This is a genomic window from Paenibacillus sp. FSL P2-0089, assembly GCF_038595095.1.
In the GTDB taxonomy this organism is placed as follows: Bacteria; Bacillota; Bacilli; order Paenibacillales; family Paenibacillaceae; genus Paenibacillus_AQ; species Paenibacillus_AQ silagei.
In genome coordinates, this window is record NZ_CP152006.1 from 2,939,325 (window position 1) to 2,996,995 (window position 57,671).

Sequence of the window (57,671 nt, forward strand, 5' to 3'; positions counted from 1 at the left end):
GAAGAAGGCGATGATCAGCTCGGCCGCATTCCCGAAGGTTGCGTTCAGGAACCCTCCAAGCCGTTGTCCGGCATAGTGGGCTACACTCTCTGTGGCCCGGCCGAGGAACCCGGCCACGAAGATGACCGAAACGGCAGACAATATGAACTGAAGGGTATGATCCCAGTTCGCGTAATGCCCTATGGCGCTGAGGATGAAGCTGATGACCAGCAGCGCCGGTGAGATCCATTTTTTCAAGGTTAAGCACTCTCCAGTCTCTATATGTAGGTTGAATTCATAATCAATATACCCAAATTGTTCCTGACTGTAAACGGGGGTGAGAGAAAGTCATTTGCTTTTTAGGCCGCTTTGGAATTACAATAATTGATAATGAGAGTAGGGGGGATATGGCATGGCAGAACAGCTTCAACTGGAATTGGGAAATATACGGATATCGAATGACGTTGTCTCAAAAATTGCCGGCCTGGCCGCGCTTGAGACTCCCGGAATTGCAGCCATGTCTGGCGGTTTGTCAGAGGGCTGGGCAAAGCGCCTGAGCGGCAAGAACGTGCAAAAGGGTGTTACTGTCGAAGTTGGCCAATTGGAAGCCGCAGTAGATCTGCGCATCATCGTACTGTACGAAACGCCGATTCATGAAGTGTGCCGCATGCTTCAGCAGAATGTCCGCGAGGCTGTGGAGAGTATGACCGGGCTTCACATCGTAGAGGTTAACGTTAAGGTCGAAGGCGTAGCCTTCAAGAACGACGAGATTTCTTAAGCACAATTATATTAGGCATCCATGCAAAAGGCAGTCCGGAATATATTCCGGACTGCCTTTCTACTTGTTGGCTCAACCCTCTTTTGTATGTAGGTAGCCTCTTAGCGTGCGCGGGTGCCTGCACTTCTGTTGTTGCGTACCTGTCTGACCGTAGTCACAGACTTCACCACTTCCTCCTTAGCCGGACGGTTGGTCTCCCGTGAGATGCTGAGCATGATCCCCATGCAGAGCATGGTGACGAGCAGCGAGGAGCCGCCGTAGCTGATAAAGGGCAGTGTAACCCCTGTAAGCGGAATGGTATTGGTCACACCGCCGATATTGATGAAGGCCTGAATGGCGATGAGCCCCATGATTCCGATGCCGACCAGGGTGCCGAAGGGATCGGTACACCGCAGTGAAATCAGAATCCCTCTCCAGATAAAATACAGATAGAGCAGCAGGAACAAGGCTGTTCCCACGAAGCCGAGCTCCTCACCGATGACGGAAAATATAAAGTCAGTGTAAGGATAAGGAAGGTAGTGAAGCTTTTGGATACTCTTACCAAACCCGGAGCCTTGTGTTCCGCCTTCGCCTAGGGCGATAAGGGATTGCATGATATGATAGCCGTTGCCCGAGGCATCTTTCGCCGGATCAAGGAAGGCTTCAATACGGCCCTGACGGTAATCCTGCTTAATCTCAGCCTTCTCGGTGTGCGGCGACAGGGAGTCAATGGCGGTCTTGGCTCCCCAGACGAGAGCCACGCCCAGAATCAACAGGCCAATCGAGCCCATAATGTGCTTCATACTGGCGCCGCCTGCATAGATGATCAGTCCGCTGGTTGCGACAAGAATCATACAGGAGCCTAGATCCGGCTGAAGCATAATCAGTCCGGCTACGATGCCGACGATAATCATGACAGGGATATACCCTGTCCGCAAATCGCGCAGGCGCTCGCCTTTTTTGGTGATCAGGGCAGCCAGGTAGAGAATGATAGAGATCTTGGCCAGCTCGGTAGGCTGAATGCCAAGGGTTCCGATACTCATCCAGCTCTTGGCACCGTTAATCCCCTCGGTGGTGGCTACGAACAGCAGCAGGACGAGTGTAATCACGAAGATCGGGGCATACCATTTCTTGAATTTGCTGTAGTGGATATTCATTACCACGAACATGATGAAGCTGCCCAGCACAGCCCAGATCAGTTGTTTTTTGACGAAGAAAAAGGCATTATTGCTGTATTTCTCACTGGCAAGGGTTAAGCTGGAACTGGAGCTGAACACCATCAGCAGGCCGAAGCCCACGAACAGCAGGGTGAGAATAAGCAGCTGGAAATCGGGCGTTCCTCTTTTGGGCGGGCGGGCTTTGGAGGCCGTCTTTCCCTTCGCGGCACTCAAACTTCCAGCAGCGCTTTCAATTCATTGATATGCTTCCGGGCTACCTCAAGCACCGGCTGAGGCACCGGGGATTCATATTCCAGCCCGTGGGGGAATGTGGCCTTGCCCAGATAGACGGCTTCAATCGCCAGTACCGCATCTGACTTCTCCAGCTTCCCCTCCACAGCGCGGGTATTAATGCGCAGGAAGTATTCGCCGCCGTCCTTGCGGTCTTCGATCTTGCAGTCATAAGTCGCGCGGTAGTATTCCCATTGCCATCTGATGAATCCTGCCTTGGAGGCACTCTCGTCGAGATAAAGAAGGTCGCTCTTCAGTCCTTCGAGGCCCGTGTTCTCAAATATCATAGCGCACAACTCCCCTTAATGAAGTATAATGATTCATTTGTAATTAAAATTTGTTATTGTTCTTCCTCATGATAGTCTGTTTCCCGGGGTTGTGCAAGGTAGAACAGGCTGATTAATACCCACTTTTTTGCGTTTCTGCTACAATAAAAGAAAGTTGGCAGGCTGCGGAGCGGACAGAGCTCAAGGGCTTGCCCCGCAGGCTTATCCGCAGGATGCTGTCAGAGAAGGGAATGGAGAGTTATGGAGAGGTTAGAGATCGGGGAACTGCTCCCGGAAATGATCAAATGGCGCCGCCATCTGCACCGTCATCCGGAGCTGTCCTATCAGGAGAAGGAGACCTCCGCTTATGTCGGGGCAAGGCTCACGGAGCTCGGGATTGAGGTCCTGCGGAGTGCAGCAGGCTACGGATTGACAGGCATACTTAAGGGCCGGGAGACTGGCAGAACGGTAGTCCTGCGTGCAGATATGGACGCGCTGAGTATTACGGAGGAGAGCGGCCGGGAATATGCTTCCCAGCATCCCGGGGTTATGCATGCCTGCGGGCATGACGGGCATACCGCCATGCTGCTGGCTGCGGCGGCGTATTACAGCTCCCGCCGGGAGGAACTGAGGGGGGAGATCCGCTTTCTGTTCCAGCCGGCGGAAGAGGTCTGTCCCGGCGGTGCAGTGGACATGATTGCGGAAGGCGTGCTAGCGGGTGCGGATGCTGTCTACGGGCTGCATCTGTGGACGCCGTTCCCGCTCGGGACGGTAGGCAGTGCGCCGGGGCCGCTGATGGCTTCGGCCGATGAGTTCTTCATTGATCTGGTCGGCCGGGGCGGACACGGCGGCATGCCCCACCGCACAGCAGACAGCATTGTGGCTGGTGCGGCACTGGTTACCGGGCTGCAGACGATTGTCAGCCGCAACGTTGATCCGCTGCGCCCTGCTGTGGTCAGCGTGGGAACGCTGCAAGGCGGTTCCGCCCAGAATATCATTGCCGAGCGCTGCCGGATTACCGGGACGGTGCGGGCATTTGATGAAGAGACACGTCATCTGATCCGCCGACGCATTGAAGAGTTGGCGGCGTCCATAGCCGCAGCCTATGGGACGGAGGCGAAGGTGGACTATCTGATGGGGTACCCGCCGCTGGTGAATGACATTGCTGAGTATGAACGCTTCGCCCGTGTTGCCCCTGAGGCGCTGGGTACAGATGCCCAAGTGATGCTGATGGAGAAGATTATGCCGGCGGAGGACTTTTCCTATTATGTTCAGGAGATTCCCGGCTGCTTCATCTTCGTCGGTGCGGGCAACGCGGCCAAGGATGCCGTCTATCCGCACCATCACAGCAAATTTGATTTCGATGAGGATGCTATGCTCTATGGCGTGAAGCTGCTGGTCGCTATGGCCGACTCCTGTCTGAATGAGTCCTTATCCGTATAAATGTTACCGCTCCAGGAAAAACTACTCTCAAATGCCATGGTTACGTGGACAGGAGGGTTCATTCTTGAAGACAGTCAAAGAAGTGATGACCGAGCAGCCTGTGCCGGTTACTCTGCTGGACAATATCTATGAGGCTGCGAAGCTGCTCCATGAAATCTCACAGCAGCAGCAGCTGCATTAATAGAATGACGAGTGGCTCATATCCGTTTGGCGGAGGTGGGCTTTTTCGTTGTAGGGACAAATGTGAACCACTATAGCACACAAGGAGGGAATAGGATGAGCGGAGCAGGGGCGGGGCCATGCATCACACGGAATGACCGGACAATTCTGCTGGAATGCGGACATCCGGGATTTGAGGAGGCGCGGACGGTTCTAAGCGGATTTGCCGAGCTTGTCAAAAGTCCTCCAGCCTACCACACTTACCGGATCACGCCGTTGTCCCTATGGAACGCCGCAGCCGGGGGACAGACAGCGGCAGAGGTCATTGAAGGACTGCGCAGGCTGTCCAGGTGGGGCATTCCTTCCGAGGTCGAGGGGGAGATGGAGCTGCTGATGTCCCGTTACGGAAGCTTGCATCTGCACGCGGATGAGAGTGATCCGCAGCTTGTTACGTTAACCGCTGACCGGGCGAGCCGGCTGGATGAACTGGATGACTCTCAGAAGCTGAAGGAGCTGGGCCTGCGCCGGACCGGGGAGCTGCATAGCCATTGTCCGAAGATGAACCGGGGTCTGCTGAAGCAGGAGTTGGCCAGACTGGGTTATCCGGTTCTTGACTATGCCGGGTACCGGGACGGGCAGATGCTGAAGTTAGCCTGGCAGGAGTCTCTGGGGAACAACGTCCAAGAAGGCAGCAGCGGGTTCCGGCTCCGGGATTATCAACGGGAGGCTGTCCGAAAGTTCCAGGGAACCGGCGGACATGGCGGTAGCGGTGTGGTCGTGCTGCCCTGCGGGGCAGGCAAAACAGTTGTCGGCCTTGCGGTGCTGGAGCAGCTGCAGTGCGAGACACTGATCCTTACTTCAAGCACGACTTCAGTAGAACAGTGGCGCGGGGAACTGCTGCTGCGGACCACGCTGAGCGCAGATGAGGTCGGGGAATACACGGGAGAGCACCGGGAGGTGCGGCCGGTAACCGTTACAACCTATCAGATGCTGACCCACAGGCGCTCCAAGGGAGGAGCGTTTGTCCACATGAATCTGTTCCATGAACGAAACTGGGGGCTGATTATCTATGACGAGGTCCATCTGCTTCCGGCACCTGTCTTCCGGGCGACCGCAGATATTCAGGCTACGCGGCGGCTGGGGCTGACAGCAACGCTGGTCCGGGAGGACGGGCGGGAGGGGGATGTGTTCTCCCTGATCGGCCCGAGATGCTACGACCTGCCATGGAAGGTGCTGGAGCGGCAGGGATGGATTGCAGCTGTCGATTGCATCGAGGTCATCGTTCCGATGAACCAGAAGCTGCGGCAGCAATATATGTATGCCGGTGCGAAGGAACAGTTCCGGCTGGCGGCCGGTAATCAGGCTAAGGCGCAGGCCGCAGCGCAGATTGCTGCGGCGCATCCCGCAGCGTCGATTCTAGTGATCGGCCAGTACCTCGACCAGCTGGAGCAGATGGCGCTGGAGCTGGCGGCCCCTCTGATCACGGGCAAGACTCCGCAGAAGGAGCGGAATGCGCTCTACGCTGCGTTCAATGATGGCAAGCTGCCGGTGCTAATTGTCTCCAAAGTTGCGAACTTTGCTGTGAATCTGCCGGATGCCTCGGTAGCAATTGAGGTATCCGGCGCCTTCGGCTCCCGGCAGGAGGAGGCTCAGCGGCTGGGCCGAATCCTTCGCCCGAAGCCGGGGGATAACCGGGCGTATTTCTACACGCTGGTCACGGGAGACAGCCGGGAGCAGGACTTCGCCCTGCGCCGCCGGATGTTCCTGACAGAGCAAGGCTACGAATACGGGGTCCGGATGCTGGACCCGGCGGAAGGAGCTGTTCTCTGATGGAACTGGAACCGGCAGATGATATCGGCAAGCTGTCTGCGGATGCTTGTGAAGTGCTGCTGCGGATAGCGGCAGAGCATGCGGCTTCGCCATGTACAGCGGATTCTGCAGAGCGGCTGCGGCCTGAATTCCTGTGTAGAGCCGAGCAGTTGCTGGCCCTGGAGGAACTGCTTCACACCGGGATGCTGGAGCTGCGTCAGAAGGTGTGGGGGGAGCGGCTGTATCAGATTCCGCAGCAGCAGTATCCCTTGATCCTGCGGAGCTTCTGGACGGGCTGCCCGCAGGTGCGGGTGGAGGGGGCAGTCCGGGTGGAGCATGCAGCGTGTTCAGAACTGGCAGGGGAGCTATTTCAGGGACTGCTGTTCATAGCCCAGGAAGGCCTGCCTCTGACATCTAAAGGAGTGATACATAAGAAGCAGCTTGGCCGGTTAGCCGGAAGGTTGTCCATATCGGAGGAGTCTCTGGCCCTCCTTGAGTCCTCGGCCGGTCACCAGAGCTATCCGCTGCCGGTTACATTAATCATTGATCTGCTAAGCGTATTGGGGCTGATTACCCGCGATAACAGCGGGTATGGAGTAGACAGACCGATGCTGCAACGCTGGCTGGCTCTTACCGCACAAGAGATGACGGATACGCTCTACACCTTGGTAATCAGCCGCTACGGTGCTCCGCTGCCTGAAGAGCAGCATTTCAGACATTTGTTCTCGGCAGCAGAGTTTAAGACGGACGAGTGGTTTGCGGTAGAGCCTGTTCTAAGCTGGATGAGACAGAATGGTCTAGCCGGGGAGCAGCCTGTGCCAGGGGCAGCTGGGACAGGCTCAGACTCAGGGCTTAAGCAGGCGTCACTTGCCTGGATTCGCCTTCTGGCCGCCTTCGGCTGGTGTGAGCTGGGGTCTTCAGCAGAAGGAGCGGAGTGCTTCCGCTGGAAGGCAAGGAAGCCGCAGCTGACCAGACATAGCCTAGGAATAACCCCGCAGCATCAAGAGGGTGCAGAAGAAGCGGACAGTAACCCGGAAACAGCCAGCAGCAGTCCAAGCATAGCCTCACACAGCCAAGCAATCCTGGACAGCGCCGCCGAAGCTCAAGATACCGTCCTCAGCCCGCAGAGACCCGTAGCAGCTGAAGCCGCATGTAGCCCGCTGCCGCAGGCATCGGCTTCCGCGTCCCCCGGCTTCATTGTTCAGCCGGATTTCGAGGTGCTGGTACCACCGGAGGTCGCTTATACGGTCCGCTGGACCTTGGCCGGGTGTGCGGAGCTGCTGCATCACGAGGATCTCTGGAGCTTCCGGCTGACCCGTGAGCGGCTGGAAGCCGCGGCGGACCAAGGGTTCGCCCCGGGTGAAGTGATCTCCTGGCTGAACGCCCATGCCGCCGGAGGATTGCCGGAGCAGGTCATACTGGCGCTAAGGCAGTGGGCCAGAGCGATCGGGCGGACCGAACTGGCGGAGGTTCTTCTGCTGTCCTGCGCCGGAGAGCAGGAGGGCGAGATAATCGCCGCCCATCCCCGGCTGCAGGACATCGTTACCCGCATCGGCCCGCTCCACTTCATCGTCCGGCCGGAGGCTGCCGGGCAGCTGCGCAAGGAGCTAGCAGCCGCCGGTCTGGCGCCGTCCGTAAGGGCCGGAGACCTGAACGGGGTTGCGGGCCAGCAGCGGCTGTTCGAGCTGTCTGGGCCGGACGAGCCAGCGCTGCGCTACGAGCTCCCTGCCGCAGCCGGGGAACGGGGCCTGCTGGGAACGGGACCGTCCCCGAAGCTCCTGCCGCTGGACAGGGGCGGCCCCCCGATGCTGGAGCTGCCGGGTGAGGAGGCCATGCCGCAGATGTGGTTCAATCAGTGGAGGCAGTATCATGTCACTACAGCGCAAAAGGTAATGGAGCAGGCCCTAAGCTGGGGAATCAAGGTCCGGCTCTCCTACGGGGGCAAGGCGGCGGATTTCATTCCTGAACGGATCAGCGGACGCCCATGGAAGGTACGGGGCATTCTGCTGCTCCCGGGAACGGAGACGGCAGAGGAGACGGAGCTTGCAGCGGAGGACTGGCAGGAAATTCAGCTGCTGCATCCGCTTAAGCACAGAAATTCTTCTTCTGCTGAGGCGGGCGGATATGTTATGATAAGGTAGTCTATCGCTGCGGTAGAACATTAAATGCAGAAAAGAGTTGAAGTTCATGAGCGTAGCGGAATTAAATACGGTCGATATGGCTGAAGTGCTGACATACGCCTATGAATTAGGCGATATGATTAATCAATCCGCAGAAGTGTCGGATTACCTATACTGGAAGGGACAGGTAGATAACCATCCCCAAATCCAGGCCATGATCAAGCGGCTGCAAGGCAAGAAGGAGCTGTTTGACGAGACACAGCGGTTTGGTCATTTTCACCCGAACTATCACTCGGCCAAGGATGAGGTTGAGGCTGTAGAGCGGGAGCTGGAGCAGTTCGAAGCGGTGGTCCGCTTCAAGAATGCGGAGAAGACGCTGGATGATATTCTTCATTCCATGTCTGAGGCGATCGCATTCTCGGTCTCGGACAGTATTAAGGTTCCCAGCAATGATCCGTCCCCCAAAGGCGGATGCGGCAGCGGCGGCAAATGCTCCTGCGGATAAGCTGACCCGTGAGGAGATAGAGAAAGAGAGGCGGATGAGCTTATGTTTGCGGAACGGACAGGTTATATTGTATGGGTTAGCGACGTCAAGGCGGCGCGCAACCTGGAGAAGTACGGCACATTGCACTACGTTTCCCGTAAAATGCACTATGCGGTAATGTACGTCAATGCGGAGCGCGCCGAGGAAGTCATGAAGAATGTCCGCAGACTTTCTTATGTGCGCAAGATTGAGCGTTCGTACCGCAATGAACTGAAGACGGAATATACCAGCAACGGACCGGACAAGTCCAAGTACTACGGTCTGTAGTTCAAGGATAAGGGTTATTTAGACAGACGCCGCTGGCGTCTGTTTTTTTAAGAGGGGGACCACCAATGAACAAAGAGGAACAGGTCTTAACCGCTTTCCGGGAATTATTCAATAAGATGAGCTGGCTGAATAAGTCCAAGATGGAGATCAGTCTTAAGGGTAATAAACCCTCTGAGGTGCACTGTATTGAATACATCGGACGACATGCAGACGTCAACGTGACCAAGCTTGCAGAGGCCTTGTACATGACCAGAGGGGCGATCAGCAAGATTACACGGAAGCTCCTGCACAAGGGGCTTATCGAGAGCTACCAGAAGCCGGACAATCAGAAGGAAATCTATTTCAGGCTAACTGGTCAAGGGAAGGCTGTGTATCAGATCCATGACGAATTGCACCGTGAGTTTCGGGAGCGGGACAGACCCGTGTTTGAGCAGGTGACCGATAGCCAGTATGCCGGTATGCTCAGCTTCATGGAGAGGTACAATAGGCATTTGGATGAAGAGATTAAGAAGCAGGAGCTGGAGCTGGAGAACAGCATGGAAGAAGATTAATTTCCCCTCTATACTTCAGCAGAATATTACAGGCAGAGTTACTTTCACCCGGCAGGGTGTTTTTTTATGCTCAATAATTTGTTTCCTCGGAATCAAAAATGTGCTAGGATGATATTGTTTCTTAGGAAACAAATCATAAACTCTAAGGAGAGAAGATACATGTCCACATCCAAACCAGCTGACAATCAAGATCAACCTTCAGAACCAAAAGTAGATAAGCACGCGCTTATATTCGGTCTAATCTCAGTATTTTTATGCGGAATAGGCTTCAGTATCATAGCTCCTGTGGTTCCATTCCTCGTCCAGCCTTACATTAGCGATCCCGGAAAACAAGCGGTGATGATTACCCTGCTGACCTCAGTGTATGCGGCATGCCTGTTCTGTGCGGCGCCTGTGCTGGGTGCGCTGAGTGATAAATACGGACGACGTCCTTTGCTTCTGCTATGCTTGCTGGGTTCTGCTGCCGGTTACTTCATATTTGGCCTTGGAGGGGCTTTATGGGTGCTGTTCGCCGGGCGGATCATTGAAGGGATCACAGGCGGGAGCATCGGTACAATCTTCGCTTATTTTGCAGACATTCTTCCGCCGGAGCAACGGACCAAGTACTTTGGCTGGGTGAGCGCGGTGGTAGGGGCCGGTACTATTATTGGTCCGTCGATGGGCGGGCTGCTGGCCAAGTTCGGGTATTCGGTGCCCATGTATGCTGGCGCAGCGGTAACATTACTGAATGTGGGTTATGGCTTCCTGTTCATGCCCGAGAGTCTGGAGAAAAGTAAGAGACTGAAGGCAATCCCCTTAGTCAGGCTGAACCCCTTCACGCAGCTTGCGAACCTGCTGTCCATGAAGAACCTCAATAGACTGTTTGTCTCCGCCTTCCTGCTGTGGATACCGAATGGCTCATTCCAGGCTATTTTTTCACAGTTCACATTGGATAATTTCAGCTGGAAGCCGGTGATCATCGGATTGATGTTCTCCATCATGGGCTTGCAGGATATCCTGTCCCAAGGATTCATTATGCCGAAGCTCCTGAAAAGATACAGTGACCGGCAAATCGCCCTCCTCGGAATGGTCTCGGAAATTGTTGGATATGTCCTGTTTGCGTTGTCAGCCTTGTTCGCCTTTTATCCTCTTTTTATCGCGGGGATGTTTATCTTCGGCTTCGGCGATTCGGTCTTCGGGCCCTCGTTCAACGGAATGCTGTCCAAATCTGCCGCAGCGGGCGAGCAGGGACGGGTTCAAGGGGGCAGCCAATCGATTCAGGCGCTGGCGAGAATGATCGGGCCTCTGGTTGGAGGACAGCTCTACGTGTCACTTGGACCGGCTGCACCGGCATTCATGGGGGTGATCCTCATTGGAGCGGCGATCCCTGTGCTGTATACGATTAACCGGGCAGGAGCATTGTCGAAATAGGTCGTTAGTGTGAAAAAAGGTGCGCAGAAGGCAATGCCCTGGCCCGAAGTTTATCCCTGCTTAATAATTCCAATCTATGCTGAAGAGAAGTTATTGAATTCAGGAAGACAGGCATACGGGGGATTAGATGAATATGACAGGGACCCTTGGCTATGCGCTCGGGAGACCGGCTCATCGGTCTGAGTGTGGAGCGCTTTCGTCTCCAGTGCTCCAGTATCCAGTCAAGGGAGGGTGTAAGCATGTTTCTGCAGATCGGTGAAATCGCTGAACAAATCCCGGACATTTCGATTCATCACAAATGCGGGTTTGTGGACCAGATTTTCAAAAGCAATCCCCAGCTCCAAGGCGTAGCCGTAACAGAAAACGGGCGCACCGCCGGATTGATTATGAGGATCAGCTTTTATCAGAAAATAGGTACGCTGTATGGGTATACGCTCTATATGGGCAGACCTGTGGAACTGGTGATGGACAAGAATCCGCTGGTGGTGGACTATAACACGCCGATTATTGAGGTAAGCAGGCAGGCGATGTCGAGGCAGGATGAGAATCTGTACGACTATGTGATCGTGACTCATGAAAAGGCCCTGTTCGGAGCGGTTAGCGTAAGGGATCTGCTGCTTAACTTCGCGGAGATTCAGGCGGTGGCCGCCAGCTTCCTGAATCCGTTAACAGGGCTCCCGGGGAATATCAGCATTACCGAGTGGATGGTGAAGACGCTGCTGCAGGATGAATTCAGTGTACTCTACATCGATCTTGACCATTTCAAGGCGTACAACGACACCTACGGTTTCAAGGAAGGCGACCGTATGATTCAGGCCACTGCGGAGCTGCTAAAGCATGAGGCGCTGCGGATGAACGGATTCCTGGGGCATATCGGCGGGGATGATTTTATTATTTTTATCAGCGATTATCACTACGAGGAATGCTGCAGAAGCATCATCGCGGCGTTCGATACGGCGGTTAAGGATTTCTATCATGCCGGACATCTGGCCCAGAAATACGTGCTGACCGAGAGCCGTTCGGGACAACTGGAGGAGATCCCGCTGGTCACGATCTCGATTGCCGTGGTTACGAACCGCAGCCGCCGGTTTGCTTCCATTGAGGAGCTGTCTGTAGAGGCGGCCCGCTTCAAAAAAAGCTGCAAAATGATCAGAGGCAGCAGCTATGTCGATGACAGCGATATCAGTATGCACCGGACGGGCAGCTGAGGTTTCGCCATGTAACTCTCCCGGGGATGGCGGTATGCTTGAACAACGGCCGTCAATGCGGTAAGATTGACAACAATAAGAGCATGCCAAGACCCTTTTTACGTGGAGTGTGATGACTATGCAGGGCAAGGGGATGGACTGGTGGGGGGGGCACGAACCCTTCCATATCATGCTGAATAACTACGGGATTGCCGACATCGTGCTGACCCGGCATGCCAAGAGCCGTTATGCGGACCGGGTAGCTGCTGAGGACAGCGGAAATGTGGAGGTGACCGCCTGGATCTGGCAGGCCCTGAAGCAGAACCGGCTGAGGCCTTACTCGAACAGTGATTATAATGCCTATCTGATCGATAATGATACGGTGATCGTGGTTGATTTCAGGCAGCTTGAGGGCGTCACGGCCCTCTCCGGAGAGCCTCTGTATGTCATGGTAATCGTATCTTTTCTGGGCAAAATATCGGTGACTCCGCAGCTCCGGGATCTCAAGCGATACTATTCCTGGCTGCGACATTCCCGGCGCATGAAGCTGTCCAAGAAACGCCGCAGGCGCAAGTAGGATACTTGAAACGAGGGAGGCATGCGGCTTAGGGCTGCGTGCCTTTTTGCTTGAAGACTGAAATTAGCGAAGGAGTCAGTAACGTATGAATTTTCATCAGCTTCATATTTTCTATACCGTGTCCGAACGGGGCAGCTTCTCGGCGGCGGCGCAGACTCTGCATATGACCCAGCCTGCGGTGACGATGCAGATTCAGGCGCTTGAGGATTATTTCGGAACCAAGCTGTTCGACCGTTCCACCAAAAAAATCATACTCACCGAGGCCGGCCTGACGCTGATGCCGTTCGCGGTGCGCAGCATGCAGCTGATGCGCGAGACGGATCAGGCGATGTCGGCCTTCACCCACATGCTGGAGGGCCGCCTGATGCTCGGAGCCAGCCTGACCATCGGTGAATATGTGCTTCCCCGCCTGCTGGGGCCCTTCGGCAAGGAATATCCGAATATCTCGATTATGATGAAGGTGATGAACACTTCACAGATTATGGATGAGATTCATAAGCATCAGCTGAATTTCGGGCTGATTGAAGCGCCGGTCTCCCACCCGGACATGGTGATTGAGCCGGTAATGGGCGATGAGCTGAAGCTGATCGTGCCCCATGAGCATCCGCTGGCCGGTCAGGCGGAAGTGACGCTGGCGCAGGCGCTCGCCTATCCATTCGTGCTGCGCGAACGCGGCTCGGGCACACGGCGGGTGATGGAGGAGCAGCTTGAGGCTAACGGGCTTGACCCTGCAGCGATGCAGATTGTGATGGAGCTGGGCAGTACCGGGGCGGTGAAGTCGGCGGTAGAGGCAGGGCTGGGGATTACAATTATCTCGACCTCCTCGGTCAAGCATGAAGTAGCGCTCGGCCTGCTGAAGATTGTCAATCTGACGGATGCCTCCTTCAAACGGCAATTCTACGCTATTCATCTGAAATCGACCTTGCTGCCGATCTCGGCGGTAACCTTCCTAAGCTTCCTGCGCCAGCATGCCGGCGGACAGTAACGGATATGCATAGCTAGCTGCGTGTAGCTGCATGTAGCTGCATGAAAGCATGTAAACTTACTTGAAAGAACGGAGGAATTCCATGACAGACCCTACAAGTCATAGCGGGCATTCAGAGGCGGAGTTAGCTACAGCGGGTCTTGCTGATACAGCCGGCAGATGCGACCTGCACACCCATACCCAGGCCTCGGACGGCATGCAGCCGCCGGCAGAGAATGTGCGGCTTGGTTACGAGGCTGGATTGGCAGCGCTAGCCATTACCGATCATGATACGGTCAGCGGAGTAGCGGAAGCACTGGAAGCAGGCAAGCGGTACGGGATTACTGTAGTTCCCGGTGTAGAGATCAGCACACGGCAGAGCGGCAAGGAGATCCATGTCCTCGGTTACTATATCGACATAGAACAGGAACTGCTGTTGTCCCGCCTGGAGGAGCAGCGGGGTATCCGGCTCGGGCGTAATGAAGCAATTTTGGAGAAGCTGCGCGGGCTGGGCATTGCGATCACCTTGGAGCAGGTAGTGTCAGGGCTTGGCCGGGAGCTGAAGCCTGATGAGAGCATAGGCCGCCCGCACATCGCGGATGAGCTGGTCCGGCTGGGTGCAGCCGGAGATATGCGGGATGCCTTCGACAAGTATCTGGGCGAAGGGGCGGCGGCCTATGTCTCGCCTCCGCGCATTACCCCGGAGACGGCCTGCCAGTGGATTCGTGAAGCAGGAGGTGCAGCGGTGTTGGCCCATCCGGGAATCTACGGGGATGACGCACTGGTGCGCAGAATCGTGGAGGAATGTGATTTGGACGGCATCGAGGTGTATCATTCCGATCATGGCCCGGCAGAGCATGAGCGCTACCTTGCACTGGCTGCGGAATTCGGCCTGCGGGTAACCGGCGGCTCGGATTTCCATGGTGCGCGGCAGGGCGTTGTTTTCCACGGGGATCTCGGCAGTGTGAGTGTGCCTGCCGCTGTGCTGGAGCAGCTTAAGGCTGCCAGAGGCTGACTGTAGGACACAGCAAAGAGCGCAGGATACAAAAACACAAAACGCCAGACACAAGACACAAAACACAAAACACAAGACACTAAAAACCTCCGACCCTTAGCGCAGGCGCTACAGGACGGAGGTTTTTTGGTAGGAGCAATCCTTACTGTTAGTAAAGCGCATGATCAGTAAGAGGAAACCACCTACTATTGTGTTCGGTTTTCCGCATACAATGTGCCGTTCACCTTCGCACCAGCCCAATGTATTCGGTTTTCCGCTTAACTCCGCAGCACATTCGGCAATTGCTTGATCCGCTCTTCATCGGGCGTGACGAAGAGTGTCCGCTGATGATCGTAGATGACGAAGCCCGGCTTGGCTCCGCTCGGCTTGCGCACGTAACGGATGAGCGTACAGTCCACCGGCACACTGCTGGATTGCTTGGCCTGGCTGTAGTAGGCAGCGAGCTGAGCAGCTTCCTCCAGGGTGGCATCGCCGAATTCCTCACTGCGGATCACCACATGCGAGCCGGGAATATCCTTGGTATGCAGCCAGGTATCGTTCGGAGCAGCGAGGCGGTTGGTGACATACTCGTTTTGCAGATTGTTTTTGCCGACATAGATGTCAACCCCTTCAGAGGAAGTGAATACCTGCAGCGTAGGTCTGGCAGCCTTCTTTTTCTTCTTGCCTTTTTTGCTGCGGTCGCGGAGATAGCCTTGGCTAACCAGCTCCTCGCGGATCTCCTCAATGTCATTCAGTGAGGCATGGGCTAATTGCTGGAGCAGCAGTTCCATATAGGCAATCTCTTCGTGTGTCTTCTTGACCTGCTCGCCGATCACCCGCAGGCTGTTCTTGTACTTGTTATATTTTTTGAAATACCGCTGTGCATTGTCCGTAGGGCTTAGCAGCGGGTCGAGCGGAACGGTAATCTCCGCCTGATTCTCATCATAGTAGTTTACTAGCTTTGCTTCCTTGTCGCCTTTGTTCACGGTGTGCAGGGAAGCGAACAGCAGCTCGCCCCAGATCCGGAACTGGTCTGCATCCTCGGCTTCGTTCAGATCCTTGTGCAGGTTGGCCAGCTTCTTGATGTTCTTGCTGCGCTCGTTGCTGAGGAAGCGGATCAGGTCGCTAACCCGCTGCTTAACCGTGTCCTTCTCCGCCTTGTCCCCATAATAATCCTCCAGGCACAAGCTTATGGAGCTGTAATGCTTCACATTCCCGCTCATGAGCTTCAGCGGAATGGCCGAGAATACCGGCTTGCCCTTGGCATTCCAACCGGTGACTGGAGCGAATTCCAGCTTGCTGACCGGCTCCATGACGGAATGGAAGGCTTCCCAGAGCTGATCGGGCTTATCCATGCCGCTGCTGAAATCCTCAGCTTCTCCGCCTATCTCCTTGTACCGGTGGAGGATCTCTCCGGCGATCAGCGGACTCAGGCCGCTGAAGGCGTGTACCAGCCAGCCGGCCGGATCGGCTGAAGGGGCCGGGCCGCCGGAGCCGTCAGCCTGCGGTGCCTCAAGTGAGGCCAGCAGTCCGGCGATCTCGCCCTCGATCATATCCTCCTCCGGCTCCTGAGGATGCTCGGCGGCGTAGCGGGCCGCTTCCTCTGCCGAGGCTATCAGGGTAAGGAAGTCCGGCTGGCTGATCTGCAGCGGATTCAGCTTATGCTGCTGCGGCGGCTGGGTATAAGCCGCTCCCGGCATAACGACCCGGTAGCTGCTGATTGACGGGGTGACATGATGAATGCCGTCGATAATCGTCCCCGTGGCCAGCTCGGTCAGAATGATGTTGCTGTGGCGTCCCATCAGCTCGATGATGATTTTTTTGGCGGAGACATCCCCCAGCTCATCCCGTGTTCTGATGGTGATATGAATAATTCGTTCAAGCCCCACCTGGGTAATGCTCTCGATGGTGCCGCCTTCACAATGCTTGCGCATCAGCATGCAGAACATCGGCGCTTCTGCCGGGTTGATGCTGCTTCTCTCGGTCAGGTGCAGCCGGGGGTAGGTCGGGTTCGCCGACAGCAGCAGCTTGCCGCCGCCGCCCGCACCGCGCAGGGTGAAGATGAGGTCATGTGTGCTGGGTTGATATATTTTGCCGACGCGTGCACCGATGAAGGGCTGAAGCTCATGCACGATCGCTTGGGTAACAATGCCGTCTAATGCCATGATAAGGTTCTCCTGTCGCCTGATAATAAAGTACTCCCTCTATGATGCCATACTTTTACCGGTTCGCGCAAAAGGAGAAACCCAGATACGGTGATATTTTGGGACGACCATGAATACACTTGGACATGAACAGGTGGAAAAGCTGTGCGCCGCCGGAAGTCAAGAAACGACCGGGAGGGGAAAGATTAGTTATGGAACAAAAAAGCTGGCACCGGCTCGGTGCAGAGGAGCTGCAGGAGATGTTCGGCGTTCAGCCGGGAACGGGGCTAAGCGCCGAGGACGCCGCCGCAAGACGCAAAGAGAGCGGGTACAATGAGCTGTCTGAGGGCAAAAGGGTATCACCTTTTACGCTGCTGCTCAATCAGTTCAAGGATTTCATGGTACTGGTGCTGATGGGGGCGACTCTGGTATCCGGCCTGCTCGGCGAATACTTAGACGCCATTACGATTATCGCGATTATTCTGCTTAACGGGGTACTCGGATTCGTGCAGGAGTTCCGCGCCGAGCGTTCGTTAAGAGCACTGAAGCAGCTCTCCGCGCCTACGGCCAAAGTGATGCGCGGCGGGAAGCAGGAGGTGCTTCCCGCCAGAATGCTGGTCCCCGGAGATATCGTCCTGCTGGAGAGCGGGGACCGGATACCGGCAGATGTCCGCTGGCTGCAGTGCAGCAGCATCTATGCCGAAGAGTCAGCGCTGACAGGGGAGTCGCTGCCGGTCTCCAAGCATGCCTCGGCGATCTATGCTGAAGACATCCCGCTGGGCGATCAGAAGAATATCGGCTTCATGGGTACGATGGTGACCCGGGGAACCGGCCGGGCTGTGGTCATCCGCACCGGTATGGCTACCGAGATGGGCAAGATTGCCGATCTGATCCAGAACACTGAATCCCAGGAGACCCCGCTGCAGCACCGTCTGGAGCAGCTCGGCAAGATTCTGATCTATGTCTCACTGGGGCTGACCATTGTTGTGGTTCTGGCAGGAATTATGCATGGTCAGCCGGCAACGGCGATGTTCCTGGCCGGGGTGAGTCTGGCGGTGGCAGCTATTCCCGAAGGACTTCCGGCCATTGTGACGATTGCGCTTGCGCTGGGTGTCCAGCGGATGATCAAGCGCAAGGCGATTGTCCGCAAGCTGCCCTCGGTAGAGACGCTGGGCTGCGCCTCCGTCATTTGCTCGGATAAGACAGGAACCCTGACGCAGAACAAAATGACAGTCACCCAGCTCTGGAACGCCGGACGGACCCTTGAGGTATCAGGGGAAGGTTATGCTCCGGTAGGCAGTGTGCTCCAGAAAGGCCGGCCCGTTGATCTGAAGAATGACCAGAGTCTCCGGCGCATGCTTCAGGTGGGTGCATTATGCAGCAACGCAGAGATTTATGAGAGCTTCCCCGACACGCGCAGCAAAAAGAAAGGCAAAGGTGCAGAGGCCGATAAAGGGGCTAACGCCCAGCCGGTCTGGGAACTGAAGGGCGATCCTACGGAAGGAGCGCTGGTCGCTTTGTCTGCCAAAATGGGACTAACTGCCCAAACGCTTGCTGTAACCTATACCCGGGAGACGGAGTTTCCGTTCGATTCTGAACGCAAGCTGATGTCGGTGGTTGTGAATCACCCCGGCGGCCGGATGATCTGCACCAAAGGCGCACCCGATGTGCTCCTGAATTGCTGCACGTATATGCTGTGGGAGGGCGGAGTCGTGCCCTGCACGCCGACCTTGCGCCAGAAGGTGCTGGATGCCAATGAACAGATGGCTTCCGGCGCACTGCGTGTGCTGGGGATGGCTTACCGCGATCTGCGGAGCGGAGAAACGGCCGGCAGCGAGAAGGAAGCGGAGAGCCAGCTTGTCTTCGTGGGCCTGGCCGGGATGATCGATCCGCCGCGCAAGGAAGTGCGCGATGCGATCAGCGTGACCCGCCGGGCAGGCATCAAGACGGTCATGATTACCGGCGACCATGGGACGACCGCAGAGGCGATTGCTCATCAGCTCGGCATTCTGCAGCGCGGCGGCAGGGTTCTAACTGGTAGCGAGCTTACCCGGATGGACGATGATGCGCTGGATAAGGTCTCCGACAGCGTGTTCGTCTACGCCCGGGTATCGCCGGAGCATAAGCTGCGGATCGTCAAGTCGCTGCAGCGCCACGGCCATGTCGTAGCGATGACTGGCGATGGAGTAAACGATGCGCCTGCAATTAAGGCCGCCGATATCGGGATCTCAATGGGAATCACCGGTACGGATGTGACGAAGGAGGCTTCGGCCCTGGTCCTCGGGGACGATAACTTCTCGACCATCGTGGCAGCTATTGAAGAGGGACGGAACATCTATGAGAATATCCGCAAATTCATCCGGTACCTGCTGGCCTCGAATGTCGGTGAGATTCTGACCATGTTCTTCGCCATGATGCTCGGGCTGCCGCTGCCGCTGGTTCCGATCCAGATTCTATGGGTCAATCTGGTTACAGACGGCCTACCTGCAATGGCGCTGGGCGTAGACCAGCCGGAGAAGGATCTGATGGAGCACAAGCCACGCGGTGCAAAAGAAAACATCTTTGCCCGGCGGCTGGGCTGGAAGATTGTCAGCCGCGGGCTGCTGATCGGCCTCTGTACGCTGGCCGCCTTCTGGCTCACGCTGCGGATTGATCCAGGTAGTGCGCAGCAGTTGATCCGCGCGCAGTCGGTTGCTTTTGCCACCCTTGTGATGGCTCAGCTCATTCATGTGTTCGATTGCCGCAGCTCGCGCTCGGTCTTCTACCGGAATCCGTTCCAGAACAGATATCTGGTCCTGGCTGTCCTGTCCTCTGTGATCTTAATGCTGGCTGTAATGTACCTCCCTGTGCTTCAGCCGGTGTTCAAGACTGTTCCGCTCAGCTTCCGTGAATGGTGCCTGGTGCTGGTGATGTCCGGAATCCCGACCTTCCTGATGGGAGCGGGCAGCGTCTGGGGCGGCAAGAAGAACCGCAGCCGCAGCGGCGGACGCCAGATGATAAAAAGTACAAAGTTTTCAGCATAAAATCAATAGCCTCACTCCACTCCTATAAGGTATGCTGGTTTCACTGAGAAGCTTGGTTTATGATGAACCAGGAATGTGGAAACAGCTGATCTTACTTATAGGAGTGGACCTGACAATGGAATTTACTAAAATGCACGGTTTGGGCAATGATTTTATTATCGTATTCGGCGAGGATGAGCTGCCGGGCAATGCCCCGGAGCTGGCAGTTAAGCTGTGCAACCGGTTCTTCGGCATCGGGGCAGACGGACTGGTGTACATTCTCCCTTCGCAGCGCGGCGATTACATGATGCGTATCATGAACTCCGATGGCTCTGAGGCTGAGCAATGCGGCAATGCGATCCGCTGTGTATCCAAATATGTATATGAGCATGGTCTGGTGGAATCGGAGCAGATTGTCATTGAGACGATTGGCGCCGGAGAACAGAAGGTCTCTCTGAAGGTGAAGGACGGGATCGTGGAGAGCGTAACGGTGGATATGGGTGAGCCGGTCCTGTCCGGACCGCAGATTCCTGTAGCGATCGACGCGGAGCCTGTGCTCGACCAGCCGATTGAAGCGGACGGCACAGCGTTCAGATTCACCGCAGTCTCCATGGGGAATCCGCATGCAGTCATTTATGTGGATGATGCAGTATCGTTCGATCTCGCTACCTGGGGACCGAAGCTGGAGGTGCACCCGCTCTTCCCGCGTAAGGTCAACGTGGAGTTCGCCACCGTAGTGAACCGCGGCCACGTGGACATGCGCGTCTGGGAGCGTGGTGCCGGGCCTACCCTGGCCTGCGGAACAGGTGCTTGCGCGACTCTGGTTTCCTCCGTGCTGAACGGAGTGACGGACCGCTCGGCGGTCATCAGCCTGAAGGGCGGTGACTTGTTCATCGAATGGAACGAGGAAGACAATCATGTCTATATGACCGGCCCTGCCCAGGTGGTATATACCGGCTCAGTGGATATCTGATATTTGATTCCCATATAACCACTTGCAATCCCCTGCATGCCAGATGCAGGGGATTTTTTATGTAATTCAGAGCCGGTATGGAACTGGAGTATGAAATGAAAGCCGAATAATGGCAGGCATATCCGCGAATAATAGAACTCTGCATAGAATCAGGGAGGAGGAGGAGCGGAGATGAAGTCAGGGTCCAACCGAAAAGCACAGAATGCGGGAGCAGATACTGCACCGGGACCGGGACAGCCGCAGGGCAGCGTTCGCTTGGGACTCGAGGATACAGTCGCCCAAAGTCTGCTCCACATTCAGACGGAGCTTGGCGGCAGTCCAGATCTCCAGATCCGCAGAATCCAGATCGGGGGAGAACGCCGCCTGGAAGCGGCCGCTGTTCATCTGAGCGGACTGGCGGACCCTGCGGCAGTGAATGAATTCGTACTCGGTTCACTGCTGAATCATACGGAGGAACTGTTCCTTGACAGAACGGATGGCGGTGCTGATAGCCGCGGGGAAGAAGCTTCACTTCCGCAGCAGATCCTTAGCCGTGCAATGGAGACAGGTGAGGCGCTGCTCCAGGAGGAATGGAAGGAGATCATGCTCGCTATTCTCTCCGGGGACACTGCGATTCTGCTGGAGGGCTGCAGGGCAGCGATTCTGTGCGGGACCAGGGGCGGGGAGCAGCGGGCGGTCAGTGAGCCAACCTCCCAGCTCGTGGTCCGGGGGCCGAAGGACGGGTTCGTCGAGTCAGTGGCCACGAACATCGCCCTGATCCGCCGCAGAATCAAATCTGCCAAGCTGCACCTGGAAGTCTTGAAGCTCGGCTCGGAGACCCATACCCATGTGGCGATGATGTACATGAAGGGGATTGCGGGGGAGGATCTGATCCGCGAAGCCAGAGACCGGCTGAACAAGATTTCCATCAATGAGATTCTGGAATCGGGGTACATCGAGGAATTAATTCAGGACAAGACCTTCACGCCGTTTCCGACGATCTACAATACGGAACGGCCTGATGTGGCTGCAGGCAATCTGCTCGAAGGCCGGGTGGTAATTATTGTGGACGGCACGCCGTTTGTACTGATTCTTCCGGCGGTGTTTACGCAGTTTTTTCAATCTGCCGAGGATTATTCCCAGCGGTTCGACATTACCATATTGATGCGGCTGGTCCGTTATTTGAGCTTCCTCGTGCTGATTCTGGGTCCTTCGGTCTACCTTGCGCTGACTACCTATCATTATGAGATGATTCCGACCACGCTGCTGATCAATCTGCTCTCCCAGCGGGAGAATGTGCCCTTCCCGGCCTTTGTGGAGCTGCTCTTGATGGAGCTGGCCTTTGAAATCCTGCGCGAAGCCGGGGTACGCATGCCGCGTGCCATCGGGCAGACGGTCTCTGTGGTCGGTGCACTTATCCTGGGAACGGCGGTGGTAGAGGCCGGGATTATTGCGCCCATCATGGTCATCGTCGTAGCGTTGACCGGGATTGCCAGCTTTGCCCTTCCGGCGTACAACCTGGCGATTGCCGGGAGAATTATCCGGTTTGCTTTTCTGATCATGGCCAGTATATTCGGCTTCTACGGAATTACTCTGGGCCTGATCCTGCTGGTGGCACATATGAGCAGCCTGAGATCCTTCGGTGTTCCTTATCTCTTCCCCTTCGTGCCGCTCTCCATTAAAGGGCATAAGGACACACTGTTCAGAATGCCGCTCTGGCTGATCGGGCCGGACAAGCCGCCGGCACAAATGCGCGAGGAAATGCCGGAATACATGCTGCTAACGACCGGTCATGAGGAGCAGCTCCCCCCGTTAATCCGCAAGAATAGCAGGGCTGAGGAGGAGAAGCGTGAGGAATAGAATCTTCGGCGGCATAGGTGTACTGTTTGTCCTTCCAATGCTGCTGCTTACCGGCTGCTGGGACAGTGTTGAACTCAACCGGCGGGCAATTGTCTCGGGGGTAGCGATCGACAAGGGCGACTCTGAGGCTGAGCGGTACAAGCTATCCTTTCAAGTGATTGTGGCGGAGGAAATCTCCGGAGAGAAGAGCAGAGGTATATCGCCGGTTGCGCTGTACACAGGAACAGGCCGCACGATGTTCGAGGCGCTGGCAGACGCTTCCCGCCAGACGGCACGCTTCCTCTCCCTGGGACATGTGCGGGTGCTGGTGATCTCGGAGGCGTTCGCCCGCGAAGGCATCAAGGACCTTCTCGATGTGCTGGAGCGGGAGAGCGATACCCGGCTGAACAGCCTGATTTTCATCTCCAAGGGACAGCCTGCGCGTGAGATCATGTCCACAATGACCGTGTTCAGCAAAATCCCGGCCAATGATCTGGTGGAGAAGCTGGAGACGACCTCCAAGCAGTTCGGCTATAACTTCCGGATGGCCGTGGATGATGTGATCCGGGGCATTCAGATCAGAGGAGGCGGTCCGGTGATCAACGGGGTATACACCAGAGGAGAGTGGACTCCCTCATCGGGCAGCAATGACAGCCTGAAGAATATCGAACCCCGGTCGATCCTGAGAGTCTCCTCCCTTGCGGCATTCAAGGATGACAAGCTGAAGGGCTGGCTTACGGGTGACGCTGCTCTCGGTACCGTTCTTTTGCATAATCGGATCAAAGAGTTCCCGGTTCTGCTCAAGCAGCAGGAGGGCCGTTATCTCTCCTTCAACATCTATCAGTCCCAGGTGTCACTTGCCGTCGAGTCGTCTGACCCGGAGCATCCTGTCTTTACGGTCAAAATCACGCAGCAGGCTGCGCTCAAGGAAGCTCCGAATCCGCTCGATCTTACCTCGCCTAAAGTGCTGGAAGAGCTGTCAGACCGGCTCATAAAAGAAAGCGTCAAGCATATCCAAGCAGCCATAAGCACAGCCAAAGAATTGGGCAGTGATTATCTCGGCTTTGGACGGGCATTGCAGCGGAAGGATCCGCGCGGCTGGAAGAAGGTCAGGGACCACTGGGAGGACGTATTCGCAAACTGTGAAATCCGGTTCGATGCAGATGTGGTCATCCGGCATACGGATATGCGCAGCAACTCTTTTCAGATTCATTAAGTCTGCCGGTAGGGTAACCGGGTGAGGAGGTCCACAGAATATGGGGAAGGTCAAAATCGGACTCGTCGAATTCTTCAGCCTGACGGTGCTGTTCGAGCTGGGCACGGCGCTGGTGGTTAATCTGGGAATGGGGGCAGGCCGGGATGCCTGGCTCTCGATCCTGCTCGGCTGCGCGGCGGGGCTGATCATGTTCACGGGATACGCCTATCTGTACCGTAAGCACCCGGACCAGCCTTTTACAGCCTATACACGGCAAATTCTCGGAAAATATATCGGAGCACCGGTAGGCCTGCTCTATATTGTTCTCTACATAAACCTGGCCGCCAGGGATTTGCGCGATGGCAGCACCATGCTCGCAATGTCAACCATGCATCATACTCCGCTGTTTATCTTAAGCACCCTGATGCTGCTCTCGGGAGCTTATGTGCTGCATAAGGGGTTGGAGGTGCTGAGCAGAACGTCCATGGTATTTGCGTTTGTCGTTCTGGGGATCGGCCTGTTCGGGACCGTGATGCTGATACTCTCCGGTACGATTAATCTGCACAGACTGCTGCCTGTACTGGAGAATGGCTTTCAGCCCGTGCTTCGCTCGGTGATTCATCAGAATTATATGTTTCCGTTCGGGGAGATGGTGTGCTTCACGATGCTGATGCCGTACCTGTCCAGTGTCAAAAAAGGGCCTTGGATTATCGCCGCCGCCATGGTGTTCTCCGCGCTGCTGCTCAGCTTCACCATGGCGCTGAATGTTTCGGTTCTGGGTGCTGATATTGTAGAGCGTTCGCCGCTCCCGCTGATGCCGACAATCAGCAAGATCTCCATTTCGGATATCATCCAGCGGGTGGATATTTTCGTGGTGATGGTGCTGATCATCGGGGTGTTTTTCAAAATGGCTGTCTTCTTCGCTGCTGCACTAATCGGAATCTCGGACCTGTTCAAGCTGCCGTACCGGAGAATGCTCTATCCCTGCGGACTGATCATCCTCTTCACTTCCATGCTGGATGCACGCAGCTTCATCGAACATCTCGATGAGGGCGGGACCCTGCTGTACAGGGTGTATCCCTATTTAATGATAGTCGTTCCAGCGCTGCTGGTAATAGTAACGGCGGTCCGCGATCATTTCTCCGCCCCCCGGCCGGGCTGACGGCCGCTCACCCAATAGATGGCATCAGGTACGATAAGGAGCAGCACCAGTACAGCCGCAGTCAGCTTCTCCGAGGTAGTGTAGAGCAGATAATTCAGTATATAGCGGATATTCTCCGTCCCGTAGCCGAACATCCAGTCCAGCAGGTACAGGTACAGCAGCGAGAGCGCCGACAGCAGGAGGATTACGGCATATTTGCGCAGCAGCAGCCTTCTTATTTGCTTCTTCATTCCTACATTCTCCTTCTGCCAAGATTATGCGTAGTATGAATCAATTGACGGACCGGCATACAAGAATTATGGACACCCGTCTCTTTTGTCTGCTAAAGCTTATCATCCATCCCGATTTATGTTACATTAGTATGAAACTAATGTTGTCAGTAAGGGGAGGTTCTTGCGGTGAAGCCGGATTTGCGCTCTGCATGGGAGAATAACGTGTTGGTCGGAGACGGAGCGATGGGAACCTTTTTGTATCAAAAGGGTTTCCCTGTCGGCATCTCCTACGAGGAATTGAATCTGACCTCACCGGAGGTCATTGAGGATGTGCACCGGAGCTACATCAATGCAGGTGCTGTACTGCTGGAGAGTAATACCTATTCCGCGAACTACGACAAGCTGTCCAAGTTCGGACTGGAAGCCAAGGTAGCGGATATCAACCGGGCAGGAGTCCGCATTGCCCGCCGGGCTGCCGGCGAGAACGGGTATGTTGTCGGTGCGATCGGCTCGATCCGCGCCGGTAAACGGGCCAATCTGTCCTCCTCCGAGCTGAAGAAGTTCTTCTCGCAGCAGATTGCCGCGCTTCTGGAGGAAGCGCCGGACGGGATCATGCTGGAGACCTTCTATGATGTCGAGGAGCTTCATCTGGCGCTGAAGGCTGTGCGCAAGCTCAGCACGCTGCCGGTGATCTGCCAGCTGGCTGTGGACGATTCGGCGCGGACGCTGGACGGGTTAACCCTGCCGGAAGCGTTCCATATTCTGCAGCAGGACGGAGCCGATGTGATCGGCTTCAACTGCAACACCGGACCAAACGGGATCAAGCGTGCGCTGGGTACGCTACAGGGCAAGCTGGCGCTGCCGGTGTCGATCTATCCGAATGCGGGGGTAGCCGATTATGTAGACGGCCAGTACCGCTATGGCGCCTCGCCGGAGTATTTCGGACAGATGGCTCCGGTGTTCGCGGATATGGGCAGCCGGATTATCGGGGGCTGCTGCGGGACTACCCCCAAGCATATCGCTGAGATCTCCGCTGCCCTGAAGGGCTATGTGGTGGAGCCGCTGCCTGAGCCCGCTGCCTTCAGTGCGCCTGAGAGAATTGCGGTGCAGGAGCATCTGGCGGATGACGGGGGACAGGGAGGCGGCGAACCGACGCTTGTCGATCTGGTCAAGGAACGCCACACCGTTATCGTAGAGCTTGACCCTCCGCGCGATCTGGACATCGCGAAGTTCATGAAGGGGGCAGAGGCGCTGCGCCGGGCCGGAGCCGATGCGCTGACGCTGGCCGATAATTCGCTTGCTGTCACCCGGATGAGCAATATGGCGCTGGGGCATCTGGTGCAGGCCCGCACAGGCCTGCGGCCGCTGGTGCATATTGCCTGCCGTGACCGCAATCTGATTGGCACCCAGTCGCATCTGATGGGCTTCGACGCGCTGGGGATTGACCATGTGCTGGCCGTGACCGGAGATCCTGCCCGGTTCGGGGATCTGCCCGGCTCAAGCTCGATCTATGACCTGACTTCATTTGAAATTATACGTATGATTAAGCAGCTCAATGACGGCGTGGCCTTCTCCGGCAAGCCGCTCAAGCAGAACGCGAAGTTCGTCATCGGCGCAGCGTTCAATCCCAATGTCAAGCATCTGGACAAAGCGGTCGAGCGCCTGGAGAAGAAGATTGCCTCGGGTGCGGATTATATTATGACCCAGCCCGTGTATGATCCTGAATTGATTGCCCGGATTGCCAAGGCTACTGAGCACCTGGATATTCCGATCTTCATCGGCATTATGCCGCTGGCCAGCGGACGCAATGCAGAGTATCTGCATAATGAGGTTCCCGGCATTCAGCTCTCCGCCGAGGTCCGCAGCCGGATGGCCGGACTCGAAGGCGAAGCGGGACGGGCCGAAGGGGTGCTGATCGCCAAGGAGCTGCTGGATGCGGCTATTGCACATTTTAACGGAATCTATCTGATTACGCCGTTTATGTTCTATGATATGAGCGTGCAGCTGCTGGAGTATATTTGGGAGAAGCAGGGACGTAAGTTATCCCCCTTGTTTCGCTAGTAATAATCAATTACAATAGTGTAATGGATGTGATTCCGTTGTCATATAGTATGACCGGATACGGTCAGTCAGCCCTGGAATACGGCGGACACAAGATAACGTTCGAGGTCAAATCGGTGAATAACCGATACTGCGAAGTTGTGCTGCGGTTGCCCAGGGAATGGACGGGGTATGAGGATAGGCTGCGCAGAATGGTTCAGGCTCATATCAGACGGGGACGGGTAGATGTTATTATTAATAGAGAACTCACCGACGGGGCGGCTGACACGCATGTGCTGGACCGCCGCAGGGTGAGCTCCTATCTTGATGCAGCGGAGGTACTGGTCCGGGAGTATGGCTTCAAGGGAGAGTTGTCCCTGCGGGATATCCTTGCTATGCCCGGTGTAATGGAACCGAAGGAAGAGACGGCTGTTGCTGACTCCTCCGGAGAACTTGCAGATCTTCTGGAGCAGGGTCTCCAGCTTGGTCTGGAGGCCCTGCTGGAGATGCGCGGACGGGAAGGCTCCTATTTGGCGGCCGATCTGACGCACAGACTTGACCGTCTGGAAGAGCTGCATGCCGGAATCAGCAGATATGCGCCTCTGGTTGTGGAGGAGCAGCGCGAGAAGCTGCGGCAACGGCTTAACCTGCTGAATGACGGGAGCTTCCCCTGGGATGAGCATAAATTCGGCATGGAGATGGCTATCTTCGCGGACCGCTGCAATATAGATGAGGAGCTGACCCGGCTTCACAGCCATTTCGGCCAGTGCCGGGCCTTGCTGCTGGGCAGCGAGCCTGCCGGACGCAAGCTTGATTTTCTCATCCAGGAGATGAACAGGGAGACCAACACAATAGGGTCGAAGTGCAGTCATCTGGCGGTTGTGAATCTGACGCTTGATATGAAGGCGGAGCTCGAGAAGATTCGGGAGCAGGCGGCGAACCTGGAATGACAGGAACCAGGGAGCAAGCTATGATGTTACTTATGGGGGGAACAACCGGAACATGGCAATCAAATTAATCAACATCGGCTTTGGGAATATCGTGTCAGCGAACCGCATTATTTCCATTGTCAGCCCGGAATCGGCACCGATTAAGAGAATTATCCAGGAGGCCAGAGACAGGCATATGCTGATCGATGCCACCTACGGGAGGCGGACGCGGGCTGTCATTATTACCGACAGCGACCATGTGATTCTCTCGGCTGTACAGCCTGAGACGGTAGCTCACCGCCTATCCAGCAAAGACGACGATAACGACGAATAACAACAATTGGAGTGTACTATGTCAAAAGGATTGCTGATTATACTATCCGGCCCTTCCGGTGTCGGCAAAGGTACGGTATGCACAGCGCTGCGGCCGAAGATGCCTGAACTCGTCTATTCCGTTTCTGCCACCACACGCTCTCCGCGTGCAGGTGAAGAGAACGGAGTCAATTATTTTTTCAAATCCAGAGAGCAGTTCGCCGATATGATTGAAGGCGACAAGCTGCTGGAATATGCGGAGTACGTAGGCAATTATTACGGTACTCCGCGTGACTTTGTAGAGAGAACACTTGAGAGCGGAAGAGATATTATTCTGGAGATCGAGGTTCAGGGAGCTCTCAAGGTCAAAGAGAAATTTCCCGAAGGGATCTTTGTATTCCTTCTTCCCCCGTCCATGGACGAGTTGAAGGACCGCATTCGCGGACGCGGAACAGAGCATCCTGATGTAATCAGCCACCGCATGTCTGTGGCTGAAGACGAGATCGGTTTGATCCGGCATTATGATTATGCCGTGGTGAATGATGAGATTGATCTGGCCTGCAAGCGAATAGAAAGCATTATTATCGCCGAACATTGTAAGGTGCGATGAACAAGTTCTACAGGATTGGTCCATATTTACAGTAAAAGATGAAGAGGTGCCTTACATGCTATATCCATCCATTGACGAACTGGTGACTAAGGTCGACAGCAAGTATTCCCTGGTAGTCGCTTCAGCCCGCCGGGCCAGAGCACTCCGTGAAGGCGGCAAGACCGATATCGTTGCGCCTAAATCGCATAAGTATGTCGGTGTTGCACTTGAAGAAATCTATGAAGACCGCATTATAGTAACGCGCGGCGAGGAATAGTCCCCTGAAATGGTGCCGTCCCTTGAATAAGGGCGGCGCAGCCGTTTCTGCCCGCTTAAGCTGCACAATGAAGTGATAATGGCCCGTACCGGGCTGTTCCTGACAACCGGAAGGTTGTTATTTTTTTCTCTATATATAAAGAAAATTTGAAGCGCAGGCTTCTTTTAGCGTAAATATGACATAACGAAGCCGTAAATATGAAGATTTTCATTTCTTCTTTTCATAGCTGGATATAGAATGGGTGCAGATTGAGGAACGGAGGGAGATCAGATTGAAGAGCTTACAAGGGAAGTCGATTATACTCGGAATTACCGGCGGAATTGCTGCGTATAAGGCCGCGGCGCTGACCAGCAAGCTTACCCAGAAGGGCGCCGAGGTGCATGTCATTATGACAGCATCGGCCAAGCAGTTCATTACGGAGCTGACGCTCCAGTCATTGTCGAAGCAGCGGGTATACAGTGATACGTTCCAGGAGCGGGACCCGTCTTCTATTTCACATATTGATCTGGCTGACGCTGCCGACCTGGTCCTGATTGCGCCGGCTACAGCCAACATTATCGCCAAAATGGCCCACGGGCTGGCAGACGACATGCTGTCCACCACGCTGCTTGCTACAACAGCGCCTATTATGGTAGCTCCGGCGATGAATGTCCATATGTATCAGCATCCGGCGGTCCTCAGCAATATGGATACCCTCTATAACCGGGGTGTTCAGTTTATTGAGCCCGGTGAAGGGCTGCTGGCCTGCGGGTATGTGGGCAAGGGACGGCTGGAGGAGCCGGAGGAGATCGTGAAGGTGGTTGAGAACTTTTTTGTACTGCAGAAGGAGAAGACCTCCGGACCGCTTGCCGGTAAAAAAGTGGTGATTACCGCAGGAGGCACGGTAGAACGTATTGATCCCGTCCGTTATATCTCCAATGATTCCTCGGGTAAAATGGGCTTCGCCCTCGCACGCGCCGCGCACGCCATGGGTGCTGCGGTGACGCTGATTGCCGCACGTACCGATGAGGCGCCGCCCCGTGATGCCGGTATCGATCTGGTCCGCGTCCAGTCAGCACAGGAGATGCACGATGCAGTCATGGCCCGCTGGAGTCATTGCGATATTCTTGTGAAAGCAGCGGCGGTTGCGGATTACCGTCCACGCGAGAGCAGTGACTCGAAGATTAAGAAGAGCGGCAGCACCATGACGCTTGAGCTGGTGAAAACGACTGATATTCTGGAGAGCCTGGGCAAAATCAAGGACAAGCAGTTCCTGATCGGCTTTGCCGCCGAGACCGGAAATGCCGAGGTCTATGCCAAGGACAAGCTGGTCCGCAAGAACCTCGATCTGATTGTAGCCAATGATGTGGCCATGGAGGGTGCGGGATTCGGCACGGATACCAACATCGTCAAAGTGTATGATGCCGAAGGCCTAGTGCTTGATCTTCCGCTGGCTTCCAAGGATGAGGTGGCGCGCCGGATTCTGCGGCTGGCGGCTGAGCGTGTTGCCGGAGCCTTATTATAATGGATATTGCCAAGGTCATTGTCGATGTTCCTGTACGCAGCACCGACCGGCCGTTTGACTATATTATCCCGGATGCTCTGAAGCTGTGGATTGAAGTGGGCAGCAGAGTCGCTGTTCCGTTCGGCCCCCGTACGGTCCAGGGGTTCGTAGTGTCCCTGGAATCAGGGGAGACCGGCAGTGTCTCCCGGATGAAGCCGATTGTAGAAGTACTGGATCTGCTTCCTCCCCTATCGCCGGAGCTGGTTGAGCTGGCCGACTGGATGAGCCAAAGATACGCCTGCAGACGGATCTCCGCACTGCAGGCGATGCTTCCGACTGCCCTGAAGGGCAAAGCGGAGCGTTTGATCTCGCTTGGAGATACAGAGGAAGCGTCCAGCGCCCCCGCAGATGAGCTGTTTCCGCTCTTTCTTGAGGCGGACAACGAAGAACAGCAGATCATTGACTTCGTTAGGCGTCACAGTGAAGTATCCATGAAGCTGCTGACCCGTACCTTCCCCGAGGCTGCGGAGACGATTAAGTTCATGGTGCGGCGCGGAGTCCTGGCAGAGAGCCAGTCGATCAAGGATAAGATGGGCAAAAAGAAGCTCAAGGCCGTTGACCTGGCTATTGGCTTGTCAGAAGCCCGGGAGTCGCTCTCCAGCTTCCCCGCGCGTTCAGCGCGCCAGAAGGAAGTGCTCTCCTACCTGATTGATATGGAAGCCATGCTGCCGATGCCGCTTAAGGATATTCTGGCGATCCTTCAGGTCACTGCGGGCACGCTCAAGACGCTTGCGGACAAAGGGTATATAGAGATCAGCGAAATCGAAGTCTACCGTGACCCCTACCGGGGACGGGACTTCAAGCCAAGCACACCGCTTCCGCTGACAGCGGAGCAGGAGAGGGTCTATGAGCGGATTGTGGGTACTGTCGAGCAGCAGACGCATGAAGTCTTCCTGCTGCACGGGGTGACCGGCAGCGGGAAGACGGAAATCTATCTCCAGACGATCCAGCGCTGTATCGAGCAGGGTCGGCAGGCAGTGGTGCTGGTGCCTGAGATTGCGCTGACACCGCAGATGGTGGAACGGTTCAAGGGCCGGTTCGGCAGCGGGGTGGCGGTGATGCACAGCCGCCTGTCTGTCGGCGAACGTTATGACGAGTGGCGCAAGATCCGCGAAGGTAAGGCGATGGTTGCGGTCGGAGCACGCTCAGCCGTGTTCGCCCCGTTCGCCAATCTGGGCCTGATTATCATGGATGAAGAGCATGAAGGCTCTTATAAGCAGGAGGAGAATCCGAAATATCATGCCCGTGATGTGGCTGTCCGCAGGGCAGAGCAGGGCGGGGCCGTGGTAATTCTGGGCTCTGCAACACCTTCACTGGAGAGCTATCATGCCGCCAGATCGCAGAGTGACATCCACTTCTCGCCGATTCTGCTGGAGATGCCGAGCCGCGCACTGGGCAACGAGCTGCCGAAGGTGGCTGTCGTTGACATGCGTGAGGAACTGAAGGAAGGTAACCGCTCCATGTTCAGCCGCAGTCTGCATGCCGCTCTGGTGAGCAGGCTGGAGCGCGGCGAACAGACAGTGCTGCTGCTCAACCGCAGAGGCTTCTCGACCTTCGTCATGTGCCGGAGCTGCGGCTACGTTGCCGGCTGCCCGGAATGCGATATCTCGCTGACCTATCACAGCCGAAGCGACAATCTGCGCTGCCATTACTGCGGGCATGCAGAACCTGCACCCAAGGTATGCCCGGAATGCGGCAGTGAGCATATCCGCTTCTTCGGGACAGGGACGCAACGGGTAGAGGAGGAGTTGGGCAAGCTGTTCCCCGGTATCCGGGTTATACGTATGGATGTGGACACGACCACGGAGAAAGGCTCGCATGAGAAGCTCCTGAACCAGTTCAGGGACAAGAAGGCCGATGTGCTGCTGGGCACACAGATGGTCGCCAAAGGACTTGACTTCCCCGATGTAACGCTGGTTGGGGTCATTACTGCGGATTCTGCACTCAATCTGCCTGATTTCCGGGCGGCGGAGAAAACCTTTCAGCTCTTGACGCAGGTTGCCGGCCGCGCGGGCCGGCATCAGCTCCCCGGCGAGGTGGTGGTCCAGTCGTATACACCGGAGCATTATTCGATTATCCATGCCAGCGGGCATGATTACCGTTCATTCGTCCGGGATGAGCTGAAGCACCGCAAAGAGCTGCATTACCCGCCCTATTGCCGTCTGATTCTGGTCACCCTGTCGCATGAGCAGCTTCCGCTGCTGCTGAAGCTTGCGGAGAATTATGCGCTCAGTATTCAGGGCAAAGCCAGACAGCTGCGCTGGTACGGCAGTCTGGACAAGCTCTCCTCGGATGCGCTGGATCTGCTGGGACCGGTGGCCTCGCCGCTGCCCCGGCTGAAGGGGCGTTACCGGTTCCAGTGTATTATCAAATGGCGCGGTGCGATTGACGCCATTGCGCTGACCCGCCAGGTGGCGGAGGAGCTGGAGGATTCTGTCCGCGATAAGGGGCTGCAGATCAGCATCGATGTCGATCCGCAGATGTTGATGTAATTCTCGGGCGTGTTACAATGGTAAGGCGGTTTTGCCCTGCCGTTTCGGCGAGAAATAGAAGGATAATGTATAGCGTGAAACATATACATTCTTATATTTGAACAAGGATGGTGTTAGTGTAAATGGCAATCAGGCTGATTGTGAAAGAACCGGATGAAGTATTGCACAAAAAAGCGAAGACGGTAACCACCGTTACCCCCAATGTACAAAAACTGCTTGATGATATGGCAGATACGATGTATGACGCGGAAGGCGTAGGTCTCGCAGCCCCGCAGGTAGGAATTCTGAAACGGCTGATTGTAATCGATGCCGATGAGGAGCATGGATTGATCAAGCTGATCAATCCCGAGATTCTCAGTATGGACGGGGAGCAGTTCGGACCCGAAGGCTGCCTGAGTATTCCCGGCCTGAACGGCGATGTCCGCCGTGCGGAGACAGTAACTGTACGCGGCCTGAACCGCGAAGGCGAGGAAGTGACCATTACCGGAAGCGGCCTGCTGGCCCGGGCTTTTCAGCATGAGATCGACCACCTGAATGGCGTGCTGTTCACAGATATTGCTGAGAAGGTCTATGAATACACAGCAGAACGCAGTGAAACTGAGGAGTGAATGAAATGAGAATAGTGTTCATGGGAACACCGGCCTTTGCAGTCCCCTCCCTGCGGATGCTGCTGGAAGAGGGCTATGAGGTAGTGGCTGTGGTGACTCAGCCGGACCGGCCGCAAGGCCGCAAGAAGACGCTTGCCCCTTCCCCGGTGAAGGCGGCTGCCCAGGAGCTGGGACTGCCTGTTCTTCAGCCCGAACGGCTGCGCCGCCCTGAATCGGTGGCTGAGCTGGCTGCCTATGAGCCGGATCTGATTGTTACCGCCGCTTATGGACAGATTCTTCCGAAGAGCGTTCTGGAGCTGCCGGCGAACGGATGCGTGAATGTTCATGGCTCGCTGCTGCCCAAGTACCGGGGCGGTGCTCCGATACAGCGCTGTATCATGAACGGCGAGAAGGTGACCGGTGTGACACTGATGTATATGGCGGAAGGATTGGACACCGGAGATATGATCTCGCGGGTGGAGGTAGCGATAGAGGATGACGATACTTCAGGCACGCTGTTCGAGAAGCTAAGCGTGGCCGGACGGGAGCTCCTCAAGGCAGAGATGCCGCGACTGGCAGCCGGCCGTGTAGAAGCTGCCGTGCAGGATGACAGTGAAGCAACCTATGCGCCGAATCTAAACCGGGAAGATGAACGGATCGACTGGAGCCGGAGCTCGCTTGAGCTATACAACCAGATTCGCGGCCTGGTGCCGTTCTCGGGTGCGTTCACCCTGTGGAACGGCGAGACCTTCAAGGCATGGGCAGCGGTAAAGCCGCAGGCGGAGGAACAGCCGGGCGGTAGCGCGGCTCCGGGCACCGTGCTGTCCGTGAGTGAACGCGGCGTTGAGGTGAAGACCGGTGACGGGACGCTTCGGCTTACAAGTGTCCAGCCTGCCGGCAAAAAAGCCATGAGCGCAGCCGACTTCAGCCGTGGTGCAACCCTCGCACCCGGCACGGTGCTCGGTTGAGCGCGGGCGGTAAGGGAGGCGGCGGACAACGTCTGCATACTTCCGGCAATCAGCCTGCGGCCTCCGGTACAAAGCCTGCCTCCGGCAGAACCGGCGGAGCGGGCCGGAATCGGCCGGGCGGCAAGGCTGCTGCGCCAGCTTCTGCGCGTGAGGTTGCTCTTGATATTCTGGTGCGCGTAGAGCAACAGGGTGCTTACAGCAACCTGCTGCTGGGAAGCAGCCTCCAGAAAGCGGACCTCAGCCGGGAGGATACGGGACTTGCTACAGAGCTGGTGTACGGAACCCTCTCACGGATGATTACCCTCGATTATGTCCTCAGCAGCTTCGTCAGCAAAGGGATGGCCAAGCTGCAGCCCTGGGTACGGAGCCTGCTGCGGTTAAGTCTGTACCAGATCATGTATCTGGACCGTGTGCCTTCGCATGCAGCCGTTAACGAGGCTGTGAATATCTCCAAGAGACGCGGCCATCAGGGTATCTCGGGTATGGTCAATGGCGTGCTGCGCAGTGTGCTGCGGGCCGGAGATCTGCCGGTCTTGCCTGAGGGGCTGAGCCGGGAAGAGCGGATCTCCATCCTGCACTCCCATCCCCTGTGGATGGTGCAGCGCTGGTCGGCGGAATACGGCCCGGATACGGCAGAAGCCATGTGTGCGGCGAATAATGAGCCGCCCGCAGTCAGTGTTCGTGTCAATACAACAATGATTAGCCGGGAGGCCATGCTGGCAGAACTGCTTGAAGCCGGTCTGGATGCCGCAGAATCGAAGGTGAGTCCTGCCGGGCTGGTTATCAGAGGCGGCGGCAATCTGGCCTTGACCTCCTGGTACCGGGACGGTTATCTGTCCGTGCAGGATGAGAGCTCGATGCTGGTAGCCGAGGTTGTCGCTCCAGAAGCCGGAATGAAGGTGCTGGACTGCTGCGCAGCCCCCGGCGGCAAAAGTGCCCACATGGGCGAGCTGATGAAGGACGAAGGCTCCATATTGGCTAATGACCTGCATGAGCATAAAGCGGGGCTGATTGCCGAGCAGGCAGCACGCCTCGGCCTGGAATGCATTACCACCGCAAGCGGGGATGCCCTGGAACTGGGTGCAGCCCTCCAACCGGAATCCTATGACCGGATTCTGCTGGACGCTCCTTGCTCGGGGCTTGGGGTCATCCGCCGCAAGCCTGACTTGAAATGGCGCAAGCAGCCGGAGGATATTGCCAGCGTAGCTGCGTTGCAGCTTGAGCTGCTGCAATCGGTCTCCGGGCTGCTGAAGCCGGGAGGCGTGCTGGTCTACAGCACGTGTACTACCGAGCAGGCGGAGAACAGCCGGGTTGTCGCTGCTTTCCTGGAGCGCAATCCCGGCTTCGCGCAGGTCAGCTTCAAGTCAGCCGTCTGGGAGCGGCTGGAAGGAACCGCGCTTGCTGCCGGTGGCGGCATACAGCTGCTCCCGCATCATTATGGCAGCGACGGCTTCTATATTGCCCGGCTGGAGCGACTCTTGTAATATAGTGATTGTGCTTCAGGACTACAGCTTCCCGCCCGCAGATTCCTTCGCGCGGCGGGCTTTTCTTTTACCGGTTCTGAGTTTTGTGTTAAAATAGGAAGAATGAGAAACAATACGCATATAATTTATGAAAGCACAGGTGCAAAAATACAATGAAACCTTTAATATATGATTTTTCTTTAGAAGAGTTGCAGCAATGGGCCAAGGACAATGGAGAGCCGGCTTTTCGCGGCGGGCAGATCTTTGACTGGCTGTATGTGAAGCGGGTCAATGATTTCGAATCCATGAGCAACCTCTCCAAGGCACTCAGAGCCAAGCTGGTTGATCAGTTCAGTATTTCGGCACTCACCGAGATTACGAAGCTGGAGTCCAAGGACGGCACCGTGAAATTCCTGTTCGGTCTGCATGATGATCATGCGATTGAGACAGTTATTATGAAGCATAATTACGGCAACAGCGTGTGTGTGACCACCCAGGTAGGCTGCCGGATCGGCTGTACCTTCTGTGCATCTACCCTTGGCGGTCTCAAGCGGGACCTGACTGCAGGGGAGATCGTTGCCCAGGTTGTCCGTTCCCAGCAGATCCTTGATGCGCGCGGCGAACGTGTAAGCAGCATTGTCATTATGGGTACAGGCGAACCCTTCGAGAACTATGATGCAACCATGAGATTCCTGCGTCTGATGATCCATGAGAAGGGCCTGAATATTGGCCAGCGCCATATCACCGTATCCACCAGCGGAATTGTGCCGAACATCTACAAATTCGCCGATGAAGATACACAGATTAATCTGGCAATCTCGATTCACGCTCCTAACGATACGCTCCGTTCCAAGCTGATGCCGGTGAACCGCCGTTATCCGTTCGACGATGTAATCGAGTCCCTGCGCTACTATCAGGCTAAGACAGGCCGCCGGATCAGCTTCGAGTATGCCTTGATCGGCGGCGTGAATGATCAGAAGGAGCATGCAGAGGAGCTGGCGGGTGTGCTCAAGACCATGCTCTGCCATGTGAATCTGATTCCGGTCAATCATGTGCCTGAGCGCAAGTATGTCCGGACTTCCCGCAATGATATCTTTGAATTTCAGCGTATACTGGCCGATCATGGCGTGAATGTTACCATCCGCCGTGAGCAAGGCCATGATATTGCGGCCGCATGCGGACAGCTGCGCGCCAAACATATGGAGTTGGGGTGAGGATATTTGATCAGAACAGTTCAAGCCAGCGACATTGGCCGGGTACGTACCGTCAATGAGGATTCAGTCTGGATCGGCGCTACGCGCCACGGTTATACCCTCGGCATTATTGCCGACGGGATGGGGGGGCATCTGGCTGGCGATACCGCGAGCAGGCTTGCACTTGAGACGGTCAGGGGTATTCTGGACCAGCTGGAGCCTGATCTCCCGGAGGCAGAGCTGAAGGAAGCGCTGACTACCGCCATCATGGAAGCCAATAACACAGTTCACAGAGAAGCTCAGAGCGATGAGAAGCTCCATAATATGGGGACCACCATTGTTGCTGCACTGCTGAAAGGGTCGGCAGGCTATATCGGCCATATCGGAGACAGCAGGGCTTATCTGATCCGGGACGGTGAAGCCAGGCAGCTAACCGAGGACCATACGCTGGTGAATGAGCTGTTCAGGAACGGCCAGATCAGTCTGGAGGAGCTGGATAATCATCCGCGCCGCAATGTGCTTACCAGGGCGCTGGGGACTGATACAGTGGTATCCGCGGATCTGGCATATGTTACGCTTGCAATTGGTGAGCTCCTGCTGCTGTGCAGTGATGGACTCAGCAATTATGTCAGTCTGGAGCATCTGGGCAAGGTAGCCGGAATTAATGAAATATCTCTGGAAGAAAGAGCAGAGCGATTACTTCAACTGGCATTGCTTGCGGGCGGCAGCGATAATATAAGCGTTGCTATGCTGGAACACCAAGGAGAGGCCGCAGTGCCCGAGACAAAGGAGTGGGAAAGATGATCGGTCACGAATTGGGCGGCCGTTACCAAGTCATCGAACGGATCGGCGGAGGAGGCATGGCGCTTGTCTATAGAGCCCATGATATTCTGCTTAACCGGAATGTTGCTATCAAAGTACTGCGCAATCAATTTGTGCATGATGAGGAATTCATCCGCCGGTTCCGGCGGGAGGCGCAATCAGCTGCATCATTATCTCATCCCAACGTAGTCAGCATATACGATGTCGGCCAGGAAGATGAAGTCCATTATATCGTTATGGAATATATTGAAGGCAAGAACCTGAATGAGATTATCAAAGAGCGGGCACCGATGCAGGTGGATGAATCCGTGCGGATTGCCTCGCAGATTTGTGATGCGCTGGATCATGCGCATATGAACCAGATTATTCACCGCGATATTAAGCCTCATAATATTCTGATTGGACGTAACGGGCGGGTTAAGGTTACCGACTTCGGGATCGCCCGGGCGGTTACGTCCACTACGATTACCCAGACGGGGTCTGTGGTCGGTTCCGTGCATTATTTCTCGCCGGAGCATGCCAAGGGCGTAACTACAGGCGAGAAGTCGGACCTCTACTCCCTGGGCATCGTACTGTATCAGATGCTTACGGGTGTATTGCCTTTCTTAGGGGAGAGTCCGATCAGCGTGGCACTGAAGCATCTGCAGGAGGAATTCGAGGAGCCGCGACTGCTGAATCCGCTGATTCCGCAAAGCGTGGAGAATGTAATCCTGAAGTCGATGCGCAAGAACCCGGAGGAGCGCTACCAGTCGGCCAAGCAAATGCTGCAGGATCTGGAGACCTGTCTGCTGCCTGAACGGCGCAGCGAAGCCAAGATGCTGTTCCAGGACGATGATGATGAGGACAGAACACGCATCATTCCGGCGATCAAGCCGCTGCAGCGCGGGCTTAGCAGCCGTGGCGGCGGAGAGGAGCGAATCCGCAGTATGGAGGAAGCTCCGCCGCCTGCTGCTGTGAAGCGCAAGAGCCGTGCAGTGCTGTGGATCAGCCTTACGCTGGTCGTGTTAATCGCCATGACCGGAATTGTATGGTATGTCAACTCCAAGCTGTCAGTCGATGAAGTCTCGGTGCCTGCGGTGACGGGGAAGACCTTCCAGGAGGCCAAGGCTGAGCTTGAGGCTGTGGGGCTGTTTGCTGAGGAGCCCGCGCTGGTTGAGTATAATCCTAATTTCGAAGAGAATATTGTCTGGAAGCAGAACAAGACCAATACGATGGTCAAAGAAGGAACTCATATTATTCTGACGGTAAGTGCCGCCAAGGTTCTTCCTAAGCTTAAGGATGTCTCTAACCTGAGTTATGACGATGCCGTCAAGGAGTTAATCGCGCTTGGCATAGCCCAGAGCAGAATCACTCCTGATGAACGCTTCAGTGAGGAATTTGCCAAGGGTAAGGTCATTAGCTCTGAGCCTGCCGCAGACACTGAATATGATCCTGATACGGTAACTATCAAGCTAATCGTGAGCAAAGGTAAAGAAAGCACCCAAATGCCGGATCTCATCGGGAAGACGGAGAAGGAAGCCAAGGCTGCGCTGCAGAGTGTAGGTCTAGTGCTGGACGCGGTCAAGGAAGAGCCAAGCTTCATCCACGAGAAGGGCAAGGTAACGAAGCAATGGGCCTATGAGCCGGGGGATCTGGTTCCTCCAGGTGAGAAGATCACGATCTATATCAGCACAGGATACCCTCCGGAAGCTCTGGAATTTACGTTCAATGTGCCGGTAGCACCGGCTGCGGAAGGCAAGAAGAGCAAGATCCGTATTGTGTTTGCCGATGCGCGCAACGGAGGCGAGAACCAGGAGTGGGGCACGCGCACGATTGGCAAAAGCCAGACCCTATCCGTGAACATGCTGCTTGCCCCTAATAAAGACGGCATGGTATCTGTATACCGGGACGGGGAGTTCCTGGAGACTTATCCGATCACTTATGTCGATGTCAAGAATAACACGGTGCAGCAGCCTGAACCGCCTCCGGTGGAGACACAGACGCCTGCACCGACAGTTGCTCCTACCGAGCCTGTTCAGCCTACTGAGACTCCGGCTCCCGAGCCGACAGCAGAGCCGGCGATTATTCCGCCGGACACTGGAGAAGGAGAGGTGACGGGCGAGACGGACCAGACGGGTTATGTTCCGGGTAACGGACAGAATAACAATGAGCTGGCTTCCGCCCTCAGCAAGGGCAACAGTAAGGGAAAAGCTAACGGTAAGGGCTCTGACAACAAGCCTGGCAAAGATAAAGGCCATAAATAATAGAACAGAGATAAGCTTCAGCCGGGCTGCCGGGAATACGGGCAGGGCTGAAGCAGCGAAATGACCCGGGGTTCTACACACTTGGGTCATTTGCGTAAATATCAGGAGAGGCAGGCTCAGCATGTATGCCTGAAGGAATCATAATCAAAGCGTTAAGCGGATATTACTATGTTAAGCCGCTCAAGGATGAACAGATTGTAACTGAGGAAGAGGCGGTACAGTGCCGGGGGCGCGGCATTCTGAAGAAGAAAGGAATTGCGCCCTTGGTCGGTGACCGGGTAATCTATGTGCTGACCGAGAACGGGGAGGGTATGGTAGATGAGCTGCTTCCCCGTGAATCGGAGCTGATCCGCCCGCAGGTGGCTAACGTCAAGCTCGCGGTGCTGCTGTTTTCCGTGCGGGAGCCGGATATGAATCTTAATCTACTGGACAAGTTCTTGGTTCATATCGAGCATTCCGGCCTGGAGACGCTGATTGTGCTCACGAAGCAGGATCTGGCCGATGATGAAGGGCAGGCTACGGAAGCTGTCAAAGCTCTATATGAGCAGATTGGTTACGAGGTCATGGTCACAAGCTCGCTGAACGGATCAGGTGCGGATGAGCTGCGTCAGCGTCTGGCCGGTATCATCAGCGTCTTCTCGGGACAGTCGGGCGTAGGGAAGTCCACACTGCTCAACCGCCTTGTACCGGGCCTGGCGCTGGAGACAGGAGAGATCAGCCTCCGTCTCGGGCGCGGACGGCACACCACACGCCATGTAGAGCTGATGGATATAGGTAATGGAGGATTTGTGGCCGACACTCCGGGCTTCAGCCAGCTGGATTTCCTGGAGCTGGGAGTGGATGAGCTGTCCGTGTGCTTCCGGGAGTTCGCCTCTTATGCGGAGAACTGCAAATTCCGCGGCTGCAGCCATCTGCATGAACCGGGCTGCAAGGTAATAGAAGCCTGGAAGTCCGGGGATATTGCAGATAGCCGTTACGAGCATTACAAGCTGTTCTTTAATGAAATGAAAGATAAAAAGCGGAGGTACTAAACTTATGGTAAAAATTGCTCCTTCCATATTGTCAGCAGATTTCGCAGCGCTGGGCGCAGAGGTGGCCGAAGCGGAAGCCAGCGGTGCGGACTGGATTCATGTAGATGTGATGGACGGACATTTTGTGCCGAATATTACGCTGGGTCCCGCGATTGTGTCCGCGGTGAGATCCCATACTTCTTTACCTCTGGATGTACATTTAATGATTGAGAACCCGGAACGCTATATCGCTGATTTTGCGGCAGCGGGCGCTTCTGTGATTACGGTACACGCCGAAGCCTGCGTGCATCTGCATCGTGTAATCCATCAGATCAAGGAGCTCGGCCTGATGGCAGGGGTGGCCATTAATCCGGCTACGCCGGCTGCTGCGGTGCGTGAGGTCCTGGAGGATGTGGATATGGTGCTTGTGATGACCGTCAATCCGGGCTTCGGCGGGCAGGCCTTCATTCCGCGCACACTGCATAAGATTACGCAGCTCCGGGAGTGGGCTGAAGAGATCCATCACAAGGGTCTGCTTATCGAGGTAGACGGGGGAGTAGCCGAAGCTACGGCACCGCTTGTAGCTGAAGCAGGGGCGGATGTGCTTGTGGCAGGTAATGCAGTGTTCGGCCGCAGCGACCGCGCAGGAGCGATCAAGGCCATTCGAGAGGCGGCGGACAGCGCTGTCCGGCAATAGGTGATTACGCCTATTTACTATTGAACGAATTGACCCTCAATCTGCTGCATTCGCATACGGAAGGTATAGGCCAAGTTGTGGTCGCATAAATATGGTTACATGAGCAGAAATCTCATGTAGCCTTTTTTGCGGAGGTCTGCAATCGATGGTATATTTTTCATCTAGACAGGATAGTCTCCTACTGCACGGCATGAATTGATGGGAGGGTTAATTATGAAATTTTATACGTTCAAGCTGCCAAGATTTTTGGGAGGTTTTGTTAAAGCGATTTTGAACACGTTTCAGAAGAGTTAGGTTAAAGAAGACAAGTAAATATGAAAAAAAGCACCTTACGAATGTAAAGGGTGCTTTTTGCTACAAATATAATATCTCTTCTATTCTCGCTGAAACGGATACCGTCTGTGTAAGAACGGCATGTCCGTTTCTACTTGGTATGAGATATCGCCAGGCCCGGTAATGATCGGAAACTAGACGCGTTCAACTTTACCGGATTTCAAAGCACGGGTGCTGACGTACACGCGTTTCGGTTTGCCGTTCACCAAGATACGAACCTTCTGAACGTTAACTCCCCAAGAGCGACGGTTGCGGTTGTTAGCGTGAGACACGTGGTTACCGCTGCCCGGTTTCTTGCCTGTTACTGTACATGTGCGGGACATAGATTACACCTCCTTGTTACTTACACCTGCGTAAAACAATACTTGAATATCATATCACAGCAAAAATTGCTTCGTCAACCGATTCAAAAACATTTATTTCTGCAGACTCTTATAGTACAATATAAATTAGTGCATTATGTCCAGTTGATCATCGAATTGATTAGGCATGAAGTTAGGAAGGGGAATTCTCATTGAGTAAGCGTTCTATAAACGGGACAGATTTTACCGCAATGGTACTAGCCGGTGCGGAAATGCTGCAGCAGCATGCCGAGCATGTCAATTCATTGAATGTGTTTCCGGTGCCGGATGGCGATACGGGCACGAACATGAATCTGACTATGACCGCAGGCGCGAACGAATTGAAGAGAAACAACACAGCCTCTGTCGGTCAATGTGCGGGAGTGCTGTCGAAGGGACTATTGATGGGCGCGCGGGGGAACTCCGGCGTTATTTTGTCACAGCTGTTCAGAGGTCTTGGACGTTATGCGGCCCAATATGATGAGCTTAACACACAGCAGTTCGCTGCAGCACTGCAGACCGGGGTAGATACCGCCTATAAGGCAGTGGTGAAGCCGGTTGAAGGCACCATTCTTACGGTTGCCAAGGAAGCTGCAAGACATGCAGTGTATTATGCACGCCGCACAACGGATATTATCGAGCTGATGACCGAAGTTCTGGCCAAAGCCAAGGAAGCCTTGGCGCATACACCTGAGCTGCTGCCTGTGCTGAAGCAAGTGGGCGTGGTGGATTCGGGTGGCCAGGGTCTGGTCTACATCTATGAAGGCTTCCACCAGCATCTGACCAGCGGAGCAGTCTCAGCACCTGTACAGACTCCTGTGCAAGGACAAGCTGCGGCCCCTGTAGCTGTGCCGGCGCCTGTGCTATCCAAACCTGAGCATGCGTTGTCCTCCGTACAATCTTCCGCGCAATCACAGCTCCATACGGAAGACATTGAATTTTTATATGATATGGAATTTTTCATTAACCGTCAGCTTGGCGCATCCGTGAAAGCGGATTTTGATGAGGAAGCTTTTCGGAAAGCGTTATCAGTTAACGGGGATTCAATCATCGTCATCTCGGATGATGAGACAATCAAGGTGCATGTGCATTCCAAGACTCCCGGAGAGGTGCTTAACCTGGCGCTCGTCCACGGGGAGATTACCCAGATTCACATCCTTAACATGCGTGAGCAGCACCGCGATCTGTTGACTGCCGGCATGGACATCGCACCGATGCCTGATGTCTTCGCCGATATCCCGGAAGAGAAGGCCAGCGTGCCGGCGCCGGCGGTTCCTCCTGCGGATGATCTGGCGCCGTACGGCTTCATTGCGGTCTCCTCAGGAGACGGAATCTCGGATATCTTCCGCAGTCTGGGTGTCGATGCGATCCTGGCCGGCGGCCAGACGATGAATCCCAGCACAGAGGATTTCGTGAATGCGATCTCTTCCATTTCGGCCAAGCATATCTACATTCTGCCGAATAACTCCAATATCGTCCTGGCTGCGCAGCAGGCCAAGGAGCTGCTGGAGGGCGAACGTGAGATTACAGTGATTCCAAGCAAGAGTATCCCCCAGGGGATCTCGGCTGCCTTTGCCTTCCAGGAAGAGGATGCGGTTGATACCAACACCAGCAATATGCTGGAGGCGATTGCCCAGGTCAAATCCGGACAGATTACCAATGCTGTACGGGATACCGTGATGGAGAATCTGGAGATCAAATCCGGTCAGTATATCGGCATCGAGAGCTCCAAGATTGTTGCAGCTGCCGATGATTTGCTTACGGTCAGCAAGCAGCTGCTGTCAAGCATGCTGGTGAATGGTGACGAGATCGTTACTGTGCTGACCGGTGCAGACACTGAGGCGGATATTACGGATGCCCTCGGCAGCTGGCTGGAAGAGACGTACCCGCAGGTTGAGGTAGAGATTCATGAAGGCGGCCAGCCGCTGTACTATTATCTTTTCTCAGTTGAGCCGTAGAATCTCTTAAATGAGTGGCGCAGCCAAATCATAGCATGGGGAGGAACATTATGAATCGTACCGTAATCGTTACCGACAGCACCTCCGATATCCCGCCTGCTCTGGCGGAGCAGTACGGCATTGAAGTCGTTCCGCTGACGCTGATGTTCGGCGAAGAGGCATTCCGGGATAATGTGGATATGACTCCGGAACAGTTCTACGAGCGTCTTCCCCGCTCGCCGCAATTGCCGACCACTTCGCAGCCGTCTCCTGTAGAATATATGAATGTGTACCGCCGTATACAGGAGCAGCATCCGGGCAGCTCAATCCTGTCCTTCCACATCTCCTCCGGCTTAAGCGGCACCTACCAGTCTGCTGTCATGGCCAAATCCATGCTGGAAGAGGAGGGAGAAGCTATCACCGTGGTAGATAGCCTCTCCGCCTCCTACGGCTTCGGGTTCATGGTCGTGGAAGCCGCCCGGCTTGCGGAGCAGGGGCATGCTCCTGCGGAGATTCTGGCGAAGGTGGAGAGTCTGCGCCAATCCCGCAAGCTGTATTTTCTCGTGGATACCCTGGAATATCTGCAAAAGGGCGGCAGAATCGGCAAGGCATCGGCCATCCTGGGTACGCTGCTCAATATCAAGCCGATCCTGTCCATTGATGCGGAAGGCATTATCTATGCGGTAGAGAAGGTCAGGGGACGCAAGAAGGCAGTCGCCCGCATGATCGAGCTGTTCAAGGCAGATCTGCCGGGTGTGAATACAATACATGTGGCCGTGGGTCATACAGCTGAACCGGCTTCCGGCGAAGAGTTCCTGCGGGAATTAGCCGGACATTTCACCTTGAAAGAGAAGGTTCTGACCAATGTCGGCCCTGTCGTGGGCAGCCATGTCGGGAACGGAACCTTAGCCGTATTCATCTGGCCCGCCTAAGTATAGGGGATGAACATGGTGCTTACTTTGGATTCAATTCAAGTGAAACAAATAACTGGCGTGAGCGCTCAAAAGCAAAGTGAGCTTCACGCCTTTGGCGTCTTTACAGTGAAGGACTTGCTGGAGTATTACCCTTTCCGGTATGAGGATTTCCGTCCGAAATCTCTCAGTGAGGTCAAGCACGGCGATAAGGCAACCGTGGTAGCCAAGGTCATCGGTATTCCGGTACTCCAGCGCTTCGGAGGCAAGTCCCGCATGAGCTGCAAGATGGTGGCAGAGCCGTGGATGTTCACTGCTACGTGGTTCAACCAGCATTATGCGCGTGAACAACTGACGGTCGGCCGTGAAGTGGTGCTGACGGGGAAGTGGGACCAGAAGCGCAATCAGATTACGGTGACCAACTATGAATTCCCGGACCGCGGGGAAGGCAAGACAGGGACGCTGCAACCGGTATACTCCGTCGGGGGCAAAATTACACAGTCCTGGATTCGCAGAATTATCGGCCAGGCTCTACAGCAGTACGGGGACCTGATCCCGGAGATTCTGCCGCACAGCATTATGCGCAAATATGACTTCATGTCACGCAAGCGGGCCATTGCCACGATCCATCAGCCGGAGGATACGCGCGAGGGCCAGCAGGGAAGGCGCCGGATGGTGTATGAGGAGCTGTTTCTGTTCCAGCTCAAGGTACAAGCCTTCCGCGTGCTGAACCGTGGCCGGATGGATGGTGTAGTTCATACGGTGGACAATGCAACAGTAAGGCAATTCGTGCGCAGCCTGCCGTTTGAGCTGACCGATGCCCAGAAGCATGTAGAGCTGGAGATTCTGCAAGATATGCGTTCAGGGTATTGCATGAACCGGCTGCTTCAAGGCGATGTGGGCTCCGGCAAAACTGTACTCGCGGCCATAGCGCTCTACGCGACTGTAAGATCCGGATTTCAGGGTGCACTGATGGTCCCGACTGAAATCCTGGCAGAGCAGCATATGCGCTCGCTCACGAGAATGTTTGAACCGTTTGGCATCACCGTGGGCTTGCTGACCGGGAGCGTATCCGGCCGCAAACGGAAGGACCTGCTGGCCTCTCTACAGATGGGTATGCTGGATGTGGTTGTCGGAACCCATGCGCTGATTCAGGAGGATGTCTTCTTCCGCAGCCTGGGGCTTGTGGTTACGGATGAGCAGCACCGCTTCGGGGTGAACCAGCGCAGTGTTCTGCGGCGCAAGGGGTACAACCCGGATGTGCTGACGATGACCGCTACTCCGATTCCGAGGACGCTGGCGATCACCGTCTTTGGCGATATGGATGTGTCTACGCTGTCCGAACGGCCGAAGGGGCGTGTGCCGATTACCACCTACTGGGTGAAGCCGGATCTGATGGAGCGGGTGATGAACCTGATCAGCCGCGAGATCGGGCAGGGGCGGCAAGCTTACCTGATCTGTCCGCTGATTGAGGAGTCGGAGAAGCTGGATGTGCAGAATGCGATTGATCTGCATGTGCAGATGTCGCAGGCTTTTCCGGATTATAAGGTGGGCTTGCTTCACGGGAGAATGACGCCGTCTGAGAAGGATGAAGTAATGCGGAACTTCTACAGTAACGAACTGCAGCTTCTGGTGTCTACAACGGTCGTAGAGGTCGGTGTCGATGTCCCGAATGCTACGCTGATGATCATCATGGACGCTGACCGCTTCGGGCTGTCTCAGCTGCATCAGCTGCGCGGCCGGGTGGGCAGAGGGGAGCATGCTTCCTACTGTGTGCTGATGGCTGATCCGAAGTCGGAGATCGGGCGTGAACGGATGACCGCGATGACAGATACTGATGACGGATTCGAGGTATCACGACGGGATCTGGAACTGCGGGGACCGGGGGATTTCTTCGGGACGAAGCAGAGCGGCCTGCCGGAATTCCGGCTGGCGGATATGACCGCTGACTTCGAGACGCTGGAGCTGGCGCGCGATGATGCCGCTGAGCTGCTGCGGGAGGCTTCATTCTGGACCTCTGCGGATGTTGCGCCGCTGCGCGGGTATTTGCAGCAGGAACAAATTTTCCAGGGGGATTTAATTGACTGAACAGGCACATCCGGGCACCTGCCTTCATATACTGTGAATGATTGGATATGACAGGAGGTGCTGTACTTGGGTTATCAGCAATATGGAATCAGTCCGCAGCTGGTGGATCGCATCAAGCTGAAAATGAAGAATCCGGCGGTCAAGGAACGCGTCAAGAATATGATTACCGGCATCTCCAAACAGGAGCTGCAGGATACAGCAGTCGTGCGCAAGCTGGTGCGTAATGCCTCGTCGGTGATGCATGAGAAGCTGACGAACGCACAGGAAGAGCAAATTGTGAAATTCGTCATTGCCCAAAAGATTGATCCGAACAATACGTTTCACTTAATCCGCTTATGGGGGATGTTCCGCTGACAAATAGCGGGCTTCTGGAATCTCCGATAGGCTTGTAATCCAAAAAGCGTTCCCGTAAGTAACATACGGGAACGCTTTTTACTTGTTCTTCGCCACCCTTGAAGGCTATTCGGCTTAGCCCGGCGGCTTATTGAGGAAAAGCGCTGAGATGCGGTTGTTCCGCGCGGCATTGATCACAATCTTGCTGTCCTGATCACAGTCATGCACGATAGAGGCGAGCTGTTCTTCCTCCAGCCTGCTTGCCAGGCAGAAGACCGTACCAGGCTCGCCCTCCGGTCCTGTGGATCTTACGAGCTTCACCTCGCGGTCCAGTGTCTGCTGGAGCTTGCGGCGGATCTCCTCGCATTTGCTGCTGGTAATGAACACCGCCTGTGTGAGCGAGAGGTCCCTTAAGGAGAACCGCAGCGCTTCAAAGGCAAGCAGATACGCAATGATACTGTACATCGCCTGATCCCAGCCGAATAATGATCCGCCGTAGAGCAGGATGAGCATGTTGAACAGCATGATCGGCATCTCAGCCGATTTGGGCGGCCCTCCGTTCAGCAGCCGTACGCTCTGCTTCTCGCTTCCTGCGGTCAGCCCACCGAAGCGTACAGAGATGCCCAGGCCGAACCCGAGACATAGTCCCCCGGCAATAGCCGCGGGCAGCGGCTCACTGATTGCCGCCGGGAAATGGTGCAGTGCCAGAGACCCTGCCGTCAGACAGATCAGGCCGAGCATCGTATACAAGGTAAAGCGGAGATTAATCTGCCTGCGCGACATCAGAATAAACGGAAGGTTAAACAGGAAAAGGAATAATCCAAGCCGCATTTCTGTCACATGGGACAGCAGGGCGGATAATCCGGCAATGCCGCCCGGAAGCAGCTTATGCGGCATCAGGAATAGCTCCAGACCCACGGCTGCAAGTAATCCTCCGCCTACAGTGGACAGCAGACGCAAGGTCTTGGAATAACGTAAGGGTGCAGCGTTTCTATATCTGACCTTCATAAGATTTCCTCCTTTCAGCAGGAAACCGGAATTTGTGTTGCGGATTACGGCGCTTGCAGCTTCATTCAGCGTACAGCCGTACTCCTACGAAATGTGAATTATATTTCAGCGGAATCAGCAGCAGCCGCTTCAGCAGAATGTAAATGAAGGGGAGCAGAGATACACAGAGCAGCAGCCCGGGAGGTACGGACTCCAGCGTCAGCGGGTTCTCACGGGGAGCAAGCCGGACGGCCTGGGTGTCATAAATCTGCGTATGATGCACGCGCACTGGCTGGGCCAGCTTATGCTCATAGCGGTCCGGTCTTACAGAATGCATCTCAGGCTCTTGTTCATGCAGCATCTGGAGGGCCATGATCAGAAAAATCAGCAGCAGCACCGGAAGGAACACAGCCTTCAGCAGATCCAGCAGCGTCAGACGCGTCCAATCTCTCCTCATGAGAACACCCCCTTTTTTGTACATCGTAGTTAAAGCATATCATAGGATCTTAGCAGGACCAAATATAATACGCTATTATTTCAAGGCCTGCGACTGCGGAATAACGAAACCGGAGCTGCTACGCTGCGTATTCTCTAGTAAATTGAACTTTTTGTGAAAAAATGTTCGGAAGGAGCGGTTAATTTGCATAATGCAGGCGTATTTAACGGTTTGTATCCGGCAGCGGCCAGCAGCCAGAGCGGATTTTTCACGGAGGGGCCATTCTTGTTAAAGCTCATTCTGCTGCTGATCGCGGGCTTTGTTACTTACACGATTTGGAGAGGGCTCAAGACCTGGATGACGAACCAGACCAGCCCTCTGCAATCAAGGGTAGTTACGGCTGTTGCCAAACGGACAGAGGTTTGGGGCGGAAGAGGGCATATGGGGACGCATACTAGTTATTATGTGACCTTTGAATTCCATAATGGCAGCCGCAGAGAGCTTGAAGTGAAGCCGAGGGCATATTCCATGATTGTAGAGGGGGACCGGGGGGAGCTGTCATACCAGGGCAGCCGGTTCAAAGGGTTCGTGCGGGCAGGGATGCAGAGGGATAGCGGGTGATTGTTGAAGAACGGAGAATGCCTCCATGAAGAGCCGGGAGTAACCTTTGGAATAGCATTTATTTGCAGCAAAAAAAATGCAAGGAAGCGGGCCGGTCGCTAAGTGAGCAAGCCCGGGCAAGCTGCCTTGCATTTATTGTGTCCTGTTCTAGAGCACGCGCTGCATGTGCAGAATTACGTTGCTCCAGTATCCGCTGTCCAGCTCACTGATCTGCACGCCGGGGTCGCCCCAGGTGTGAATGAAATTCCCGCCGCCGATGTAGATACCGACATGACCGGGAACCGCGTCGCTCTCGAAACGTCCGGGTACGGTGAAGAAGATCAGATCGCCGGGCTCCAGCGAGCTGCGCGATACCCGTCTGCCGATATTGTCCTGATCTTTGGCCAGCCGGGGCAGATCCACCCCGAATTTCTGAAAGACATGGCGTGTAAAGGACGAGCAGTCGAAGCGCTTGGTCTCTTCATACGGTCCGGCACCGAAATCATAAGGTACACCGAGAAATTTTTTGGCATAAGAAACCAGCTCGCCCGTGTCCACATTCGATACACTCTGAATCCGCAGCGGCTTCGCAGCCTCCACCTTGGCGGAGTCCTCTGTATTCTCCCTGTCGGAAGGAGTCGCGATATTGATCTCGCCAGTAACGGGATTCCAGCCGACCTCAGTCTGCAGCAGCTTGGACAAGGCGGTGGGGGTGATATAGATTTGACCTTCGCGGCGGACGGGGACATCGGGAAGGGTGATTTTCTGGCCCAATGAGAACACCTGGCTGGAATCCGGCCGCAGCATATACATGACATCACTATAGCCGAGCTTGGTGTATCCGCCGCTTGCCGTGTCATCCTTCATCCGGAAGCCGATAGAGGCGACAGCCGGTTTGAGCGGAATCCAATACTTGCCTTCCTTGTCGGTAAAAGAATTCTTCTCATAATAGCTGCCTGCGAACGTTCCGGTTGGCGTCAGCGAGTTAACCTTGGGAGTGCTGTCCTTGCTGGTGTAGCTGCAGGCGGTTGTTCCGGCAATGGCGGTAGCTAGGATGGCGGAGGATAATAAAATTTTGCTGGTACGCAGATTGATTATTGGCATGGGGCACGCTCCATCTTCAAACTTTAAGGTAAGTTTGTGCAGGACCGCTTATTTTATGTGCTGCAGGCCTTAGCAAACAATGTCAAGAGAAACCGCAGATTGTTGAAGCGAGGAGACACTCATTGTGCGTATTTTGTAAAATATGGACCTCACTTAAATGATTGACGGGAAATCAACCTACATATAATATATGTTTAATAGATTCGGGGAGCGGATGGGGACAGGGTGCGGTTCTTTGCTTTAATGCTTTTAAAGATGAAAGCGATAATGCTGGACCGCTAGCCCAGGTTCTCGCGCTGAACCCGTACGAGAAGAGGGGTAATCTGATGAAGACGAAGAAGATTTGGATGGGGCTAAGTATGGCCTTGATGCTCGTAGCTGCCGGTTGCGGGAACAATAATGCAGCAGTGAAGAATGACGCGGGCACCGGGAATGCCCCGGCTGCAGCGACGGAAGCTCCTGCCTCGGGTGCAGGCTCCGGCGATGCCAAGTCCTACAAGATTGCCATCTCGCAATATGTGGAGCATCCGTCACTGGACGCTACCCGTGAGGGATTCCTGGCTGCGCTGAAGGATGGCGGGATTGTCGAAGGGGAGAACCTGAAGGTAGATCTTCAGAACGCCCAGGCGGATCAGGCCAACAACCTGTCCATTGCCCAGAAGATTGCCGGCGACAAGAACGATCTGGTGCTGGGGATTGCTACACCTTCGGCTCAGGCTGTCGTACAGAATGTGAAGGACACTCCGATTCTGTTCGCTGCGGTAACCGACCCTCTCGATGCCAAGATTGTAAGTGATCTTGAGCATCCCGGAGGCAATGTGTCCGGCGTATCGGATACCAATCCGGAGTCGATTACCCGCCTGATGAACTTCATTGCGACGCAGTTCCCCAAGGTGAAGAAGCTTGGTCTGGTTATTAATGAAGGGGAGCCCAATGCTGTAGTTATGGCTGATATCGCAAAGGGTGAGCTGGACAAGCACGGGATCGAGCTGGTGAAGGCGGCGATTACCAACACTTCGGAAGTGAAGCAGGCTGCGGAATCGCTTGTAGGGCGCGTGGATGCGCTGTACATTACACTCGATAACTCCGTGGTCAGCGGCGTAGACGCCATTATCCAGACGGCCAACGACAACAAGCTTCCGTTCTTCTCGGCAGACCGTGATACGGTGGAGAAGGGTGCTTTTGCTACAGTAGGCTTCAAGTACTATGATCATGGCTATCAGGTCGGCCAAATGGCGGTAGAAGTGCTTAAGAACGGAAAAAGTCCCGGTGATATGAAGGTGACGATGCAGGAGAAGCTGGACTTGGTCCTTAATCTCAAGGCGGCGGCAGCACAGGGAATTGAAGTAACGGATGCTATGAAGGCTGAAGTGGCTGATCCGGGCAATAATATTATTCAATAACCTACAGAGTTCATAAACAAGGTGCGTCCGAGCTGGGCGCCCTTTGCCGCTTGAGGGAGGAAGTCAGCAATGTATAATTCATTAATCGGGGCTCTGGAAATGGGCCTGCTCTACGCATTCATGGCACTTGGGGTGTATATTACCTTCCGTATTCTGGATTTTCCCGATCTGACGGTGGACGGAAGCTTCACAACCGGCGGCGCGATTGCTGCAGTGATGATCAGCAGCGGTTATTCTCCGCTATTGGCGACCTTGTGCGCAATGCTCGGGGGAATGGCGGCAGGGATGTGTACCGGTCTGCTCCATACCAAAGGTAAAATCAACGGGCTGTTGTCCGGAATTCTGATGATGATTGCCTTGTATTCGATCAATCTGCGGATTCTGGTGAAGCCGAATGTCTCCTTGATGGGAGATGACACATTGTTCAGCTCCATGAATCCGCTGCTGGTCATGCCTTTTATCGTTGTACTGGTCAAAATCCTGATGGATCTGTTCCTGCGCACCGATCTGGGACTGGCCCTGCGGGCCACCGGCGACAACTCGCGGATGATCCGCAGCTTCGGAGTGAACACAGATACAACAACCATTCTGGGGATCAGCCTGTCGAACGGGCTGGTGGCGCTCTCGGGCGCATTGATCGCCCAGTATTCTTCCTTCGCCGATGCGTCGATGGGGATCGGGATGATTGTCATCGGGCTTGCGTCGGTGATTATCGGGGAAGCGATATTCGGTGCGAAGAACGTCTTCCGGGCGACACTGGCTGTGCTGCTCGGCTCCATCGTGTACCGGATCGTTGTCGCTCTGGCACTCCGGGTGTCTTGGCTCAAGCCTTCCGATCTCAAGCTAATCACCGCAATTATCGTCATTATTGCCCTCGTCTTCCCGTCGGTTCAGCGGTATGTGAAGCAGAAGAGCACGGCCCGCAGACGGACGGCAGAGCTTGCTGAGCTGGCTCAGCGCAGTAAGCAGAGAGGAGGGGCCGCCAATGTTGAAGCTTGACAATGTATGTAAGCTGTTCAACCCCGGCTCGCCGGATGAGAAGGTCGCGCTGCTGGGGATCGATCTTGAACTGAACGCGGGCGATTTCGTAACGATTATCGGCAGTAACGGTGCCGGCAAATCTACACTGATGAATATTATCTCAGGCGTGATGAAGCCCGATCTGGGGGAAGCGCGTATTGAGGGCAGCTCGATCAGCCATCTGGCGGAATACCAGCGAGCACGCTGGATCGGCCGGGTCTTCCAGGACCCGATGGCCGGGACTGCGCCGCATATGACGATTGAGGAGAACCTGGCTATGGCCTACAAGCGGGGCAAGCCCCGCGGGCTGTCCTTGGGTGTTAATGCGCACAGACGTACGCTGTTCCGCGAACAGCTCAGCCGTCTGGGCATCGGCCTCGAGGACCGGCTGCGGGCCAAGGTGGGGCTGCTCTCAGGAGGCGAGCGGCAGGCGCTGAGCCTGCTGATGGCGACCTTCACCCAGCCTCAGATTCTGCTGCTGGATGAGCATACGGCTGCGCTGGACCCTTCGCGTGCCGAGCTGATCACTACCCTAACGGAATCTATTGTCCGTGAGATGAAGCTGACTACACTGATGGTTACCCATAACATGGATCAGGCGATCCGCCTGGGCAACCGGCTCATCATGATGGATAAAGGCTCGATCATCCTCGATTTCGATGAGACGCGCAAAAAGGATCTGACGGTAGAGCGTCTGCTTGGCGAATTCGAAGCGATCAGCGGACATAAGCTGGCTGACGACCGGATGATGCTGGGCTGATTCAGAATCATCATTCCTGAGCTTCATGGCTTGATCTGCCGCCGGTTTATCCGGCAGCGGGTCAAGCTTTTTGCCATTTCAGGTGCGCTGGTCCGATTCATATCCGGGTATGAGAGGTAAAGTTAAGGGAAAGAACTTGACTTGAACATCAAACACCAATGGAGGCGACTGCACATATGACTGCGAACAAACTGGAAGGCAAGGTAGCGATTGTTACAGGAGGCGGCTCGGGCATCGGCCGGGCATCTGTGCTGGAGTTCGCCAGAAGCGGGGCCAAGGTGGCCCTTCTGGACCGGACGGTAGAGAATGCGGAGAAGGTGGCCGCTCAGATCAAGCAGGAGGGCGGAGAAGCCGCAGTGTTTGAATGCGACATCGCTGATCCGCCGCAAGTGGAGCATGCCGTGAAACAGGTAGTGGAGAAGTGGGGGCAGCTGGATGTAGTCTTCGCCAATGCCGGGATCAACGGGGCCATGACACCGATTGAGACGATGGACATCGAGTCCTGGGACCAGACGATTCAGATTAATCTGCGGGGCACCTTCGCCACCGTCAAGTATGCGATTCCCCATCTCAAAGAGAAGGGCGGCAGTATTCTGATCAACAGCTCGATCAACGGTAACCGGGTATTCTCCAATGTCGGGTTCTCTGCCTATAGTACGACCAAGGCTGGTCAGGTGGCTTTTATGAAAATGGCTGCTCTTGAGCTGGCCCAGTACAAGATACGTGTAAACGCTATCTGTCCGGGAGCGATTACCACGAATATAGATGATAATACCTATCCTTCGGATGATCTTAAGGAAGTGCAGATTGAAGTGGAATTCCCGGATGGCGGGCAGCCGCTGGAGAAGGGGCCGGGGCGTCCGGATCAGGTGGCTAAGCTGGCGCTGTTCCTGGCTTCTGAGGATTCGGATCATATCACGGGTACGGAAATCTACTGTGACGGAGCGGAATCCCTCCTGCACGGCTAATCCTTCTATAAGTCACTCATTGCTCATATGATGGGATAAGTGAAGTCTTCTCTGAAACGGACGATGTTCCTTGCCGGAGCCTTAGGCAGTACTGCCTGAAGCTCCCGGTTAGCGGGGATAGGGGTCCGTTTCTTGTTTTGACCGGGCAGCAGAAAATTTCAGTAAAAGTTGCAGCGCATTTCAGGTATACTGATTCTATGTGCCATGACGGGCGAGGAAGGAGGAAAATAAATTATGAATATGGACCTGCTGCATATGGAATCAATCATCAAGCTGCTTGTGGCCATGCTGTTCGGGCTGTTCATCGGCATTGACCGCCAATTGAAACAGAAACCGCTGGGAATCCGGACCAGTATGGTCATCAGCATCGCCAGCTGTCTGGTAACCCTGGTATCTATTCATGCGTATGACAAATTCGGCGGAACGGATCATCCCAATATGGACCCGATGCGTCTGGCGGCGCAGATTGTCAGCGGTATCGGTTTTTTGGGAGCGGGTGTTATTCTGCGCAGAGGCGGAGATGCGATCTCCGGCTTAACCTCGGCCGCGCTGATCTGGACGGCATCCGGTATCGGAATTGCAGTTGGCGCAGGCTTTTATGTAGAGGCGGGTTATGCGGTTATATTGCTTATGTTCGCGGTTAACGCTGTGCCTCTGCTTATCAAAGCCATCGGACCTGAAGTGCTGAACAAGCACGAGATCTCCATCAAAATCATTATGGAACCGAACTATATCCTGACGGATGTGATTCAGAAGATTGAGCAGCGGCATGTCATGACCGACCAGCGCAAAACGCGCAAAACCGGCCGGACCATCCGGCGAATGAAGATCAAGGATCTTGAGGATGGCAGGCAGATGATCGACATGGTCGTTTCTGCGCCAGACAAGGATTATGCTACGGAAATCTATTATGATGTGAAAAAAATCGAGCATGTCATGAGTGTCGAAGTCGAGCAGCTGTAAAAATGGCATGTTGCCATTCCGGCAGATGTGGTACTCTATCTATGAGAGAGTCATTTTGATCATATGGAAGGGGATTATTGTAATGACACCGATTACAGCATTTGAAGGACACTATGAGGGAGAAGCCGCTGTCTGGCTGAAGGCCGGCCGTTATGAAGCGGCTATTCTGCCAGGCATCGGCGGGAATCTGATCTGCTTCCGTGATACTGAGAGCGGTTACCGTTTCTTGCATGAGCCTGGCGCGGAAGAGATGGAAGCGTTCAAGGCGAACCCGGGTATACATGGTATTCCTGTACTGTTTCCGCCGAACCGCTATGAGGATGGAGAGTTCCCGTGGAATGGACAGACCTATCATTTGCCTGTCAATGAAGCCAAAACCGGCAATCATCTGCATGGCTTCCTACATACAGCAGCATGGGAGGTAGAGGAATTCGGCACCGGCACAAGCGAAAGCTTCGTCACTGTAGCGATCAAGGTGGATGAGAACCATCCGTCCTATCAGTATCTGCCGTTCAAATATACGATCAAGCTGCGCTACACGCTCGGTGAAGGCGGCCTGTCCCAGCAGCTGCTGGTCCACAATGACGGCGATGTGCTGATGCCTTGCCTGCTGGCGTTCCATACCGCTATTAATGCTCCGTTCGCCCCAGGCAGCAGCGCGCAGGATTACCGTGTTAAGCTAACGATCGGCGAACGCTGGGAGCTTAACGAGCGGATGCTGCCAACCGGCAAATTCCAGGAGCTGACTGCTGATGAGGTAGCTCTGCGCGGCGAAGGATTGTATCCATTCTACGCGTCTATGGACAACCACTACACCGCAGCTGCCCAGAATGGGCGGAACCGGATGGAGCTTACCGACCGCAAGGCCGGAGTTACGCTGGTGTATGATGTGGGTACCTCGTATAAGCAATGGATGATCTGGAACAACGGAGCAACCGAAGGCTTCTTCTGTCCTGAGCCGCAGATCAACCTGGTGAATGCGCCAAAGGTGGATCTGCCTGCTGATGACATCGGCTTGTTCGGGCTGGAGCCTGGGGAATATTGGGAGGAGAGCAGCCGGATATACGTGAAGTAAGTAGGGGGTCTTGAAGCGATAAAACCCTCTCAGGGGTTATCCGTGGCTGCAAAGAAGGTTTGACTTCCGGCCGCTGTTAGGTTTGTATTTCCTGATTTAAACTGCTGTTCGCAGTAGAAATACAAACCTAAAGGCGAACGCTATCGCTCCTCCAGTTCAAACTTCTCTTCCGCCACTTCACCCTGAGTGTATATTACAAATTCAGTCTATCCCGCTGGGATGAGAATAGAAAAAAAAGAGAAGAGCAGCGTCTGATGTATGGATGC

53 protein-coding genes (1 of these 53 only partly in view) are annotated in these 57,671 nt (G+C 55.2%); 44 read left to right on the forward strand and 9 right to left on the reverse strand.

The genetic code is table 11. The features are described 5' to 3' along the window. On the reverse strand, positions 1-237 hold the start of the coding sequence (gene cax, locus NST69_RS11965; RefSeq protein WP_076074340.1) for a calcium/proton exchanger. The gene continues 834 nt to the left of window position 1, outside the view; the window shows 237 of its 1,071 coding nt (coding positions 1-237); the start codon lies at positions 235-237; its stop codon lies off the left edge, out of view. Between the two features lie 154 nt (positions 238-391). Here cax and NST69_RS11970 point away from each other — a divergent pair, with 154 nt between their 5' ends. After that, entirely contained in the window at positions 392-757 is a 366-nt protein-coding gene (locus NST69_RS11970) for an Asp23/Gls24 family envelope stress response protein (protein ID WP_036695005.1), read from the forward strand. A gap of 101 nt (positions 758-858) precedes the next feature. On the opposite strand, the gene ftsW is transcribed toward NST69_RS11970, so the two are convergent. Together ftsW and NST69_RS11980 are read right to left on the reverse strand one after the other, a co-directional pair. Beyond that, the gene (gene ftsW, locus NST69_RS11975; RefSeq protein ID WP_339313923.1) at positions 859-2,127 is read right to left on the reverse strand and encodes a putative lipid II flippase FtsW; all 1,269 of its coding nucleotides are present in this window, start codon (positions 2,125-2,127) and stop codon (positions 859-861) included. Further along, on the reverse strand, positions 2,124-2,471 hold the full coding sequence (locus NST69_RS11980) for a YugN family protein (protein ID WP_342549403.1): 348 nt from the start codon (positions 2,469-2,471) through the stop codon (positions 2,124-2,126). The genes ftsW and NST69_RS11980 overlap by 4 nt, the downstream gene beginning before the upstream one ends. Before the next feature lie 240 nt (positions 2,472-2,711). On the opposite strand from NST69_RS11980, the gene NST69_RS11985 reads away from it, so the two are divergent. From NST69_RS11985 to NST69_RS12035, 11 genes are all read left to right on the forward strand, one after another. Then, positions 2,712-3,893, forward strand: a complete 1,182-nt coding sequence (locus NST69_RS11985) for an amidohydrolase (protein WP_342549404.1) — start codon at positions 2,712-2,714, stop codon at positions 3,891-3,893. Positions 3,894-4,169: 276 nt separating this feature from the next. Beyond that, positions 4,170-5,882 carry a DNA repair helicase XPB gene (locus NST69_RS11990; protein ID WP_342549405.1) on the forward strand — a complete coding sequence of 571 codons (1,713 nt, stop codon included), beginning with the start codon at positions 4,170-4,172 and terminating at the stop codon, positions 5,880-5,882. Further along, complete coding sequence (locus NST69_RS11995) at positions 5,882-8,002, forward strand: helicase-associated domain-containing protein (protein WP_342549406.1); 2,121 nt, start codon at positions 5,882-5,884, stop codon at positions 8,000-8,002. The genes NST69_RS11990 and NST69_RS11995 overlap by 1 nt, the downstream gene beginning before the upstream one ends. A 46-nt stretch (positions 8,003-8,048) precedes the next feature. Continuing rightward, positions 8,049-8,486: a YlbF family regulator gene (locus tag NST69_RS12000; protein WP_036729443.1), complete on the forward strand. Its 438-nt coding sequence runs from the start codon at positions 8,049-8,051 to the stop codon at positions 8,484-8,486. 42 nt (positions 8,487-8,528) lie between these two features. After that, complete coding sequence (locus NST69_RS12005) at positions 8,529-8,792, forward strand: YlbG family protein (RefSeq protein ID WP_036694997.1); 264 nt, start codon at positions 8,529-8,531, stop codon at positions 8,790-8,792. A 65-nt stretch (positions 8,793-8,857) separates the two neighbouring features. Then, on the forward strand, positions 8,858-9,343 hold the full coding sequence (locus tag NST69_RS12010) for a MarR family transcriptional regulator (protein WP_342549407.1): 486 nt from the start codon (positions 8,858-8,860) through the stop codon (positions 9,341-9,343). A gap of 159 nt (positions 9,344-9,502) precedes the next feature. Continuing rightward, positions 9,503-10,753, forward strand: a complete 1,251-nt coding sequence (locus NST69_RS12015; RefSeq protein ID WP_342549408.1) for an MFS transporter — start codon at positions 9,503-9,505, stop codon at positions 10,751-10,753. A 239-nt stretch (positions 10,754-10,992) separates the two neighbouring features. Further along, a complete protein-coding gene (locus NST69_RS12020) occupies positions 10,993-11,961 on the forward strand; it encodes a GGDEF domain-containing protein (protein WP_342549409.1) in 969 nt (322 codons plus the stop codon). Between the two features lie 118 nt (positions 11,962-12,079). Then, positions 12,080-12,517 (forward strand): hypothetical protein, encoded by a 438-nt coding sequence (locus NST69_RS12025; RefSeq protein ID WP_342549410.1) that lies wholly within the window; start codon positions 12,080-12,082, stop codon positions 12,515-12,517. Between the two features lie 85 nt (positions 12,518-12,602). Next, the gene (locus NST69_RS12030) at positions 12,603-13,502 is read left to right on the forward strand and encodes a selenium metabolism-associated LysR family transcriptional regulator (RefSeq protein WP_036729432.1); all 900 of its coding nucleotides are present in this window, start codon (positions 12,603-12,605) and stop codon (positions 13,500-13,502) included. An 82-nt stretch (positions 13,503-13,584) separates the two neighbouring features. Beyond that, positions 13,585-14,496, forward strand: coding sequence for a PHP domain-containing protein (locus NST69_RS12035; RefSeq protein ID WP_342549411.1), 912 nt, complete (start codon positions 13,585-13,587; stop codon positions 14,494-14,496). Positions 14,497-14,753: 257 nt separating this feature from the next. Here NST69_RS12035 and NST69_RS12040 read toward each other — a convergent pair whose 3' ends face one another. Then, a complete protein-coding gene (locus NST69_RS12040) occupies positions 14,754-16,640 on the reverse strand; it encodes an NFACT RNA binding domain-containing protein (protein WP_342549412.1) in 1,887 nt (628 codons plus the stop codon). A 191-nt stretch (positions 16,641-16,831) separates the two neighbouring features. Here NST69_RS12040 and NST69_RS12045 point away from each other — a divergent pair, with 191 nt between their 5' ends. From NST69_RS12045 to NST69_RS12065, 5 genes are all read left to right on the forward strand, one after another. Continuing rightward, positions 16,832-19,642: a calcium-translocating P-type ATPase, SERCA-type gene (locus NST69_RS12045; RefSeq protein WP_342549413.1), complete on the forward strand. Its 2,811-nt coding sequence runs from the start codon at positions 16,832-16,834 to the stop codon at positions 19,640-19,642. Between the two features lie 115 nt (positions 19,643-19,757). Next, complete coding sequence (gene dapF, locus NST69_RS12050; RefSeq protein WP_342549414.1) at positions 19,758-20,594, forward strand: diaminopimelate epimerase; 837 nt, start codon at positions 19,758-19,760, stop codon at positions 20,592-20,594. Positions 20,595-20,765: 171 nt separating this feature from the next. After that, on the forward strand, positions 20,766-22,433 hold the full coding sequence (locus tag NST69_RS12055) for a spore germination protein (RefSeq protein ID WP_342549415.1): 1,668 nt from the start codon (positions 20,766-20,768) through the stop codon (positions 22,431-22,433). After that, complete coding sequence (locus tag NST69_RS12060; RefSeq protein ID WP_342549416.1) at positions 22,423-23,628, forward strand: Ger(x)C family spore germination protein; 1,206 nt, start codon at positions 22,423-22,425, stop codon at positions 23,626-23,628. The genes NST69_RS12055 and NST69_RS12060 overlap by 11 nt, the downstream gene beginning before the upstream one ends. Before the next feature lie 40 nt (positions 23,629-23,668). After that, positions 23,669-24,769, forward strand: a complete 1,101-nt coding sequence (locus NST69_RS12065) for a GerAB/ArcD/ProY family transporter (protein ID WP_342549417.1) — start codon at positions 23,669-23,671, stop codon at positions 24,767-24,769. Here NST69_RS12065 and NST69_RS12070 read toward each other — a convergent pair. After that, positions 24,742-24,999 (reverse strand): hypothetical protein, encoded by a 258-nt coding sequence (locus NST69_RS12070; protein ID WP_342549418.1) that lies wholly within the window; start codon positions 24,997-24,999, stop codon positions 24,742-24,744. The two genes, NST69_RS12065 and NST69_RS12070, sit on opposite strands and share 28 nt — an antisense overlap. Positions 25,000-25,167: 168 nt before the next feature. Here NST69_RS12070 and NST69_RS12075 point away from each other — a divergent pair, with 168 nt between their 5' ends. The 16 genes from NST69_RS12075 to spoVM all read left to right on the forward strand — a co-directional run bounded on the left by NST69_RS12075 (position 25,168) and on the right by spoVM (position 42,440). After that, positions 25,168-27,042, forward strand: a complete 1,875-nt coding sequence (locus NST69_RS12075) for a bifunctional homocysteine S-methyltransferase/methylenetetrahydrofolate reductase (RefSeq protein ID WP_036729413.1) — start codon at positions 25,168-25,170, stop codon at positions 27,040-27,042. Between the two features lie 38 nt (positions 27,043-27,080). Beyond that, positions 27,081-27,971: a YicC/YloC family endoribonuclease gene (locus NST69_RS12080; protein WP_209873099.1), complete on the forward strand. Its 891-nt coding sequence runs from the start codon at positions 27,081-27,083 to the stop codon at positions 27,969-27,971. A gap of 52 nt (positions 27,972-28,023) precedes the next feature. After that, positions 28,024-28,284, forward strand: a complete 261-nt coding sequence (locus tag NST69_RS12085) for a DUF370 domain-containing protein (RefSeq protein ID WP_006209218.1) — start codon at positions 28,024-28,026, stop codon at positions 28,282-28,284. An 18-nt stretch (positions 28,285-28,302) separates the two neighbouring features. Beyond that, entirely contained in the window at positions 28,303-28,872 is a 570-nt protein-coding gene (gmk, locus tag NST69_RS12090; RefSeq protein WP_036694520.1) for a guanylate kinase, read from the forward strand. A 55-nt stretch (positions 28,873-28,927) separates the two neighbouring features. Then, on the forward strand, positions 28,928-29,128 hold the full coding sequence (rpoZ, locus tag NST69_RS12095) for a DNA-directed RNA polymerase subunit omega (RefSeq protein WP_036694519.1): 201 nt from the start codon (positions 28,928-28,930) through the stop codon (positions 29,126-29,128). A 271-nt stretch (positions 29,129-29,399) separates the two neighbouring features. Further along, positions 29,400-30,632, forward strand: a complete 1,233-nt coding sequence (gene coaBC / locus NST69_RS12100; protein ID WP_342549419.1) for a bifunctional phosphopantothenoylcysteine decarboxylase/phosphopantothenate--cysteine ligase CoaBC — start codon at positions 29,400-29,402, stop codon at positions 30,630-30,632. Beyond that, complete coding sequence (gene priA / locus NST69_RS12105) at positions 30,632-33,163, forward strand: primosomal protein N' (protein ID WP_342549420.1); 2,532 nt, start codon at positions 30,632-30,634, stop codon at positions 33,161-33,163. The genes coaBC and priA overlap by 1 nt, the downstream gene beginning before the upstream one ends. Positions 33,164-33,285: 122 nt before the next feature. Further along, positions 33,286-33,771 carry a peptide deformylase gene (gene def, locus NST69_RS12110; protein ID WP_036694508.1) on the forward strand — a complete coding sequence of 162 codons (486 nt, stop codon included), beginning with the start codon at positions 33,286-33,288 and terminating at the stop codon, positions 33,769-33,771. Positions 33,772-33,776: 5 nt separating this feature from the next. Beyond that, the gene (fmt, locus tag NST69_RS12115; RefSeq protein ID WP_342549421.1) at positions 33,777-34,718 is read left to right on the forward strand and encodes a methionyl-tRNA formyltransferase; all 942 of its coding nucleotides are present in this window, start codon (positions 33,777-33,779) and stop codon (positions 34,716-34,718) included. Beyond that, the gene (rsmB, locus tag NST69_RS12120; protein WP_342549422.1) at positions 34,715-36,202 is read left to right on the forward strand and encodes a 16S rRNA (cytosine(967)-C(5))-methyltransferase RsmB; all 1,488 of its coding nucleotides are present in this window, start codon (positions 34,715-34,717) and stop codon (positions 36,200-36,202) included. The genes fmt and rsmB overlap by 4 nt, the downstream gene beginning before the upstream one ends. Positions 36,203-36,354: 152 nt before the next feature. Beyond that, complete coding sequence (gene rlmN / locus NST69_RS12125) at positions 36,355-37,395, forward strand: 23S rRNA (adenine(2503)-C(2))-methyltransferase RlmN (protein WP_036729399.1); 1,041 nt, start codon at positions 36,355-36,357, stop codon at positions 37,393-37,395. Between the two features lie 6 nt (positions 37,396-37,401). Continuing rightward, complete coding sequence (locus NST69_RS12130) at positions 37,402-38,178, forward strand: Stp1/IreP family PP2C-type Ser/Thr phosphatase (RefSeq protein WP_036729396.1); 777 nt, start codon at positions 37,402-37,404, stop codon at positions 38,176-38,178. Further along, on the forward strand, positions 38,175-40,439 hold the full coding sequence (pknB, locus tag NST69_RS12135; protein WP_342549423.1) for a Stk1 family PASTA domain-containing Ser/Thr kinase: 2,265 nt from the start codon (positions 38,175-38,177) through the stop codon (positions 40,437-40,439). The genes NST69_RS12130 and pknB overlap by 4 nt, the downstream gene beginning before the upstream one ends. A 125-nt stretch (positions 40,440-40,564) precedes the next feature. Further along, positions 40,565-41,470, forward strand: coding sequence for a ribosome small subunit-dependent GTPase A (gene rsgA / locus NST69_RS12140; RefSeq protein WP_036729391.1), 906 nt, complete (start codon positions 40,565-40,567; stop codon positions 41,468-41,470). A 4-nt stretch (positions 41,471-41,474) separates the two neighbouring features. Beyond that, positions 41,475-42,146 (forward strand): ribulose-phosphate 3-epimerase, encoded by a 672-nt coding sequence (gene rpe / locus NST69_RS12145; RefSeq protein WP_036729389.1) that lies wholly within the window; start codon positions 41,475-41,477, stop codon positions 42,144-42,146. Positions 42,147-42,359: 213 nt separating this feature from the next. Then, positions 42,360-42,440 carry a stage V sporulation protein SpoVM gene (spoVM, locus tag NST69_RS12150; RefSeq protein WP_020431362.1) on the forward strand — a complete coding sequence of 27 codons (81 nt, stop codon included), beginning with the start codon at positions 42,360-42,362 and terminating at the stop codon, positions 42,438-42,440. A 173-nt stretch (positions 42,441-42,613) separates the two neighbouring features. Here spoVM and rpmB read toward each other — a convergent pair whose 3' ends face one another. Beyond that, the gene (rpmB, locus tag NST69_RS12155) at positions 42,614-42,802 is read right to left on the reverse strand and encodes a 50S ribosomal protein L28 (RefSeq protein ID WP_076074411.1); all 189 of its coding nucleotides are present in this window, start codon (positions 42,800-42,802) and stop codon (positions 42,614-42,616) included. Between the two features lie 191 nt (positions 42,803-42,993). On the opposite strand from rpmB, the gene NST69_RS12160 reads away from it, so the two are divergent. The 4 genes from NST69_RS12160 (at position 42,994) to NST69_RS12175 (ending at position 48,110) form a co-directional block, all read left to right on the forward strand. After that, positions 42,994-44,778 (forward strand): DAK2 domain-containing protein, encoded by a 1,785-nt coding sequence (locus NST69_RS12160; RefSeq protein ID WP_342549424.1) that lies wholly within the window; start codon positions 42,994-42,996, stop codon positions 44,776-44,778. 50 nt (positions 44,779-44,828) lie between these two features. Continuing rightward, positions 44,829-45,689 (forward strand): DegV family protein, encoded by an 861-nt coding sequence (locus NST69_RS12165; protein ID WP_036729383.1) that lies wholly within the window; start codon positions 44,829-44,831, stop codon positions 45,687-45,689. 15 nt (positions 45,690-45,704) lie between these two features. Further along, the gene (gene recG, locus NST69_RS12170; protein ID WP_339313937.1) at positions 45,705-47,756 is read left to right on the forward strand and encodes an ATP-dependent DNA helicase RecG; all 2,052 of its coding nucleotides are present in this window, start codon (positions 45,705-45,707) and stop codon (positions 47,754-47,756) included. Between the two features lie 66 nt (positions 47,757-47,822). Beyond that, positions 47,823-48,110, forward strand: coding sequence for a stage VI sporulation protein F (locus NST69_RS12175; protein WP_036729378.1), 288 nt, complete (start codon positions 47,823-47,825; stop codon positions 48,108-48,110). A 114-nt stretch (positions 48,111-48,224) separates the two neighbouring features. Here NST69_RS12175 and NST69_RS12180 read toward each other — a convergent pair whose 3' ends face one another. Both NST69_RS12180 and NST69_RS12185 read right to left on the reverse strand, forming a co-directional pair. Further along, on the reverse strand, positions 48,225-49,097 hold the full coding sequence (locus NST69_RS12180; RefSeq protein WP_342549425.1) for a YitT family protein: 873 nt from the start codon (positions 49,095-49,097) through the stop codon (positions 48,225-48,227). Between the two features lie 61 nt (positions 49,098-49,158). Beyond that, the gene (locus NST69_RS12185) at positions 49,159-49,533 is read right to left on the reverse strand and encodes a hypothetical protein (protein ID WP_342549426.1); all 375 of its coding nucleotides are present in this window, start codon (positions 49,531-49,533) and stop codon (positions 49,159-49,161) included. Between the two features lie 183 nt (positions 49,534-49,716). Here NST69_RS12185 and NST69_RS12190 point away from each other — a divergent pair, with 183 nt between their 5' ends. Next, positions 49,717-50,133: a DUF2500 domain-containing protein gene (locus NST69_RS12190; RefSeq protein ID WP_340953451.1), complete on the forward strand. Its 417-nt coding sequence runs from the start codon at positions 49,717-49,719 to the stop codon at positions 50,131-50,133. A 147-nt stretch (positions 50,134-50,280) separates the two neighbouring features. On the opposite strand, the gene NST69_RS12195 is transcribed toward NST69_RS12190, so the two are convergent. Beyond that, a complete protein-coding gene (locus tag NST69_RS12195) occupies positions 50,281-51,216 on the reverse strand; it encodes an NlpC/P60 family protein (protein WP_340826929.1) in 936 nt (311 codons plus the stop codon). Positions 51,217-51,542: 326 nt separating this feature from the next. Between NST69_RS12195 and NST69_RS12200 the strand changes: the two genes are divergently transcribed. The 6 genes from NST69_RS12200 to NST69_RS12225 all read left to right on the forward strand — a co-directional run bounded on the left by NST69_RS12200 (position 51,543) and on the right by NST69_RS12225 (position 57,405). Beyond that, positions 51,543-52,619, forward strand: coding sequence for an ABC transporter substrate-binding protein (locus tag NST69_RS12200; protein WP_342549427.1), 1,077 nt, complete (start codon positions 51,543-51,545; stop codon positions 52,617-52,619). 69 nt (positions 52,620-52,688) lie between these two features. Beyond that, positions 52,689-53,618: an ABC transporter permease gene (locus NST69_RS12205; RefSeq protein ID WP_036729369.1), complete on the forward strand. Its 930-nt coding sequence runs from the start codon at positions 52,689-52,691 to the stop codon at positions 53,616-53,618. Next, the gene (locus tag NST69_RS12210; RefSeq protein ID WP_076074433.1) at positions 53,605-54,399 is read left to right on the forward strand and encodes an ABC transporter ATP-binding protein; all 795 of its coding nucleotides are present in this window, start codon (positions 53,605-53,607) and stop codon (positions 54,397-54,399) included. The genes NST69_RS12205 and NST69_RS12210 overlap by 14 nt, the downstream gene beginning before the upstream one ends. 176 nt (positions 54,400-54,575) lie before the next feature. Continuing rightward, positions 54,576-55,367, forward strand: coding sequence for an SDR family NAD(P)-dependent oxidoreductase (locus tag NST69_RS12215; RefSeq protein WP_036729362.1), 792 nt, complete (start codon positions 54,576-54,578; stop codon positions 55,365-55,367). Positions 55,368-55,607: 240 nt separating this feature from the next. Then, on the forward strand, positions 55,608-56,330 hold the full coding sequence (locus NST69_RS12220) for an MgtC/SapB family protein (protein ID WP_340980845.1): 723 nt from the start codon (positions 55,608-55,610) through the stop codon (positions 56,328-56,330). 82 nt (positions 56,331-56,412) lie between these two features. Next, positions 56,413-57,405 carry an aldose 1-epimerase gene (locus NST69_RS12225; RefSeq protein ID WP_339257444.1) on the forward strand — a complete coding sequence of 331 codons (993 nt, stop codon included), beginning with the start codon at positions 56,413-56,415 and terminating at the stop codon, positions 57,403-57,405. The last annotated feature ends 266 nt before the right edge of the window (positions 57,406-57,671 follow it).

What these genes read in the sequence shown, in the direction of transcription:
- NST69_RS11970 (WP_036695005.1), top strand. Translation starts at nt 392, where the DNA reads ATGGCAGAACAGCTTCAACTGGAATTGGGAAATATACGGATATCGAAT.
- NST69_RS11980 (WP_342549403.1), bottom strand. Translation starts at nt 2,471, where the DNA reads ATGATATTTGAGAACACGGGCCTCGAAGGACTGAAGAGCGACCTTCTT.
- NST69_RS11985 (WP_342549404.1), top strand. Translation starts at nt 2,712, where the DNA reads ATGGAGAGGTTAGAGATCGGGGAACTGCTCCCGGAAATGATCAAATGG.
- NST69_RS11990 (WP_342549405.1), top strand. Translation starts at nt 4,170, where the DNA reads ATGAGCGGAGCAGGGGCGGGGCCATGCATCACACGGAATGACCGGACA.
- NST69_RS11995 (WP_342549406.1), top strand. Translation starts at nt 5,882, where the DNA reads ATGGAACTGGAACCGGCAGATGATATCGGCAAGCTGTCTGCGGATGCT.
- NST69_RS12000 (WP_036729443.1), top strand. Translation starts at nt 8,049, where the DNA reads ATGAGCGTAGCGGAATTAAATACGGTCGATATGGCTGAAGTGCTGACA.
- NST69_RS12005 (WP_036694997.1), top strand. Translation starts at nt 8,529, where the DNA reads ATGTTTGCGGAACGGACAGGTTATATTGTATGGGTTAGCGACGTCAAG.
- NST69_RS12010 (WP_342549407.1), top strand. Translation starts at nt 8,858, where the DNA reads ATGAACAAAGAGGAACAGGTCTTAACCGCTTTCCGGGAATTATTCAAT.
- NST69_RS12015 (WP_342549408.1), top strand. Translation starts at nt 9,503, where the DNA reads ATGTCCACATCCAAACCAGCTGACAATCAAGATCAACCTTCAGAACCA.
- NST69_RS12020 (WP_342549409.1), top strand. Translation starts at nt 10,993, where the DNA reads ATGTTTCTGCAGATCGGTGAAATCGCTGAACAAATCCCGGACATTTCG.
- NST69_RS12025 (WP_342549410.1), top strand. Translation starts at nt 12,080, where the DNA reads ATGCAGGGCAAGGGGATGGACTGGTGGGGGGGGCACGAACCCTTCCAT.
- NST69_RS12030 (WP_036729432.1), top strand. Translation starts at nt 12,603, where the DNA reads ATGAATTTTCATCAGCTTCATATTTTCTATACCGTGTCCGAACGGGGC.
- NST69_RS12035 (WP_342549411.1), top strand. Translation starts at nt 13,585, where the DNA reads ATGACAGACCCTACAAGTCATAGCGGGCATTCAGAGGCGGAGTTAGCT.
- NST69_RS12040 (WP_342549412.1), bottom strand. Translation starts at nt 16,640, where the DNA reads ATGGCATTAGACGGCATTGTTACCCAAGCGATCGTGCATGAGCTTCAG.
- NST69_RS12045 (WP_342549413.1), top strand. Translation starts at nt 16,832, where the DNA reads ATGGAACAAAAAAGCTGGCACCGGCTCGGTGCAGAGGAGCTGCAGGAG.
- dapF (WP_342549414.1), top strand. Translation starts at nt 19,758, where the DNA reads ATGGAATTTACTAAAATGCACGGTTTGGGCAATGATTTTATTATCGTA.
- NST69_RS12055 (WP_342549415.1), top strand. Translation starts at nt 20,766, where the DNA reads ATGAAGTCAGGGTCCAACCGAAAAGCACAGAATGCGGGAGCAGATACT.
- NST69_RS12065 (WP_342549417.1), top strand. Translation starts at nt 23,669, where the DNA reads ATGGGGAAGGTCAAAATCGGACTCGTCGAATTCTTCAGCCTGACGGTG.
- NST69_RS12070 (WP_342549418.1), bottom strand. Translation starts at nt 24,999, where the DNA reads ATGAAGAAGCAAATAAGAAGGCTGCTGCTGCGCAAATATGCCGTAATC.
- NST69_RS12085 (WP_006209218.1), top strand. Translation starts at nt 28,024, where the DNA reads ATGGCAATCAAATTAATCAACATCGGCTTTGGGAATATCGTGTCAGCG.
- gmk (WP_036694520.1), top strand. Translation starts at nt 28,303, where the DNA reads ATGTCAAAAGGATTGCTGATTATACTATCCGGCCCTTCCGGTGTCGGC.
- rpoZ (WP_036694519.1), top strand. Translation starts at nt 28,928, where the DNA reads ATGCTATATCCATCCATTGACGAACTGGTGACTAAGGTCGACAGCAAG.
- priA (WP_342549420.1), top strand. Translation starts at nt 30,632, where the DNA reads ATGGATATTGCCAAGGTCATTGTCGATGTTCCTGTACGCAGCACCGAC.
- def (WP_036694508.1), top strand. Translation starts at nt 33,286, where the DNA reads ATGGCAATCAGGCTGATTGTGAAAGAACCGGATGAAGTATTGCACAAA.
- fmt (WP_342549421.1), top strand. Translation starts at nt 33,777, where the DNA reads ATGAGAATAGTGTTCATGGGAACACCGGCCTTTGCAGTCCCCTCCCTG.
- rlmN (WP_036729399.1), top strand. Translation starts at nt 36,355, where the DNA reads ATGAAACCTTTAATATATGATTTTTCTTTAGAAGAGTTGCAGCAATGG.
- pknB (WP_342549423.1), top strand. Translation starts at nt 38,175, where the DNA reads ATGATCGGTCACGAATTGGGCGGCCGTTACCAAGTCATCGAACGGATC.
- rsgA (WP_036729391.1), top strand. Translation starts at nt 40,565, where the DNA reads ATGCCTGAAGGAATCATAATCAAAGCGTTAAGCGGATATTACTATGTT.
- rpe (WP_036729389.1), top strand. Translation starts at nt 41,475, where the DNA reads ATGGTAAAAATTGCTCCTTCCATATTGTCAGCAGATTTCGCAGCGCTG.
- spoVM (WP_020431362.1), top strand. Translation starts at nt 42,360, where the DNA reads ATGAAATTTTATACGTTCAAGCTGCCAAGATTTTTGGGAGGTTTTGTT.
- rpmB (WP_076074411.1), bottom strand. Translation starts at nt 42,802, where the DNA reads ATGTCCCGCACATGTACAGTAACAGGCAAGAAACCGGGCAGCGGTAAC.
- NST69_RS12165 (WP_036729383.1), top strand. Translation starts at nt 44,829, where the DNA reads ATGAATCGTACCGTAATCGTTACCGACAGCACCTCCGATATCCCGCCT.
- recG (WP_339313937.1), top strand. Translation starts at nt 45,705, where the DNA reads ATGGTGCTTACTTTGGATTCAATTCAAGTGAAACAAATAACTGGCGTG.
- NST69_RS12180 (WP_342549425.1), bottom strand. Translation starts at nt 49,097, where the DNA reads ATGAAGGTCAGATATAGAAACGCTGCACCCTTACGTTATTCCAAGACC.
- NST69_RS12185 (WP_342549426.1), bottom strand. Translation starts at nt 49,533, where the DNA reads ATGAGGAGAGATTGGACGCGTCTGACGCTGCTGGATCTGCTGAAGGCT.
- NST69_RS12195 (WP_340826929.1), bottom strand. Translation starts at nt 51,216, where the DNA reads ATGCCAATAATCAATCTGCGTACCAGCAAAATTTTATTATCCTCCGCC.
- NST69_RS12200 (WP_342549427.1), top strand. Translation starts at nt 51,543, where the DNA reads ATGAAGACGAAGAAGATTTGGATGGGGCTAAGTATGGCCTTGATGCTC.
- NST69_RS12205 (WP_036729369.1), top strand. Translation starts at nt 52,689, where the DNA reads ATGTATAATTCATTAATCGGGGCTCTGGAAATGGGCCTGCTCTACGCA.
- NST69_RS12210 (WP_076074433.1), top strand. Translation starts at nt 53,605, where the DNA reads ATGTTGAAGCTTGACAATGTATGTAAGCTGTTCAACCCCGGCTCGCCG.
- NST69_RS12215 (WP_036729362.1), top strand. Translation starts at nt 54,576, where the DNA reads ATGACTGCGAACAAACTGGAAGGCAAGGTAGCGATTGTTACAGGAGGC.
- NST69_RS12220 (WP_340980845.1), top strand. Translation starts at nt 55,608, where the DNA reads ATGGACCTGCTGCATATGGAATCAATCATCAAGCTGCTTGTGGCCATG.
- NST69_RS12225 (WP_339257444.1), top strand. Translation starts at nt 56,413, where the DNA reads ATGACACCGATTACAGCATTTGAAGGACACTATGAGGGAGAAGCCGCT.